This is a genomic window from Streptomyces lincolnensis (assembly GCF_021173675.1).
In the GTDB taxonomy this organism is placed as follows: domain Bacteria; phylum Actinomycetota; class Actinomycetes; order Streptomycetales; family Streptomycetaceae; genus Streptomyces; species Streptomyces lincolnensis_B.
In genome coordinates this window covers 564,835-616,404 of the sequence record NZ_JAIHON010000007.1, presented here as the reverse complement: position 1 = coordinate 616,404, position 51,570 = coordinate 564,835, and the positions used below count along the sequence as shown (strand labels likewise).

30 protein-coding genes and 4 pseudogenes (1 of these 34 only partly in view) are annotated in these 51,570 nt (G+C 72.5%); 21 read left to right on the top strand and 13 right to left on the bottom strand.

The features are described 5' to 3' along the window. Positions 1 to 126: 126 nt before the first annotated feature. The 15 genes and pseudogenes from K4B79_RS23710 to K4B79_RS23640 all read left to right on the top strand — a co-directional run. Complete coding sequence (locus tag K4B79_RS23710) at positions 127 to 420, top strand: hypothetical protein (protein WP_232028886.1); 294 nt, start codon at positions 127 to 129, stop codon at positions 418 to 420. A gap of 293 nt (positions 421 to 713) precedes the next feature. Next, on the top strand, positions 714 to 1,037 hold the full coding sequence (locus K4B79_RS23705; RefSeq protein WP_232028885.1) for a hypothetical protein: 324 nt from the start codon (positions 714 to 716) through the stop codon (positions 1,035 to 1,037). Positions 1,038 to 1,393: 356 nt separating this feature from the next. Further along, positions 1,394 to 2,398 carry a substrate-binding domain-containing protein gene (locus K4B79_RS23700; RefSeq protein WP_232028884.1) on the top strand — a complete coding sequence of 335 codons (1,005 nt, stop codon included), beginning with the start codon at positions 1,394 to 1,396 and terminating at the stop codon, positions 2,396 to 2,398. A 5-nt stretch (positions 2,399 to 2,403) separates the two neighbouring features. Next, positions 2,404 to 3,474, top strand: a complete 1,071-nt coding sequence (locus K4B79_RS23695; RefSeq protein WP_232028906.1) for an ABC transporter permease — start codon at positions 2,404 to 2,406, stop codon at positions 3,472 to 3,474. A gap of 5 nt (positions 3,475 to 3,479) precedes the next feature. After that, positions 3,480 to 4,391 carry an ATP-binding cassette domain-containing protein gene (locus K4B79_RS23690; protein WP_232028883.1) on the top strand — a complete coding sequence of 304 codons (912 nt, stop codon included), beginning with the start codon at positions 3,480 to 3,482 and terminating at the stop codon, positions 4,389 to 4,391. A gap of 116 nt (positions 4,392 to 4,507) precedes the next feature. Next, entirely contained in the window at positions 4,508 to 5,485 is a 978-nt protein-coding gene (gene iolC / locus K4B79_RS23685) for a 5-dehydro-2-deoxygluconokinase (protein ID WP_232028882.1), read from the top strand. Positions 5,486 to 5,489: 4 nt separating this feature from the next. Continuing rightward, a complete protein-coding gene (locus K4B79_RS23680; protein WP_232028881.1) occupies positions 5,490 to 6,362 on the top strand; it encodes a Cgl0159 family (beta/alpha)8-fold protein in 873 nt (290 codons plus the stop codon). Continuing rightward, a complete protein-coding gene (gene iolB, locus K4B79_RS23675; protein ID WP_232028880.1) occupies positions 6,359 to 7,231 on the top strand; it encodes a 5-deoxy-glucuronate isomerase in 873 nt (290 codons plus the stop codon). The genes K4B79_RS23680 and iolB overlap by 4 nt, the downstream gene beginning before the upstream one ends. Beyond that, positions 7,231 to 9,114, top strand: a complete 1,884-nt coding sequence (iolD, locus tag K4B79_RS23670; protein WP_232028879.1) for a 3D-(3,5/4)-trihydroxycyclohexane-1,2-dione acylhydrolase (decyclizing) — start codon at positions 7,231 to 7,233, stop codon at positions 9,112 to 9,114. The genes iolB and iolD overlap by 1 nt, the downstream gene beginning before the upstream one ends. Before the next feature lie 29 nt (positions 9,115 to 9,143). Further along, positions 9,144 to 10,646: a CoA-acylating methylmalonate-semialdehyde dehydrogenase gene (locus K4B79_RS23665; RefSeq protein WP_232028878.1), complete on the top strand. Its 1,503-nt coding sequence runs from the start codon at positions 9,144 to 9,146 to the stop codon at positions 10,644 to 10,646. A 30-nt stretch (positions 10,647 to 10,676) separates the two neighbouring features. Next, the gene (locus K4B79_RS23660; protein WP_232028877.1) at positions 10,677 to 11,660 is read left to right on the top strand and encodes a TIM barrel protein; all 984 of its coding nucleotides are present in this window, start codon (positions 10,677 to 10,679) and stop codon (positions 11,658 to 11,660) included. A gap of 225 nt (positions 11,661 to 11,885) precedes the next feature. Continuing rightward, positions 11,886 to 12,668 carry a TIM barrel protein gene (locus K4B79_RS23655; protein WP_232028876.1) on the top strand — a complete coding sequence of 261 codons (783 nt, stop codon included), beginning with the start codon at positions 11,886 to 11,888 and terminating at the stop codon, positions 12,666 to 12,668. A 96-nt stretch (positions 12,669 to 12,764) separates the two neighbouring features. Beyond that, positions 12,765 to 13,808, top strand: a complete 1,044-nt coding sequence (locus tag K4B79_RS23650) for a Gfo/Idh/MocA family oxidoreductase (RefSeq protein WP_055705506.1) — start codon at positions 12,765 to 12,767, stop codon at positions 13,806 to 13,808. 172 nt (positions 13,809 to 13,980) lie between these two features. Continuing rightward, positions 13,981 to 15,021, top strand: a complete 1,041-nt coding sequence (locus tag K4B79_RS23645; protein WP_232028875.1) for a LacI family DNA-binding transcriptional regulator — start codon at positions 13,981 to 13,983, stop codon at positions 15,019 to 15,021. 647 nt (positions 15,022 to 15,668) lie between these two features. Continuing rightward, a pseudogene (locus K4B79_RS23640) lies at positions 15,669 to 16,352 on the top strand (IS701 family transposase); the annotation flags it as partial. 359 nt (positions 16,353 to 16,711) lie between these two features. Here K4B79_RS23640 and K4B79_RS23635 read toward each other — a convergent pair. Further along, the gene (locus K4B79_RS23635) at positions 16,712 to 17,890 is read right to left on the bottom strand and encodes an acyl-CoA dehydrogenase family protein (protein WP_232028874.1); all 1,179 of its coding nucleotides are present in this window, start codon (positions 17,888 to 17,890) and stop codon (positions 16,712 to 16,714) included. A 97-nt stretch (positions 17,891 to 17,987) separates the two neighbouring features. Next, positions 17,988 to 18,362, bottom strand: coding sequence for a four-helix bundle copper-binding protein (locus K4B79_RS23630; protein WP_232028873.1), 375 nt, complete (start codon positions 18,360 to 18,362; stop codon positions 17,988 to 17,990). A 129-nt stretch (positions 18,363 to 18,491) separates the two neighbouring features. Between K4B79_RS23630 and K4B79_RS23625 the strand changes: the two genes are divergently transcribed. Continuing rightward, a complete protein-coding gene (locus K4B79_RS23625; protein WP_374208503.1) occupies positions 18,492 to 18,842 on the top strand; it encodes a DUF6479 family protein in 351 nt (116 codons plus the stop codon). A 67-nt stretch (positions 18,843 to 18,909) separates the two neighbouring features. Next, positions 18,910 to 19,260, top strand: a complete 351-nt coding sequence (locus K4B79_RS23620; RefSeq protein ID WP_232028871.1) for a hypothetical protein — start codon at positions 18,910 to 18,912, stop codon at positions 19,258 to 19,260. A gap of 102 nt (positions 19,261 to 19,362) precedes the next feature. Here K4B79_RS23620 and K4B79_RS23615 read toward each other — a convergent pair whose 3' ends face one another. The 9 genes and pseudogenes from K4B79_RS23615 to K4B79_RS23585 all read right to left on the bottom strand — a co-directional run bounded on the left by K4B79_RS23615 (position 19,363) and on the right by K4B79_RS23585 (position 43,377). Beyond that, positions 19,363 to 21,096 (bottom strand): glycoside hydrolase family 15 protein, encoded by a 1,734-nt coding sequence (locus K4B79_RS23615; RefSeq protein WP_232028870.1) that lies wholly within the window; start codon positions 21,094 to 21,096, stop codon positions 19,363 to 19,365. A 78-nt stretch (positions 21,097 to 21,174) separates the two neighbouring features. After that, entirely contained in the window at positions 21,175 to 22,401 is a 1,227-nt protein-coding gene (locus K4B79_RS23610; protein WP_232028869.1) for a cytochrome P450, read from the bottom strand. Positions 22,402 to 22,423: 22 nt separating this feature from the next. Next, positions 22,424 to 22,636, bottom strand: a complete 213-nt coding sequence (locus K4B79_RS23605; RefSeq protein ID WP_232028868.1) for an MbtH family protein — start codon at positions 22,634 to 22,636, stop codon at positions 22,424 to 22,426. Continuing rightward, positions 22,633 to 26,646: a non-ribosomal peptide synthetase gene (locus K4B79_RS23600; protein WP_232028867.1), complete on the bottom strand. Its 4,014-nt coding sequence runs from the start codon at positions 26,644 to 26,646 to the stop codon at positions 22,633 to 22,635. Before K4B79_RS23600 ends, K4B79_RS23605 begins: the two co-directional genes overlap by 4 nt. 28 nt (positions 26,647 to 26,674) lie before the next feature. Further along, positions 26,675 to 28,021, bottom strand: a pseudogene (locus tag K4B79_RS48665) (condensation domain-containing protein); the annotation flags it as partial. Between the two features lie 153 nt (positions 28,022 to 28,174). Then, positions 28,175 to 28,387, bottom strand: a pseudogene (locus K4B79_RS48660) (phosphopantetheine-binding protein); the annotation flags it as partial. Positions 28,388 to 28,435: 48 nt separating this feature from the next. Then, positions 28,436 to 34,366: pseudogene (locus K4B79_RS23595) on the bottom strand (amino acid adenylation domain-containing protein); the annotation flags it as partial. Between the two features lie 6 nt (positions 34,367 to 34,372). Beyond that, positions 34,373 to 42,034 (bottom strand): non-ribosomal peptide synthetase, encoded by a 7,662-nt coding sequence (locus tag K4B79_RS23590; protein ID WP_269463875.1) that lies wholly within the window; start codon positions 42,032 to 42,034, stop codon positions 34,373 to 34,375. 23 nt (positions 42,035 to 42,057) lie between these two features. Beyond that, a complete protein-coding gene (locus K4B79_RS23585; protein ID WP_232028864.1) occupies positions 42,058 to 43,377 on the bottom strand; it encodes a cysteate synthase in 1,320 nt (439 codons plus the stop codon). Between the two features lie 478 nt (positions 43,378 to 43,855). Here K4B79_RS23585 and K4B79_RS23580 point away from each other — a divergent pair, with 478 nt between their 5' ends. Together K4B79_RS23580 and K4B79_RS48655 are read left to right on the top strand one after the other, a co-directional pair. After that, the gene (locus tag K4B79_RS23580; RefSeq protein WP_232028863.1) at positions 43,856 to 44,806 is read left to right on the top strand and encodes a thiamine pyrophosphate-dependent enzyme; all 951 of its coding nucleotides are present in this window, start codon (positions 43,856 to 43,858) and stop codon (positions 44,804 to 44,806) included. 1 nt (position 44,807) lies between these two features. Next, complete coding sequence (locus K4B79_RS48655) at positions 44,808 to 46,928, top strand: 2-oxo acid dehydrogenase subunit E2 (RefSeq protein ID WP_374208502.1); 2,121 nt, start codon at positions 44,808 to 44,810, stop codon at positions 46,926 to 46,928. A 3-nt stretch (positions 46,929 to 46,931) separates the two neighbouring features. Here K4B79_RS48655 and K4B79_RS23565 read toward each other — a convergent pair whose 3' ends face one another. Next, positions 46,932 to 48,560 (bottom strand): hypothetical protein, encoded by a 1,629-nt coding sequence (locus K4B79_RS23565; protein WP_232028862.1) that lies wholly within the window; start codon positions 48,558 to 48,560, stop codon positions 46,932 to 46,934. Between the two features lie 323 nt (positions 48,561 to 48,883). Between K4B79_RS23565 and argG the strand changes: the two genes are divergently transcribed. Next, positions 48,884 to 50,329 (top strand): argininosuccinate synthase, encoded by a 1,446-nt coding sequence (gene argG, locus K4B79_RS23560; protein WP_232028861.1) that lies wholly within the window; start codon positions 48,884 to 48,886, stop codon positions 50,327 to 50,329. 110 nt (positions 50,330 to 50,439) lie between these two features. Here argG and K4B79_RS23555 read toward each other — a convergent pair whose 3' ends face one another. After that, a complete protein-coding gene (locus K4B79_RS23555; protein WP_269463772.1) occupies positions 50,440 to 51,261 on the bottom strand; it encodes an anti-sigma factor antagonist in 822 nt (273 codons plus the stop codon). Positions 51,262 to 51,390: 129 nt separating this feature from the next. Here K4B79_RS23555 and K4B79_RS23550 point away from each other — a divergent pair, with 129 nt between their 5' ends. Next, positions 51,391 to 51,570, top strand: partial view of a helix-turn-helix transcriptional regulator gene (locus K4B79_RS23550; protein ID WP_232028859.1) — the 5' portion only. The gene runs 159 nt beyond the window's last position; only the first 180 of its 339 coding nucleotides appear in the window; the start codon lies at positions 51,391 to 51,393; its stop codon lies off the right edge, out of view.

The following is a 51,570-nucleotide window of genomic DNA, read 5'->3' as shown; positions in this document are numbered from 1 at the left end:
AACCGGGAGCGGATCCACTCGACCATCGGCTACATCACGCCGTACGAAGCGAGAACCCGCTACCGACAACGACTCGGCCTTGCGGCATAGAACGGAAGTGTCGGGCCCCGAGGGGTCACTTCAGTGGTGGGCAACCCCACGACCATCACCCAGGCGTGGGACGCCGCCCGCCGCGGCGGGACGGTCGCCCTCGTCGGAATGTCGGCCGCCGACGCGATGATCACCATGCCCGCGCTTTCCCTGGCCTCGGACGACAAACCGCTGTGCGGCAGCCTCTACGGCGGTACGCAGGCTCGGCGGGACATTCCGCTGATCGTGGAGTTGGCGGAGACAGGCCGCCTCGATCTCGCGTCGATGGTCACGCGCCGCGTACCACTGCACGAGGTGAACGACGCCATTCGAGCGTTGGAGGCGGGGTGAGCAGATCCGCACCGTCGTCGTATGACCCTCTGAAGTCAATCCAACCGCCATAGAGGCCAGCGCCGCACGCGGAGCTGGCCTCCGGGTTTCTTCCTCTCACCCACAAAGAGGAACACCTGTGCCCTACGACGCGTCGCCGTCCCCCACCTACTGCTTGTCGGAGCTGGAGCAATGGGCGTCATAACCGGATACCACCTGCAGTTAGCCGCGCCGAAGTGATGTTCCAGGTACGGCCGGCACACGTGGAGAAGCGGTCGCTGCCCCAGACGCTCTCCTCCTAGGACAGCGCGACCGTGAATCACTCCGCTGGCTACCGGGTGATTTCAGATGTCTCGGAAGTCGCCGACCAGACCTACGAGTACGGCATCGTCACCCTTGACGGCGCCTCCTCGTACTCCGTTGAGGGCACCACACTGCTGAACCACCTTGGCGACGCCGTCCGTGAAAGATCCGACACCGTTGTCATCGGAGGCATCGCGGTGCCGGGAGATCGGCCGACAGGTCGACCCCGTTGGGCATCGGCACCCGTAGCTCCGCTGGACCACGACATCCCGGGTCAGAGTGGGGGACAGCTTCAGCCGGCGCTCGACGAGATGGCCGATCAGGTTCACCACTGACGCTTCGTCCGTCAGCGCGGTCCTTTCCGGACGCCGGATCGAGCGGCATGAAGAGGAGCGCACGCCCGACATCCTCGAGATCACGTCGGCGGCCAGGCAGTCCATGTTGTCGATACGTCCTGACAAACCTCTTGACACCGCCGACAGGGCATTCGATAGTACGGGCATCTAGAACGTACTAGTAGCACGTTCTAGATGCTGCCGAGCCGCACACACCCGATGGCTGCCGCAGACGACACGTTCCGCCGCACACGGCGTTCTCATCAACCGCTCGCCCGCGTCACTCGGCCGGGCGCGGCCCTCCCGAGGCCGGAACCCCATTCCCACCCTGATCAGCACAGCGAGGTGCAAGGGACATGCACAGACACCACAGAGCCGCCGCACTGGCCGCCACCGTTCTCACCGGCGCTCTTCTCGCCACCGGCTGCTCCAGCAGCTCAGGCGGCAAGAAGTCCGAGGAGACCGCGAACGGCGCGTCGGCGGGCAAGGCCACCACTCCCCGCATGACCGTCGCGCTGGTCACCCACCAGGCCCCCGGCGACACCTTCTGGGACACCGTCCGCAAGGGCGCCGAGGCCGCCGCGGCCAAGGACAACATCAAGCTCATCTACTCCGCCGACCCCAACGCGGGCAACCAGGCCAACCTGGTGCAGAACGCGATCGACCAGAAGGTCGACGGCATCGCCGTCACGCTGGCCAAGCCGGACGCCATGAAGTCCGTCCTGGCCAAGGCGGAGCAGGCCGGCATACCCGTGACCGGCCTCAACGCCGGCCTGAGCCAGTGGAAGAGTCTGGGCCTCCTGGAGTACTTCGGCCAGGACGAGACCGTGGCGGGCGAGGCGTTCGGCAAGAAGCTCAATGACATCGGCGCCAAGCACGCCGTCTGCGTCGTCCAGGAACAGGGCAACGTCGCCCTGACCCAACGCTGCGACGGCGTGAAGGAGACCTTCTCCGGCAAGACCGACGTCCTCTACGTCAACGGAACCGACATGCCGTCGGTGAAGTCGACGATCACCGCCAAGCTCTCGGCAGACAAGTCCATCGACGAGGTGGTCACGCTTGCCGCGCCGATCGCGCTGACCGCCACGCAGTCGGTCTCGGACGCCGGCAGCAAGGCGAAGGTCGCCACCTTCGACCTCAACAAGGACCTCATCAAGGCCATCCAGGAGAACTCCATCCAGTTCGCCGTCGACCAGCAGCCCTACCTCCAGGGCTACCTGGCCGTCGACGCGCTGTGGCTCTACAAGAACAACGGCAACTACAGCGGCGGCGGTGAGCAGCCCGTGCTGACCGGCCCGGCCTTCGTCGACAAGTCCAACGTCGACAAGGTCGCCGCCTTCGCCGCAAAGGGAACCCGGTGACGAGCATGACCCAGCACGCCGAGCCGGCGGTGACCACACCGCCGGCCCCCGGCCCCAAGGACACCGACGGGCGCACCGCCGAACGGTCCATGATCGTAAGGTTGTTGGCCCGCCCCGACGTGGGCGTCTTCCTCGGTGCCGTGGCCGTCTACGTGTTCTTCCTGATCGCGGCGCCGCCGGTGCGCGACGCCAGCTCGATGGCGAACATCCTCTACCAGTCCTCCACTCTGGGCATCGTGACCGTCCCGGTGGCACTGCTGATGATCGGCGGCGAGTTCGACCTGTCGGCCGGCGTCGGAGTGATCACCTCGGCGCTGACCGCGAGCATGACCGCCTACCAGCTGAGCATGAACGTCTGGGTCGGCGTCATCGCCGCCCTGATCGTGTCGCTGGCGATCGGCTTCTTCAACGGCTGGATGGTCGTCAAGACTGGCCTGCCGAGCTTCCTGGTCACCCTGGGCAGCTTTCTGATCCTGCAAGGGGTCAACCTCGCGGTGACCAAGCTGGTCACCGGCAACGTCGCCACCGACGACATCAGCACCATGGACGGCTTCGACCAGGCCAGGAAGGTCTTCGCCTCCAGCTTCGACATCGGCGGCGTCCAGGTGAAGATCACCGTCTTCTGGTGGCTGCTGTTCGCGGCGATCGCTACCTGGGTGCTGCTGCGCACCAAGTACGGCAACTGGATCTTCGCGGTCGGCGGCAACAAGGAGTCGGCCCGCGCGGTCGGCGTCCCGGTCGCCTTCACGAAGATCTCGCTGTTCATGTTGGTCGGCGTCGGCGCCTGGTTCGTCGGCATGCACCAACTGTTCTCGTTCAACACCGTGCAGTCCGGCGAGGGCGTCGGCATCGAGCTGATCTACATCTCCGGCGCGGTGATCGGCGGCTGTCTGCTGACCGGCGGCTCTGGTTCCGCAATCGGCCCGGTCTTCGGCGCGTTCATGTTCGGCATGGTGCAGCAGGGCATCGTCTACGCCGGCTGGAACCCCGACTGGTTCAAGGCCTTCCTCGGCGTGATGCTCCTTGGCGCCGTCCTGATCAATCTGTGGGTCCAGCGCACAGCGACCCGGAGGTGACCCGAATGACAACCAACGAAACCGGCACCCACGGCGCTGTCCTCGCGGACAGGGCCCCCGAGAAGAACTTCCCGGTCGTTGAACTGCGCAACGCGGGCAAGGCGTACGGCAACATCCGTGCCCTGCACGGCGTGAGCCTGACGGTGCATCCCGGCCAGGTCACCTGCGTGCTCGGCGACAACGGCGCCGGCAAGTCCACCCTCATCAAGATCATTTCGGGGCTGCACCAGCACACCGAGGGCGAGTTCCTCGTCGACGGCGAACCGGTGCGCTTCTCCACCCCGCGCGAGGCGTTGGACAAGGGCATCGCGACCGTCTACCAGGACCTCGCCGTCGTCCCCCTGATGCCGGTCTGGCGCAACTTCTTCCTCGGCTCCGAGATGACCAAGGGCCACTGGCCGATCCGCCGCCTGGACATCGAGGCGATGAAGAAGACCGCCGACGAGGAACTGCGCAACATGGGCATCATCCTCGACGACCTCGAACAGCCCATCGGCACCCTGTCCGGCGGCCAGCGCCAGTGTGTCGCGATCGCCCGCGCCGTCTACTTCGGCGCCCGCGTCCTCATCCTGGACGAGCCCACCGCCGCCCTCGGCGTCAAGCAGTCCGGCGTCGTCCTCAAGTACGTGGCCGCAGCCCGCGACCGCGGACTCGGCGTCATCTTCATCACCCACAACCCGCACCACGCCTACATGGTCGGCGACCACTTCAGCGTGCTGCGCCTGGGCACCATGGAACTCTCCGCCGAGCGCAGCCAGATCACGCTCGAGGAGCTGACCAACCACATGGCCGGCGGCGCCGAACTCGCCGCACTCAAGCACGAGTTGTCCCAGGTCCGCGGCGTCGACGTCGAGGAACTCCCCGAAGAGGCCGACCTCACCGCACCCGTAGCAGTCACCAAGGAAGCCGCCTCCTGATAACCGTGGCGGCCGGCCCCGCCCACACGTCTCCGCCACCGACGGGCGCACCCAACTGAGACGCCAAGTCCACCTCTCCACCCCCGGAGTCTCCGGAGCGAAGGGAAATCAGTGTCATGCCGTTCGAAGTGCTGACCATTGGCCGCGTGGGAGTGGATGTTTATCCACTTCAGACCGGCGTGGGGCTGGCGGAGGTCACCTCGTTCGGCAAGTATCTCGGGGGTAGCCCGACCAATGTGGCGGTGGCCGCGACCCGGTACGGGCACTCCTCGGCTGTGATCACAAAGACGGGCAGGGACCCGTTCGGGGACTTCGTCCGGCAGGCACTGGAGAGCTACGGCGTCGACAGCCGGTTCGTCGGTACGTCGGACATCGCACCGACGCCGGTGACCTTCTGCGAGATCTTCCCACCGGATGACTTCCCGCTGTACTTCTACCGGCTCCCGAAGGCCCCCGACCTGGACATCACCGCTGGTGAGCTGGACCTGGGGGCAGTACGGGACGCGGCGGTCCTCTGGGTGACAGGTACCGGGCTCAGCGAGGAACCGAGCCGCTCGGCCACGCTGGCCGCCCTCGCTCACCGGGCCAAGGCGGGGACGACGGTCTTCGACCTGGACTGGCGGCCGATGTTCTGGGCCGACCCGAACCAGGCGCGCGGGTTCTACGCGCAGGCCCTGCGGCACACGACGGTTGCTGTGGGCAACCTTGACGAGTGCGAGGTGGCCACCGGTGAGCGTGAGCCGTATGCGGCGGCGAAGGCGCTACTGGCCGCCGGAGTGGAGCTGGCCATAGTCAAGCAGGGCCCCAAGGGAGTCCTGGCAATGGACCGGGACGGTTCTACCGCCGAGATCCCGCCGGTTCCGGTGGAGGTCGTCAACGGGCTCGGCGCCGGAGACGCCTTCGGCGGCGCGCTGTGCCACGGCCTGCTGTCGGGCTGGGACACCCGCCGCACCGTGATCTTCGCCAACGCCGCCGGCGCCATTGTCGCGAGCCGACTTTCCTGCTCCGACGCGATGCCGACCGAGGCCGAGGTCGACGCCAAGCTCGGCGAGGCGGCCGGAACATCCACCAACGACTCCCAGCAAGAGGTGTGACGACGTGCTGTCCGAGATTGTGAGCCGGATCGTGAACGCCCGGGTGGGCGACCCCGGCGCGGTCGCGGCCGCCGCTGCGCGCCGGGTGAAGGCTCCTTCCCTGCTCGGCGAGCACGGCAAGGCGATGATCATCGCCGCCGACCACCCTGCCCGCGGCGCCAACGGCGTCGGCGGGGACCCGAATGCGATGGCGGACCGGTTCGAACTGCTGGAGCGCCTGTGCATCGCGCTGGAACGGCCCGGCGTGACCGGTGTCCTGGGAACCGCGGACATCCTCGAGGACCTGCTGCTGCTCGGCGTGCTGGACGGCAAGAGCGTCTTCGGCTCCATGAACCGGGCGGGCCTGGCCGGGTCGGTGTTCGAGATCGATGACCGGTTCACCGGCTACGACGCCGCCACGATCGCCGCGATGGGCTTCGACGGCGGCAAGATGCTCACCCGCATCGCGCTGGGCGACCCCGCCACACCGGCCGTCCTGGAGAACAGTGCCCGAGCGATCGACGAGCTGAATGACCGTCAGCTCATCGCGATGGTCGAGCCGTTCCTGTCCGCCTGGCAGGACGGGAAGATCCGCAACGATCTGTCCACCGATGCCGTCGTCAAGTCCGTCACCATCGCCTCGGGGCTCGGCCGGCGTACCGCCTACACCTGGCTCAAGCTTCCGGTGGTGGAGGACATGGGACGGGTGCTGGCCTCTTCCACCCTCCCGGCGCTGCTGCTGGGCGGCGAGGTCAAGGACGCGGACGCGGCCTTCGCCTCATGGGGCAAGGCGCTCAAGCAGCCGACCGCGCAGGGGCTCGTCGTGGGCCGGTCTCTGCTCTACCCCTCGAACGGTGACGTCGCCGGTGCGGTGGACAAGGCGGTGAGCCTGCTGTGAGCAAGTACCACCTGCCGACGGGGACTTCTTCCGATGGCCCCTATGACCTCCTGGTCACGCCGGAGTCGGCGGGCTGGGGATACTCCGGCCTGAGGATCCTGACCCTCAAGCCGGGCGAGGCACACGCCGTGTCCACCGGCGACTCCGAGTTCCTGGTCCTGCCGCTGACGGGCTCCTGCACCGTCACCACGGACGCCAGCGTCTTCGAACTCACCGGTCGGACAGGCGTGTTCGCCTCGGTCACCGACTTCGCCTACCTCCCCCGCGAGTCGGAGGCCCTGATCAGCAGTGCGGCCGGCGGCCGGTTCGCACTGCCCAGCGCCCGTACCGGGCGGAGCTCACTCTCCGCCCGGTACGGGTCCAAGGAGAACGTGCCCGTGGAGCTGCGCGGTGCCGGGGCCTGCTCAAGGCAGGTGAACAACTACTGCCTGCCGGGCACCTTCGAGGCCGAGCAGCTGCTGGTCTGCGAGGTCCTCACACCCGGCGGCAACTGGTCGTCGTATCCGCCGCACAAGCACGACCAGGCCCGGCCCGGCCAGGAGTCGGAGCTGGAGGAGATCTATTACTTCGAGGTCTCCGGCGGCGAGAACGGCTTCGGCTACCAGCGGGTCTACGGCACCGAAGCACGGCCGATCGACGTGCTGGCCGAGATCCGCTCCGGCGACACGGTGCTGATCCCGCACGGCTGGCACGGCCCGTCGATCGCGGCGCCCGGCTACGACCTGTACTACCTCAACGTCATGGCGGGTCCCGGTCAGGACCGTGCCTGGCTCATCTGCGACGACCCCGCCCACGGCTGGGTCCGCACCACCTGGGACGCCCAGGACGTCGACGACCGGCTGCCGTTCGGCGCCGAGGAGAACCACTGATGAACACGATCAGACTGACCACCGCTCAGGCCCTGGTGCGCTTCCTGGCGAACCAGTACAGCGAGCGCGACGGCCAGGAGCAGCGCCTCATCCCCGGGGTGTGGGGCATCTTCGGCCACGGCAACGTGGCCGGCATCGGCCAGGCGCTGCTGCAGGCGGCCACGACCGGCGAGGCCGACCTGCCCTACTACCTCGCCCGCAACGAGCAGGGCATGGTCCACGCCTCCGTCGCCTACGCGAAAATGCGCGACCGGCTGGCCACCTTCGCCTGCACCGCCTCGACCGGCCCCGGCTCCACCAACATGATCACCGGTGCGGCACTGGCCACCACCAACCGGCTCCCGGTCCTGCTGCTGCCGTCCGACATGTTCGCCACCCGCGCCGCCGACCCGGTGCTGCAACAGCTGGAGGACACCCGCGGCGGCGACGTCACCGTCAACGACGCCTTCCGCGCCGTATCCAAGTACTTCGACCGCATCTCACGCCCCGAGCAGCTCATCCCGGCCGCCCTCGCGGCCATGCGGGTGCTGACCGACCCGGTCGAGACAGGTGCCGTCACCCTCGCGTTGCCGCAGGACGTGCAGGCCGAGGCGTACGACTGGCCGGTGTCGTTCTTCCGGCGGCGGGTGTGGCACGTGGGCCGCCCGGTGCCGGAGGCGGCCGCCGTCGAGCGGGCCGCCCGTCTGCTGCGCAATGCCCGCAAGCCGCTGATCGTGGCGGGCGGCGGGGCCGTGTACTCCGGCGCCGAGACCGTGCTGCGCGCGTTCGCCGAAGCCACCGGGATCCCGGTCGCCGACACCCACGCCGGCAAGGGCGCCGTCCCCTGGGACCACCCCTACGCCGCCGGCGGCATCGGCTCCACCGGCTCGTATGCCGCCAACGAACTCGCCCGCGAGGCGGACGTGGTGCTCGGCATCGGCACCCGCTACTCCGACTTCACCACCGCCAGCCACACCGTCTTCGGTAATCCTGGCGTCACCTTCGTCAACCTCAACGTGGCCCGCCTGGACGCCGTCAAACACTCGGCGGAGCCCTTGGTCGCCGACGCCCGGCTCGGCATCCAGGCCCTCGCCGGAGCGCTGGACGGCTGGGAGGTCGAGGAGACCTACCGCCGTCACATCCGCCGGCTGATCGCCCGGACGCGGCAGATCGAGGACGAGTGCTTTGCTCCCGAGCGGAACACCGGTGATCTGCCCGCCCAGACGCAGATCCTCGGCGCCCTGAACGAGGTCCTCGGCGATCGTGACGTGGTCATCAACGCTGCCGGCTCCATGCCCGGCGACCTGCAGCAGCTGTGGCGCGCCAGAGACCCGAAGGCCTACCACGTCGAATACGCCTATTCCTGCATGGGATATGAGGTCGCCGCCGGTGCCGGTGCCAAGATGGCCGACCCGACCCGCGAGGTCGTCGTGCTGGTCGGCGACGGCTCGTATCTGATGATGGCCCAGGAGATCGTCACCATGGTCTCCGAGGGACTGAAGGTCATCATCGTGCTTGTCCAGAACCACGGCTTCGCGTCGATCGGTTCGCTGTCCGAGTCACTCGGCAGCCAGCGCTTCGGCACCAAGTACCGCTTCCGCGACGGCGATTCGGGCCTACTGGATGGCGACGTCCTCCCGGTCGACCTCGCCGCCAACGCCTCCTCCCTCGGCGCGGACGTCCTGCACGCCACGTCGGTGGAGGAGTTCCGGGCGGCGATGGAGAAGGCCAAGGCCGCCACCCGCACGACCGTCGTCCACGTCGAGACCGACCCCTACGGCCCCAACCCGCCTGGCCACGGCTGGTGGGACGTCCCCGTCAGCCAGACCTCCGCCCTCGACACCACGCGCTCCGCTTACGAGACGTACGCCGCTCAGAAGCAGAACCAGCGCCACTACCTGTAAGTCCCGTCCCCGCAAAGGAAACCCGCACCGTGACCACCATCCAGCACTGGATCAACGGCGCTCCCGTCCAGGGCACCGCCACCGCCACCCAGCCGGTCTTCAATCCGGCCACCGGCGCCGAGCAGGCCCAGGTCGTCCTCGGCGGCGCGGCCGACGTGGACGCCGCCGTCCAGGCTGCCTCTGCCGCCTTCGAGACCTGGTCGGAATCGTCGCTCACCCAGCGCACGCAGGTGATGTTCGCCTTCCGCCAGCTGCTCCTCGAGCACGAGGAGGAGCTGGGCCGGATCATCTCCGCCGAGCACGGCAAGACCGTCGACGACGCCCGCGGCGAGATCACCCGGGGCCGCGAGGTCGTCGAGTTCGCCTGCGGCCTCGGCGACATCCTCAAGGGCTCCTTCTCCGACCAGGTCTCGCGTGGCGTGGATGTGCACACCTTCCGCCAGCCCCTCGGCGTCGTCGGCGGCATCACCCCGTTCAACTTCCCCGCGATGGTGCCGCTGTGGATGCACCCCATGGCCATCGCCACCGGCAACACCTTCATCCTGAAGCCGAGTGAGCGCGACCCGTCGGCCGCGAACTTCGTCGCCGAGCTGTACAAGAAGGCCGGACTGCCCGACGGTGTCTTCAACGTGGTGCACGGTGGCAAGGACGCGGTCGACGCGATCCTCACCCACCCCGGCATCGAGGCCGTCTCCTTTGTCGGGTCGACTCCGATCGCCAAGTACGTGCACGAACAGGCCACCGCGCACGGCAAGCGCGTCCAGGCCCTGGGCGGCGCCAAGAACCACGCCGTCGTCCTGCCCGACGCCGACCTCGAGTTCGCCGCCAACCACATCACCGCCGGCGCCTACGGCTCTGCCGGCGAGCGCTGCATGGCCGTCTCGGTCGCCGTCGCCGTCGGCGACGCCGCCGACGGACTCGTGCAGGTGCTGGAGCGCAAGGCCCGCGAGGTGAAGGTCGGCCCCGGTGACCAGCCCGGCACCGAGATGGGGCCGCTGGTCACCAAGGCCGCCCAGGAGCGCGTCGAGAGCGCGGTCGGCGTCGCCGCCACGCAGGGCGCCACCGTCGTCGTCGACGGCCGCGGTCTCAAGCTCGACGACCCCGCCTACGCCGAGGGCTTCTTCACCGGCCCCTCCCTCCTGGACCACGTCACCACCGAGATGGCGGCGTACAAGGAGGAACTCTTCGGCCCGGTGCTGGCGATCCTCCGAGTCGAGACCCTGGACGAGGCGATCGACGTCATCAACACCAACCCCTACGGCAACGGCACCGCCCTGTTCACCGCCTCCGGCGAAGCCGCCCGCCGCTTCCAGCGCCACATCAAGGTCGGCATGATCGGCATCAACGTGCCGGTGCCCGTGCCGATGTCCTACTACTCCTTCGGCGGCTGGAAGGACTCCCTCATCGGCGACTCCCCCATCCACGGCCCCGAAGGCATCCGCTTCTACACCCGCCCCAAGGTCGTCACCACTCGCTGGCCCCAGCCCAAGCAGCAGGTCAGCGCGGGCTTCAACTTCCCCACCTCCAACTGAGTTTCCGTGCCGCACTCCGAAGGACACACCATGGCAACGGCGCCACCTCCCTTCCGCACCACTGCGGGCAACCTCTGCCTGGGCTCGGCCCCCGACTCGTGGGGCGTCTGGTTCCCCGAGGACGAGCACCAGGTGCCGTACACCCGCTTCCTCGACGAACTCGCCCAGGCCGGCTACGAGTGGCTGGAGCTCGGCCCCTACGGCTACCTCCCCACCGACCCGCAGCGCCTCAAGGACGAACTCGACGCCCGCGGCCTGCAGGTCTCCGGCGGCACCGTCTTCAGTACGCTGCACCGCCCCGAGGCCTGGGACGACATGCTCGCCCACGTCCGGCAGATCGCCGGCCTGACCGCCGCCGCCGACGCCCACCACCTCGTCTTCATCCCGCCCATGTACCGGGACGAGAAGACGGGCGCGTTCACCGAGTCGCCCGAGCTGACCGCCGAACAGTGGGCGGGCTTCGGCAGGGCCGCCGACCGGCTCGGCAAGCTGCTGCTCGACGAGTACGACGTACGCCTCGTCATCCATCCGCACGCCGACAGCCACATCCAGACCCAGCCCGAGATCGAACGGCTGCTGAACGAGTCCGACCCCCGCTACACCAACCTCTGCCTGGACACCGGCCACGTCGCCTACGGCGGCGGCGACAACCTCGACCTCATCCGCCGCTTCGGCGAACGCGTCGGCTACGTCCACATCAAGCAGATGGACCCCGCCGTCCTGGCCCAGGTCGCCGCCGAAAACCTCTCCTTCGGCGAGGCCGTCAAGCGCGGGGTGTGCGTCTCCCCGCCCGCCGGCGTGCCCAACCCCGCCGACGTCGTCACCGCACTCGCCACCCTCGACGCCGAGCTGTTCGTCATCGTCGAACAAGACCTCTACCCCTGCGCACCCGAAGTACCGCTACCCATCGCCGTCAGCACGCGCGAGCACCTGGCCGGCTGCGGCCTGACCGGCACCCGACGCCCGAGGCTGACGCTCCCTGCCGACGAGCGGCCGAGCAGAGCCCCCGAGTAAGCAAGCCACCGGCTCGCGCGGTGACCGGCGCATGGAGACCCCCGGCGCAGTTGACGCGCCGTGGCGGGCTTCTACGCGGTGCCGACGGCTTCCGCGCGAGATTTCTGGAACGTTACAGGCTTCATGGCCGCCGGACACTTGACAGCGGCTCATGGTGGCTGGCGTACTGGTCAGAGTATATAGAACGTTCTAGTTCCCGGTCGTCCGGAGATGAGGAGAACCACGATGTACGCACTGGCGGTCTGTGCGGAGATGGTCTTCCGCGACCTTCCGATCGAGGAGCGGGCACGGCGTATCCACGAGGCCGGTTTCCAGGTCGAGATCTGGGACTGGACGAACCACGATCTCGATGCCCTCGCCCGCTCGTCCGCCGAGATCGTCTCGATGACGGGGTACGTGAGCGGCAGCCTCACCGATGACGACGGCGCCGCCGAACTGCTGCGCACGGCCGAGGAGTCGCTCAAGGCGGCCGAGCACCTGGGCTGCACTCGCCTGAACCTCCACGGAACCGGTCTGGACGGCCAGGGGCTGCCCGTGGTGCCGGTACCCGGGGAGCCCACCGGCGCGATGTGGATGGCCGCGCACCGCACACTCACCCGGATCGCCGAGCTCGGCGAGAACGCCGGGGTCATCTTCACCCTGGAGAATCTCAACACCGCCGTCGATCACCCCGGGGTGCCCTTCGCGAAGGCTGCCGACACCCTGGCGCTGGTTGCCGCCGTGAACCGGCCCGGTCTGCGCATGAACCTGGACCTGTACCACGCCCAGATCGGCGAGGGGAATCTGATCGAGCTGGTGCGCAGCGCCCACGGCGCGGGACTCATCGGTGAGATCCAGGTGGCGGACGTGCCGGGCCGCTGCGAACCGGGCACGGGAGAGATCAACTACCCGGCCATCGCCCGCACCCTCGCGGACATCGGCTACGACGGCACCGTCGCCATGGAGGCATGGGCCTCCAGCGACAGCGAGGCCGCTCTGGAACGCTTCCGGGCCGCCTTCACCGTCTGACAGGAGCGGCCGCGGGACATCTGCCCCGCCCTCGCGTCCGCGCACCACGGCAGCCGCCACCACCGAAGCCACGACGTAGATCACGGAGTATGTGCCATGACCTCCCCCCAGTCCCTCGCGGTCGGCCTCATCGGCGCCGGACGCATGGGCTCCTTCCACGCCGAGACCCTGGCCCGCCGCCTCCCCGGGGTACGACTGGCGGCCATCGCCGATCCCGCACCCGGGGCCGCGAAGGCTCTGGCCGATCGTCTCGGCTGCCCCAAGACGTACACGGAGATCGGTGACCTGCTCGACGACCCCGAGATCGAGGCGGTCGTGATCGTCACGCCCGCCCGCACCCACGCCGGACTCATCGAGGCCGCGGCACGCGCCGGCAAGTCGGTCTTCTGCGAGAAGCCGATGGCCGTCACCCTCGACGAAGCCGACCGCGCCATCACCGCCGCACATGAGGCGGGCGTGGTGCTCCAGGTGGGCTTCAACCGCCGCTTCGACGTCGGCTTCCGCGCCGCCCACGAGAAGATCACCGCCGGTGACATCGGTACCCCGCAGCTGCTGCGTTCCCTCACCCGGGACCCCAACCTGCACGACCCGTCGCGCATCCCGCCGTGGACGATCTTCCTGGAGACGCTCATCCACGACTTCGACGTCCTGCGCTACCTCAACCCCGGCTCAGAGCCCGTCGAGGTCTTCGCCATGGCCGACGCCCTGGTCCGGCCCGACTTCAAGGACCACGGACTGCTCGACACGGCCGTGGTGACGATCCGCTTCGACAACGGCGCCATCGCCACGGCGGAGGCCAACTTCCAGGCGGTGTACGGCTATGACGTCCGCGGTGAGGTCAAGGGCTCGACCGGCATGCTCACCCTGGGTGACCTGCGCAGCAGCCACCTCACGTCCTACGGTGCGGCCGGCGCTGCCGCCGAGTGCGTCAGCTACGACCAGGATCTCTTCCACGCGGCCTACGTTGCCGAACTGGCCGAGTTCACCGACAGCGTCCGGGACAAGCGTGCTCCGTCGGTGACCGGCGAGGACGCTCGGGCCGCGCTGGGCATCGCCCTCGCCGCGATCGGTTCGATCGCCACGGGCGGTGCGGTCAGCGTGGGTGACGTCAGGGAGAGCCCGGTGACAGTGCGGCCGTAGCACCGAGCACACGACGCCGACTCGGCGGCGCCTTCTCCAGCCCGAGCGGCCGCCGCCAGGGTCGTACCTCTCCCGTCACCGTGCCGTTGCCGAGCCCCCTCCTGAAGCAACGCCCACGTGGAACGTTCTACAATCGGTCCCCAACAGACGAGACCGACCAGGAGAGGACAGCATGCCTGCGACCCCGGCGGTCCCGGACGGGAAGCGGCCGACGCTCGCCGACCTGGCGACGCGGGCAGGCGTGTCCACCGCGCTGGCCTCCATCGTGATGCGCGGGGCGAAGGGGGCCAGCGCCGCCACCCGCGAGCGTGTCCTGGAGGCCGCGCGGGAGATCGGCTACCGCCCGGACGCCCGGGCGAGACTGCTGCGCAGCCACCGCTCCCACCTGCTCGGCGTGCAGTTCGGCCTCCAGCATCCCTTCCACGCCGACCTGGTGGAGGGCATCTACGCCACCGCCGAACCAGCCGGATACCAGATCGCGCTGAGCGCCGTGACCGCCGAACGGGGTGAGCAGCGTGCCGTCGAAACCCTGCTCGACGACCGCTGCGAGGCGCTGATCCTGCTGGGCCCACAGGCCCCCGCCTCACGGCTGACGGAGCTCGCCGGGCAATTGCCGGTCGTCTCTGTGGCCCGCCACCTGCGGCCACCCGTCCCCGGTCTGGAGGTCGTACGGACCGCCGACGACAAGGGCGCCCGCCAGGCGGTCGACCACCTCGTGGCGCTGGGCCACCGCGCCATCGCCCACATCGACGGCGGCAAGGCACCCGGCGCAGCCGACCGGCGACGCGGCTACCGCACCGCCATGAGCCGCCACGGTCTCACCGAGCACATCCGCGTCGTGCCCGGGGGCCTCACCGAGGCAGAGGGCGCCGAGGCCGCCCAGGTTCTCGCCGCCTCCCACCCGTGCCCCACCGCGGTCCTCGCCTTCAACGACCGCTGCGCGACCGGTGTCCTCGATGTCTTCCTCCGCAGCGGCATTCCCGTCCCCGGCGCCATCTCCGTCGTCGGCTTCGACGACAGCCATCTGGCCCGCCTGGCCCATATCGACCTCACCACCGTCGGGCAGGACATCCCCCGCCTCGCCCACCTCGCCGTGGACCGGGCCATCGCACGCCTGGACGGTCGCGACACCGGTACCGGGGAACAGGTGGTGGCTCCACACCTCGTGGTCCGGGGGACGACGGCCCCGCCCTCTACCGCACCGGCCACCTGAGCGTGGTCTGGGCCAACCTCGCACCGCACACAGTCCCACGCGCCTCCAATACCTGAGGAATGGGGCACAACGGCGAACTCGGCGACTTTCTCCGCTCCCGTCGCGCCCTCCTCACCCCAGACACCGCCGGACTGCCTCCGGGCGCGGGGCGCGCCGGGTGCCCAAGCCTTGAGGAGGTCGCGCCCCTGGCGTGTGTCACCACCCACTACACCCGCCTGGAGCAGGGCCGCCACCCGAACCTCTCCGAAGCCGTCCCTCCGTCCCCCACGCCCTGCGTCTCGACGACGAACGCGGCTACCTCTTCGCCCTCACCCGCCCCGCGTCCCACCGCACCGTAGCGCCGACGCACGCCCCGAGCGGAGCGGACCCGGTCCGCGGCCCGCCAGAGGCTGGAGTTCACCGCGTTTCGAGGCATTCCCGGTGACCAGGTGCGTGCTCGGCGGACGCGGCACGGAGCAAGAAGTGCCCTACACAGTCATCACTTCCCTTTGCCAGGTTTGCCGAGGCGTGACACAACGGCCTGCCGGACATGTCCACTGTCACCTCGCAGACACTCCCCACGTCGCCTTCCGGCTGGCCCAGTCGCACCTAGGGACTTTCGTTTGGATCATCGTGCGGACCAAAGAAAGATGCCTGCGATGTAGAGCGATTGCTATCTGCGGGGGCTGATGCTGGACGGCCGGTGCAAGTCGATCCAGCCGATGGCGCAGCGGCTGCCGGACGGGAACATGTAGGCCCTGGAGCAGTTCGTCAACCAGTCGCCGTGGCAGTGGACGCCGGTGCGGCGGCGGATCGCCGAGCGGCTGGTCCAGGTCGTCAAGCCCGAGGCGTGGGTCATCGACGACGTCGCGTTTCCCAAGTGCGGGCGGGCGTCGGTGGGGGTGGCCCGGCAGTACTGCGGGGCACTGGGGAAGCGGGCAACCTGCCAGGTCGCCGTCAGTGTGCATGCGGCCACGGATACCGCCTCCTGCCCACTGGAATGGGAATTGTTCCTATCCGAGGAACGGGCGCACGACACACGGCGTCGCACGGCTGCGGGCGTGCCCGATGAGGTGGGGCATGTGCCCAAGCCCCGCCTGACCCTGGGGCTGCTGGAGAGGCTGGCGGGTTGGCTTCCGTCGGTGCCGGTGATTGTGGCCGACTGCGGTTACGGCCGCAGTGTCTGCTTCCGCCTGGCCCTGGAGGAACGCGGCTGGTCCTACATCGTCGCTGTCGAGCCCAAGGAGATCGCCCGCCCGGCCGGTGCCAAGCCGGAGCTGCCGCCCTACCAGGGATGGGGCCCGCCCACGTTGCCGCGCTATCGCGAGCCGGCCCGCCCCCTGCACCAACTGATCGATGCGCACACCCGCTTCGAGGACGTCACCTGACGAGAGGGCAGCAGGGCTCAGTCATCCACCGCCCTCGAGTCCGCGAACGGCATCCAAGATCCCCGCCAGAACGGCCGCTGCCGATGGTGTACGCCCACGGGCACCTCGGACGCGGCGCCAGCGGAGAACTTCAGCCTGGCAGGCGGTAAGTTCTCGATCTTGAGTTGGAGCCGCCATCGCCGCGAAGTCGCAGTCGACGGCGTTTCCAGTGCTCGCGGCGAAGTGCCAACTGCCGCATCACGGCTCGGCCGTCATCCTGATCCCACAGAATCACGGTGCCAACTACCCTCGGTATGTGACAACTAAGGTCTGTGGTCACACACTCAGCGCCGCACGCGAGGCATCCCCAGCCCGATCCACGAGATGATCTCCCGCTGGATCTCGTTGTTGCCGCCGCCGAAGGTGAAGATGACGGCCGAGCGGTAGCCGCGTTCCAGTTCGCCGTGGAGGACCGCGCCGGCCGAGCCCTCCTTGAGGGTGCCCGCGGTGGCGACGATCTCCATGAGCCAAGCGTAGGCGTCGCGGCGGGCCTCGGAGCCGTAGACCTTGACGGCCGAGGCGTCCTGGGGGGTGAGGGTGCCGTCCTGGACGGCGCTGACCATCTGCCAGTTGAGGAGTTTCAGCGCGTCCAGGCGGGTGTGGGTGCGGGCGAGGAGGCGGCGCACCCAGGGCAGGTCGACGACGCGGCGGCCGTCGGCGAGCTTGGTCTCCATGGCCCAGCGCTGTACGTCGTGCAGGGCACGGATCGCCATGGTGCCGTGGGCGGCGAGGGTGACGCGTTCGTGGTTGAGCTGGTTGGTGATCAGCCGCCAGCCCTGGTTCTCCTCGCCGACCCGGTGGGCGACGGGGACGCGGACGTCCTCGTAGTAGCCGGCCGTGGTGTCGTGCGAGGCGAGGGTGTTGATGACGGTGCAGGAGTAGCCGGGGGCGGTGGTCGGCATCAGGAGCATGGTGATGCCCTTGTGCGGGGGCGCGTCGGGGTCGGTGCGGACGGCGAGCCAGACCCAGTCGGCGGTGTCGCCATTGGTGGTCCAGATCTTCTGGCCGTTGACGACGTACTCGTCGCCGTCGCGCACCGCGCGGGTCTTGAGGGAGGCCAGGTCGGTGCCGGCGTCGGGCTCGCTGTAGCCGATGGCGAAGTCGATCTCGCCGGAGAGGATGCGGGGCAGGAAGTACGTCTTCTGCTCGTCCGTGCCGTACCGCATGATCGTCGGACCGACGGTGTTCAGCGCCATGAGCGGCAGGGGTACGCCGGCCTGGGCGGCCTCGTCGAAGAAGATGAACTGCTCCATCGCCGTCAGGCCGCGGCCGCCGTACTCCTTCGGCCAGCCGACGCCGAGCCAGCCGTCCGTGCCGAGGCGGCGGATGGTGTCGCGGTAGAACCGTTTCTGGGCCGCCCGGTCGGTGAACCGGGCGTGGGCGTTGTCCGGCACCAGGTCGGCGAAGTAGGCGCGCAGTTCGGTGCGCAGTCGCTGCTGCTCGGGCGTGTGGGCGAGATGCACGGCGCCTCCAGGCTCCCCAGGGCCGGTCCTGACGGCGCACACGGTAGAACGTGTTCCAGTAATTGGGAATGGGTGTGCGGGCACGCCCTGGTGGAGGTCAGGCCAGCGTCGCGATGAAGTCCGTGCACGCCCGCGCGCACTCCCGGCACGCCTTCGCGCTGTCCTCTGCGCCCGGATGGCGGTCGAAGAGCTGCGCGCACTCCAGGCAGACCGACCGGCACCACTCCAGCTGCACCCGGATGCCGTGCTCGTCGATGCCGTTCTGCTCGGAGAGCACACGGCAGGTCGCGTCGCAGACCTCCGCGCACATGATGCCCTTGCGTCGTACGAGTTCCTGCTCCTCGGTCCCGTCCGGATCCACGAGGCTCGCGCGCAGCGCACACGCCCGTGCGCACTCGGTACATGCCTGGGCACACGCGAACCTGTCCTCCAGGAACTGGAAGAGCTCCTGCTGGGATGTCGTCTGTGTCACACCGCGCGGGTAGCCGCGGTCCCCCGCGTCAAACCCGCTGTTCCGTTCCAAGAGGCTGCCGCCGGGCTCCGGCCGGGGTCGGTTCACCGCCGGGGGCAGGGGTACTCGCGTGCCATGAATAGCTCATGGATGGACATCGCCGCAGGCCGGGGCGCTCTCGGCATCGGCCTGGTCGTGGCGGGTGTGGTGGTCGTGGCGGTGCTGATCGGCGCCTTCTGGCTGGGTGTCCGGGTCAAGCGCCGTGAGCTGCCCCCGCCGACCCCCGACGAGCAGCCGAGCATGCCGGAGGGCGGCCCGGTGCGTGAGGTCCGGGAACGACGGGAACCCCACGAGGTGCCCAAGGGCCGTCACCGGCTGACGCCGCACGAGATCCCGGGCCACGGCAACGCCGGAACCCGGACCAGCGCGTCGAAGGACCGGCCGCGCTGGGACGAGGGCGGCAGCGGGTCGTTCGGGAGCGGCGGGCCCGGCGGCCGCTGACAATCCGGCGCCGCCCCGCAGCCACACCGCGTTCGTGCAGACCATCGCAGAGAGGGACGTGAGATTCATGGCCGACTCCGGTCGCAGCACCCTGCCGCTGCCCGACTACGACCATCTGCCGATCGGCGGCCTGGAGAGCCGCGTGCGGTCGCTGACCGCCGCGGAGGTGGAGGAACTGCTCGCCTACGAGCGGACCCACGCCGACCGGCTGCCCGTGACCCAGTTGCTCTCCACCCGTCTGGAACAGCTGGAGGCGGGCGCCGAGCCCACGTCCGGCGACCCCGGGGCCTTCCGCCCCGAGCAGGGAGCGGACCGCGGCGGCTCCCCGGTGTCGCCCGCGACCTCCCCGCAGCCCTTCAGCCCGCCGCCGCACGGCACTCCCGACCAGCGCGGCAAGCCCAAGGGCGATCGCACCTAGGCCGCCCGTGAGGCACAGTCACCGCCCGTGAGGCTCAGTCACCGAGGGGCGCCCCCGTCCAGGCGGGCGCCCCTCAGGTGTGCCGCCGGAGGTGCGACGCGGTCATGCGCCGAGGCGCGCGGACGTCTCCAGGAGCAGGGCGTGCACGAAGGCCTGCGGGAGGTTGCCGCGCAGCTGGCGCTGGGCGATGTCGAACTCCTCGGCGTACAGGCCCGATGCCCCGCAGGCGCCGCGGTTGCGTTCGAACCAGCGGTACGCCTCGACGGTCCGGCCCTGCTGGTGCTCGGCGAGCGCCGTCGCGAACCCGCACAGCAGGAAGGCGCCCTCGGCCTCCTCCAGCGGGCGGTCGTCGTGCCGGAAGCGGTAGACGAGGTGGTCCCGGGCCAGGTCCCGGCGGCAGGCGTCGAGGGTGGCGCGGGTGCGCACGTCGGCGGCGGGCAGGGCGCCGCGTACGGCGGGCAGCAGCAGGGCGGCGTCCACCGCCGGGTCGTCGGGGGCGCGTTGCCAGTGCCCGTCGGGGTGCACGCAGGTCCGGGCCGTGGCGTCGAGAATGGTGTCGGCCAGGCGGGCGCACGTCTCGGCAAGCGGATGGCCGGGGGCCGCGTCGGCCATGGCCCGCAGTCCGGCGACGCAGATCAGCCTGCTGTGGGTCCACAGCCTGTTCCCCAACTCCCAGATGCCGGCGTCCGGTTCGCGCCAGCGTTCGCCGATCGCGTGGACGGCGGCGGTGACGGCCCCGAGGTGGTCGGCGTCGAGGCGGCCGTGCCGCTCGGCGGCGGCGAACAGCAGCAGGGCCTCGCCGAAGCAGTCCAGCTGGAACTGTGCGCGCACCCGGTTGCCGACGCGGTCGAAACCGCCCGGATAGCCGGGCAGTTCGAGGTCGCGTTGGTCGGGTACGGGGCCGCCGTGCACGGTGTAGGCGGGGGCCAGCCGCGGCCCGTCGGCGTTCAGCCGGGCGGCGACGAAACCGACGGCGGCGTCGAGGAGGTCGTGGGCTCCCGCCGCGGCGGCGGCCTGGCCTGCGAGGCTCTGGTCGCGGATCCACACGTACCGGTAGTCGTAGTTGCGGCCTTCCTCGGCGCGCTCGGGCAGGCTGGTGGTGGCCGCGGCGACCATGCCGCCGCCCCGGGTGGTCAGGCCGCGCAGCACGGCGTACGCGCGACGCGCGTCCGCGACGGCCACGGTGTGGTCGAGAGCGGGCACGGCCCGGTGCCAGGCGGTCTCGGTGGCCGACCAGACCTCGTCGGCCCTCGGCAGGTCGTACGGCGGTGGGGCGGCGGCGCACTCCAGGACCAGGTCGTGCCGCTCGCCGGGCTTTAGCGTGATCTCGGCCGTCAGCCCCTGCTCGCCTGGGACGGCGTGGGCGGCGCCCTGCCAGCGCAGACCGTGGGTGCCGGTGCGCAGCTCCCACACCCCGTCGTCGCCGCGCCGGACGGAGTCGAGCGCCTTCGTGCCGTAGCCGCCGTGCGGGTCCAGGACGACACGGACGCGGGCCGGGCCCTCGACGGCCCGCACCTGCCGCAGCAGGACCAGGCGATCGGGGTCGCCGGGGAAGGCCAGGGCCTCCCGGCACTCCACGATGCCGTCGTCGGTGACCCACCGGCTGCGCCGGATCAGTGTGCCCTCTTCGTAGTAGCCGCCGAAGACGTACCGGCCCGCCGGGGTGACGGCGTAGACCCCCTCGCCGCCGACGAGGGCGGCGAAGACCGCCTCGTCGTGCCAGGACGGGGCGCACAGCCAGCCGATCGCCCCGTCCGGCCCGATGAGCGCGCCGCGCTCCCCGTCGGCCAGCAGCGCGTAGTCGTGCAGCGCGTGGGGCGGGAACGCTGGGCGCATGGACGCGGCCTCCTGTCGCCGTCGGCGGACACGATCAGGAGGTACGGGTACCCAGGGAGCGCGGTCGATGGGTGGTGTCTACGCGCCCTTCAGCGCCACGGGCAGGGAGCCGAGGCCGCTGAGGAAGTTGGAGTAGACGGGACCCGCCGGGCCGGTCTGTTCCATGTCGGCCACCTGGTCGCGCAGTCCGGCGAGCACGGCTCCGATCTCGGCGCGGGCCAGATAGGCGCCGAGGCAGAAGTGCGGGCCGTAGGCGAAGGTGACGTGCTTGTTGGGCGTGCGGTCCAGGCGCAGCCGTTCGGGGGCTTCGAAGATCCGCTCGTCGTGGTTGGCGGAGGCGTTCCACACGGTGACGATGTCCCCGGCCCTGATGGCCCGGCCGCCGACCTCGGTGTCCGTGGTGGCGGTGCGTCCCGAGTGCAGGGCGGGGGTCGTCCAGCGCAGGATCTCCTCGACGGCGGTGTCGATGCCGGCGTCGCCGTTCCTGAGCGCCTGCCACTGATCGGGGTGTTCCAGGAGGGCGAGGGCGGCACCGACCATGGACAGCCGGGCGGTCTCGTCGCCGCCGAGGATGAGGCTGTAGCAGTTGAGCATGATCTCGTCGTCGTCCAGCGGCAGCCCCTGGACCTCGCTGCCGGCCAGGAGCGCGATGACGTCGGCGTGGCCGCCCTCGCGCCGGTCCCGGGCCAGGCCCGCGAAGTAGAGCAGGATCTCGCTCTTGGCGATCCACGCGTCGGCGGCGGTGCTGTCCGCGTCGTGCGAGCCGAGCGCCGAGGAGGTCAGGCTGAGCACATGGGCGCGGTCGCCGTCGGGCACGCCGAGCAGGTCGCAGATGGCACCGAGCGGGATGCCCGACGCGACGTCGGCGGCGAAGTCGCAGGAGCCCTTGTCGACGGCGTCCCGCAGCAGCCGCTCCACCGTGCGCCGCACACTGGCGACGATCGGTTCCAGGGCGCGGGGCGAGAAGGCGGACAGCAGGATGCGGCGCAGCGCGGCGTGCCGGGGCCCGTCCGTGATGGCGAGCATGCGGCCGGCCGCCGAGTCTCCGCCGGCGAGCAGGGTCTCCAGGACGTTGCCGCCCTGGGAGGTGAAGCGGGTGCTGTCCCGGTAGACGGCGGTGACGTCGGCGTGCCGGGTCACCGCCCAGAAGCCGGGCGCGGAGTCGGTGGCCGGGTTCCAGTGGACCGGCTCGTGCTCCCTGAGGTGGCGCCACACGGCGGACAGGTCGCTCTCGGCGTGCAGCCGTGGATCGGCCAGGTTCAGCGTGTCGAGCTCGTCCGGAGCGATGGTCCGCCGCGTGGTCATCAGTTCGTCCTCCACCGTCTGGTCATTCACCCATGGCCCGGATCAGGCTCTTGGGCCGCATGTCGGTCCAGTGCTCCTCGACGTACTCCAGGCACGACTGCCGGCTCGCCCGGCCGTGGGCGACGGTCCAGCCGGCCGGGACCTCGGCGAAGGCGGGCCACAGGGAGTGCTGGCCCTCGTCGTTGACCAGGACGTAGTGCTCGAGGGTGTCGTCGTCGAAGGGGTTGGTGGTCATCGGGGATCGCTCCTGTCGGGTCGGGGCGCGAGGGCACGCAGCCGGCGGTCGAGCACGGGCCCGATCCGGTCCAGCGCCTCGGGCCGGGTCATCTCGCCGTGGGCACACGGGATGTCGTGGTGGTCGATGCCGCCCCGGACGTACGGCAGCCAGGTGCCGTGCCGTCCGGGGTGTGCGTCCGGATCTTGTGCGGCGGTGAAGAACAGCAGGTCACCGTCGTACGACGTGGGGGCGAACTCCTCCAGGAGGCGGCGGTTGTTCGCGGTCACCTCGACCAGGGCGGCGAGTTCGGCGTCGTCGAGGCTGCCGGGCAGGTCGGGGACGCGGCGCACCAGTTCGGCGAACCGGGTGTCGGTCAGCTCCTCGTCCGGGGGTGGTGCCGGGCGCCCCAGGATGGCGAGGAGGCCGCGCAGCACGGCGTCCCGGTCGGTGGGGCGCGGACCCTGGCCGATCCAGGAGCCGGGGAAGGAGTCGAGCATCGCCAGCAGCGCCACCCGTTCCCCCGCCGCCCTCAGGGTCGTGGCCACGCCGTGGGCGACGATGCCGCCCATCGAGTAGCCGAGCAGGTGGTACGGGCCGTGCGGTTGGACCTCGCGGATCTGTGCCGTGTGCTGGGCCACCGTCTCGGCCAGGCTGCCCGACCGCTCCGCTCCGGGGACCAGTCCGCGGGACTGGAGTCCGTACAGGGGCCGTTCGGTGTCGAGGTGCCGGGTGAGCCCGGCGAAGCCCCAGGCCAGTCCGGAGGCCGGGGGGAGGCAGAACAGGGGTTCGCGCTCACCTCGGGCACGCAGCGGGAGGAGCACGTCCAGGGCCGTGGTCCCCGAAGACGCGGCGCCGGTCCCGCCCACGGCCGGGTCCACGACAGCGGTGCGGGTGACGCGCCGTGCGAGCCCCGCCACGGTCGGCGTCTCGAAGAGCGCCCGCACCGGCAGTGCGGTGCCGAGGTCGGCGCGGACCCGGGTGGTCAGCCGGGGAACCAGCAGGGAGTGCCCGCCCAAGTCGAAGAAGCTGTCGTCGACACCGACGCGCAGGGGGTCGAGGCCGAGGACGTCGGCGAAGAGGTCCCGCAGCTTCTGTTCCGTCCCGTTGCGTGGGGCGACGCGCGCCTCGGCCGCGGGCGCCCCGGGTGCGGGCAGGGCCTTGCGGTCCAGCTTGCCGCTGGCGGTGAGCGGCAGGGCGTCCAGGACGACGATCGTGGCGGGGACCATGTGGGCGGGCAGCGTCCGGGCGAGGTGGGCGCGCAGGGCACCGGCGTCGGCCGGGCCCGCGCCGCCGTCGGGCACGGCGTAGGCGACGAGCCGGTGCTCGCCCCGCGTGTCCTCACGGACGGCGGCGGCCGCCTTCGCCACGGCCGGATGGTCCGCCAACACCGCCTCGATCTCGCCGAGTTCGACGCGGAAGCCGCGGATCTTCACCTGGTGGTCGGCGCGGCCGAGGAAGCGCAGCTGTCCACCGGGGCCGCGCACCGCGAGGTCGCCGGTGCGGTACATCCGCTCCCCCGGCGCGCCGAACGGGTCGGCGACAAAGCACTGCCCGGTCAGCGCGGGGCGGCCGAGGTAGCCGCGGGCCGGTCCGCCGCCGGAGAGGTAGACCTCTCCGGGGACTCCGTCGGGCACGGGGTGGAGGGCCTGGTCGAGGAGGTGGAGGCGGTTGCGGGCCAGGGGGCGGCCGAGAGGCGGCGGGCCGTCCTTGCGGTACGGGTCGAGGTCGGACTGCCAGGCGGTGGCGTAGATCGTCGCCTCGGTGGGGCCGTAGAAGTTGATGACCCGCGCCCCGGGGAAGGTGGCTTCGAGGTCGGCGAGCAGGTGCTCGGGGATGGGCTCGCCGCCCAGCGCCACCACTCGGGGGTCGACGGCCGGGCGGTCCGCGACGACCGTCGCCATGACCGAGGGGACTCCGCTGATCAGGCTCGCGTCCCAGCGGTCGCGGTCCCGCGCGGTGAGGGCGAGCAGGTTCTCGACGATCTCGATCCGGCCGCCGCACAACAGCGGCGAGAAGATCTCGAAGACGGAGACGTCGAAGTTGAGCGAGGTCGAGAACAGCACCTTCGCCAGGCGCTCGGGGCCGAGTTCGGCGTGGGTCCACCGGACGAACTCCGCCACGCTCCGGTGGGTGGCCGCGACTCCCTTGGGGCGACCGGTGGATCCGGAGGTGTAGGTGATGCAGGCGAGGTGGTCCGGCACCAAGTCCGGCCGTACCACCATCTCTTGATCGCCCGTCAGTCCGTCGAGAAGGAGCAGGTCGGTCCCCTCGGGCAGCGCTGTCGCCGTCTCGGCCGTGGCGAGGACCACGACCGGCCGGGCGTCGGCGACGATGTGAGCGAGGCGGTCCGGCGGATAGGCGGGGTCGAGGGGCAGATAGGCGGCCCCCGACTTCAGGACGGCCAGGACGGCGGCGACCAGGTCCGCGGTGCGCGGCAGCGCGATGCCCACGATCCGCTCGGGACCGGCGCCCAGCGCGGCGAGCCGGCCCGCCAACCGCTCGGCCCGGGCGTCCAGTTCGCGATACGTCAGAAGCTCGCCGCGGTCGAGTACGGCCTCGGCGTCCGGGGTGGCCGCCACCTGGGCGGTCCACAGGTCGGTGAGCGCTCGGGTCGCGGGGGCCTCGACGGCGGCGGCCGGAGCCGAGTCGCGCGCCGCGAGTCCGAGCCGGCCCAGGGGCAGGTCCGGGTCGGCCGCCATGCGCTCCAGGAGCCGTACCAGCCGGGCCAGGGTGGCGTCGGCCCAGGCGGCGTCGAAGAGGTCGGGCCGGTAGGCCAGGCGGAAGCGCGGCCGGGGGCCGGGGAGCGCCACGAGAGTCACCGGGTAGTGGGTGGCGTCGCGCCCGCCCGTGCCGATGACCCGCAGGCCGTCGCCGGGGTCGGTGGCCCGCTCGTCGACCGGGTAGTTCTCGAACACGACGAGCGTGTCGAAGAGTTCGGGGACTCCGGCCGCCCGCTGGATGTCGGCGAGTCCGAGGTGGTGGTGGTCCAGGAGGCGGACGTAGCCCTCCTGGACGCGGCGCAGCAGGCCGCTCAGCGGCTCGTCGGGGCGCAGCCTCACGCGGGTGGGGAGGGTGTTGATGAACAGGCCCACCATGGACTCGACGCCGGGCAGGTCGGCCGGGCGGCCGGAGACGGTGGCGCCGAAGACGATGTCGTCGCGTCCCGTGGTGCGGCTGAGCAGGATGGCCCAGGCGGTCTGCACGAGGGTGTTGACGGTGACACCGAGGTTCCGGGCCAGGGTGGTCAGGTCCGTGCCGGACGCGGTGGGCAACTCGGTGCGGGCCTGGACGAGTTCGCCCGAGCCGAGGCCGTCGGCGGCGTGCGGGGCGAGGCGGGTGGGTTCCGTCACCCCGGCCAGCGCGTCCCGCCAGGCGGACTCGGCGACGGCACGGTCCCGGCGGCCGAGCCACTCCAGGAAGGTGCGGTAGGGCGGAGCGGGCGGCAGCGCGGCGGGGTCGCCGCCGGAGTCGTAGAGGGCGAGGAGTTCGCGCAGCAGGACGGAGACGGACCAGCCGTCGAGCAGGATGTGGTGGTGGGTGATCAGCAGCCGGTGCCGCTCCTCGCCGGTGCGGGCCAGGGTGCAGCGCAGCAGCGGTGGGGTGGCCGGGTCGAAGCCGCGGTCCCGGTCCTCGTCGAGCAGCCGGGACCACGCCTCCTCGGCGTCGGCGCCGGTGAGGGCGCTCAGGTCCGTCTCGGTCCAGGGCAGGACGGCCCGGCGCGGTACGACCTGGACCGGCTGTCCGCCGCGGCGGCGCCGGAAGGCGGCCCGGAGGGTGGGGTGGCGGTCCAGCAGGGCCTGGGCCGCGGCGCGCAGCCGGGCTGCGTCGACGGTGCCGCCGAGGTCGAAGACCAGCTGGACGAGGTAGACGTCCGGGGCGTCGCGCTCCTGCTCGTAGAGGGCGTGGAAGAGAAGCCCCTCCTGCAGGGGGGTCAGGGGCAGGACCTCCACCGGTGAGGACGGCGCGGACCGCGACGGCCGCGTGGCGGGCGTGGAGGGCGCGGGCGGGTTGGTCATGGGGTGTCTCACCGGCTCCTTCGGGCTCTTGCGTGCGCGGTCAGACATCGAGGCCCGCGGCGAGTTCGTCCAGTTCGTCCTGGGAGAGGCCGAGGTCCTCCGCCCGGCCGTCGGCGGGCCGGCCGGCCCGGGCGGCGAGTGCGGTGAGCGCGGCGAACCAGCCCTCGCCCAGGGCGCGTACCTCCGTCTCGGTGAGCACCGCGTCGGGCCATGACCAGTCGGCGACCAGGCGGGGGCCGGTGGCGGTGTCGTGGACGACGGCGTTCAGATCGAGTGCGTGCGCGGCGGCCAGGCCGGGGTCGCTGCCGGCGCCGAGGGCCGCGGACTCCGGGGCGAAGCCCCATGCGGCGGTGTCGGCGGGGGCGGTGAACCGGCCCAGGTAGTTGAACCCGAGCGCGGGTGCCGGGTGCTCGGCCAGGCCCGGCGCGGTGTCGGGGTTGAGGTACCGCAGGAGCCCGAACCCGAGCCCGTGGTCGGGCAGTTGACGCAGCCGCTCGTCCACCCGGCGGGCCGCGTCCTCGGCGGCGGGTCCGGCGGCGAGCGCGTCCGCGAGGTCGAGGCCGTCGAGGTCGAGGTGGACGGGGTAGAGCGAGGTGAACCAGCCGACGGTGCGGGACAGATCGAGTCCCGTGGCCGGTTCCTCGCGGCCGTGTCCCTCGACGTCGACGAGGACGTGCCCGGAGCCCTGCCGGTCGGCGACGGCCAGGGCGAGGCCGGTGAGCAGCACGCCGTGGGTGCCGGTGCCGAGGGCGGACGGGACGGTGGTGAGCAGCGGGCCGGTCACCTCGGGCGGCAGGGTGAGGCGGAGTGAGCGGGTGGTGGCGGCGGTGTCCCGGCCGGGGTCGAGGTCCCGGGTGCCCAGGGGTGTGCGCGGGGCGGCGAGCATACGGCGCCACAGGTCGCCCTCGGCGACGCGCGCGGGCCTGCGTGCCTCCTCCGCCAGCAGGTGGGACCAGCGGCGGAACGAGGTGCGGACCGGCGGGAGTTGGGCGCTGCGGCCCTGTGCCAGCGCCGTCCAGGCCGCCTCCAGGTCGGGCACCAGGATCCGCCAGGACACACCGTCGACGGCCAGGTGGTGGACGACGAGCAGCAGCCGCCCGGCGCGGTCGGGCCCGGCGTCGAACCACACGGCCCGCACCATGGCGCCGGCCGCCGGGTCCAGCAGGCCGAGGACCCGGTCGAACTCGTCGGCGACGGGGGCGTGCAGGTCTTCGACGCCGGTGGCGTCGTACCGGTCGAGGAGGTCGGCCGCGCGCACCGCGCCGACCGGACGGACGTCCAGTTCCTGGGAGGGCGTGAGCCGGGACCGGAGCAGGGCGTGGTGGTCGATCAGGGCCTGGAGGGCGTCGGTCAGGCGGGGCAGGTCGGCGTCCGCCGGGACCGTGAGCAGCACGGACTGGCTGAGCCGGTCGATCGGTCCGCCGCGCTCCAGCAGCCAGCGCATCACCGGCAGGAGGGGCACGGTGCCGACGCCGTCGTCCGTTGCCGCGCCCTCGGCGCTCCCGGCGCCCACCGGCCCTCGGGCGACGGCGGCGAGGCCTGTCACCGTCTGCTGTTCGAACACATCCCGGGGGCTGATCACCACCCCGGCCTCGGCGGCCCGGCTGACCAGGCGGATCGAGGAGATGCTGTCCCCGCCGAGGGCGAAGAAGCCCTGGTCCAGGGGGACGTCGGCCAGCTTGAGCAGGTCGCCGAACAGGTCGGCGAGGACCCGCTCGGCCGGGGTCGCCGGTTCCCGGCCGCCCGGGGCCACGGACGTCGTGGGGGCGGGCAGGGCCTTGCGGTCGAGCTTGCCGTGCGGGGTCAGCGGGAGGGTGTCGAGGACGACGAGCGCCGCGGGCACCATGTAGTCGGGCAGGGCCTCCTCCGCGTGCCGTCGCAGCTCGGCCGGGTCCGGCACCGCTCCGGTCCCGGGCACGACGTAGCCGACGAGGCGGCGCTCGCCCGGCTCGTCCTCCCGGACCACCACGGCGGCCCGGGCGATGTGCGGGTGCCGGGCGAGGACGGCCTCGATCTCGCCGGGTTCGATGCGGAAGCCGCGGATCTTGACCTGGTCGTCCGCCCGGCCCACGTAGGCGAGTTCGCCGTAGGCGGTCCAGCGCACCAGGTCGCCCGTCCGGTACATGCGGTCACCGGCGGCGCCGAACGGGTCGGCCACGAAGCGTTCCGCCGTCAGCCCGGGGCGCCCGAGGTAGCATCGCGCCACGCCCGCGCCGGACAGGTACAGCTCGCCCACCACGCCGGGCGGGACCGGCCGCAGCCAGGCGTCCAGGACGTGGGTGCGGGTGTCGGTGACCGGCCGTCCGATCGGCGGGGCCTGGTCCCCGGTGAGGGGCGTGCTGATGGTGGCGCACACCGTCGACTCGGTCGGGCCGTAGGCGTTGGCCATACGGCGGCCGGGCGCCCACCGGGCCACCAGCTCGCCGGGGCACGCCTCGGCGCCGACGATCAGCGTCCGCAGCTCGGGGAAGTCGCCGTCGGGCAGCGTGGCGAGCGCGGCCGGCGGGATGAGGGCGTGGGTGATCCCGCCGTCCGTCAGGGCGCGTTCGAGGCTCTCGCCGACCAGGGGGCCGTCGGCGGGCGGCACGATCAGCGCCCCGCCCGAGGCGAAGGCCATCAGCAGTTCCATCACCGACGCGTCGAAGCCGGGCGCCGAGAACTGGAGCACCCGGGAGTCCGGGCCCAGGCCGAACCGCTCGATCTGCGTGCGCGCCAGCGCGGCGAGCCCCCGGTTCTCGACGACGACGCCCTTGGGTACGCCGGTGGAGCCCGAGGTGTGGATGACGTAGGCGGCGTGGCGGGGGTGGTAGACGGCGGGCAGGTCGCCGGGCGGGCCGTCCGCCGCGATGTCCCGGATGACGTACGACGGTCGGGCATCGCCCAGGACGAGATCCACGCGCTCGCGGGGCAGGCCCGGATCCACCGGCAGGAAGGCGGCACCGGCGAGGGCCACCGCGAGGACCGCGACAATCCGGTCGGCGGAGCGCGGCATCAGGACCGCCACCACGTCGCCGGGTGCGACTCCGCGGCCGGCCAGGACGCGCGCCAACCGCTCGGCGCGGGCGTCGAGTTCGGCGTACGACAGCTCGTTCAGGGCCGGGGCGTCCGGGGTCCGTCGGGCCTGGGCGCGGAACAGCTCGGCCAGGGAGGCCGGGGGGATGTCGCCCGGGGCGGTGCTCCAGTCGGTGAGTGTCCGGTGTTCGCCGGTGTCGAGGAGGTCGAGGTCGCCGATGCGCCGGTCGGGTGCGGCGACGGCGGCGCCCAGCAGGCGGACGAGCCGCCGGGTGAGCCGCCGGGCGGTCTCGGGGTCGAACAGGTCGGTGCTGTACTCGGCGACGCCGTCGATGCCGGCCGGGGTGCCGTCCTCGGTGCGGTGTTCGGTGAGGTAGAGGGAGAGGTCGAAGCGGGCGGCGCCGGTCTCGACGGGCTCGCGGTCGGCGCGCAGGCCGGCCAGCGAGGGGCGGGGCTCGACCGCGTGGCCGGTGAAGGCCAGCATCACCTGGAACAGGGGGTGCCGGGCGAGGGTGCGCTCGGGGCTGAGCGCGTCCACGAGGAGGTCGAACGGCACGTCCTGGTGGGCGTAGGCGGCCAGGTCGGTGTCCCGGACCCGGCGCAGCAGTTCCCGGAAGGTGGGGTTGCCGGAGGTGTCGGTGCGCAGGGTGAGGCTGTTGACGAAGAAGCCCACGAGGTCGTCGAGCCGGTCGTCGGCGCGTCCGGCGACCGGTGTGCCGACGGGGATGTCGGTTCCGGAGCCGAGCCGGGTCAGCAGGGCGGCGAGGCCCGCCTGAAGGACCATGAAGAGGGTGACACGCTGGCTCGACGCGAGGTCGGTGAGCGCGGCGTGCAGCTCCGCGTCCAGGGTGACGGCGGCGCGGTCGCCCCGGCCGGAGGGCTCGGCGGGCCTGGGCCGGTCGGCCGGGAGCGGCAGTTCCTCGGGTGCTCCGTCCAACGCCTCCTTCCAGAACTCGATCTGACGTGTCATCAGGCTGTCGGGCACGTTCTCGTCCCCGAGCAGGTCGCGCTGCCAGCACGCGAAGTCGCCGTAGCGGACGGGCAGTTCCGGCCACCGCGGTGCGTGTCCGGCGGACCGGGCCGCGTACGCGGTCTCCAGGTCGCGCATCAGGGGCGCCATGGAGCCGCCGTCCACGGCGATGTGGTGGGCGAGCAGCAGCAGGACGTGGGTGTCGGCGTCGAGGGCGTAGAGGGTGGCGCGCAGCGGCAGGTCGGTGGCGAGGTCGAAGCGGTGGCCCGCCGCGGCGGTGAGCAGGGCGGGCAGCTCGGCCTCGGTGGCCGGTACGACCGTCAGGCGCGGCCGGGCCTGTGCCGGGTCCAGCACCCGCTGGTAGGGGGTGCCCCTCAGGTCCGGGCAGAGGGTGCGCAGCGGTTCGTGGCGCTCGACGAGGTCGGCGAGTGCCGCCTCCAGCGCCTCCCGGTCCAGCGGGCCGGTCAGGCGCAGCGCCCAGGGCACGGTGTAGGTGGTGTGGCCTCCGTCGAGGCGGCTCATGAACCACAGCCGCTGTTGGGCGTACGACAGCGGGAGCGGGTCGGGGAGCCGGTCCCGCCGGGCGAGTTCGGGACGCCGCTCGTCCGCCGCTCCGCTCGCCCGGGCCGCGAGCCCGGCCGGGGTCGGGGTCTCGAAGACCGCCCGGACGGGCAGTGCGGCGCCGAGCGCGGCCCTGATCCGGTCGGCGAGGCGCATGGCGAGCAGGGAGTCGCCGCCGAGCTCGAAGAACCCGTCGTCGACGCCCACCCGGTGCGCGTCGAGGCCGAGGACGTCGGCGAACAGCCCGACCAGGATCTCCTCCTGCGGGGTGCGCGGGGCACGCCCGGTCCCGGAGCCGCCGACGCCGGTGGGAGCGGGCAGGGCGGCGTGGTCCAGCTTGCCGTTGGCGGTCAGCGGGAGCCGGTCCAGGACGACGACGGCCGAGGGGACCATGTGGTCGGGCAGCCTCCGGGCCGCCTCGCCGCGTACGGCCGCCGGGTCGAGCGTGTGCGTGGGCTCGGCGGGGACGACGTACCCGATCAGCCGGCCGTCGCGGACGAGTACGACCGTCTGCGCCACCTGGGGGTGTCCGGTGAGCGCCGCCTCCACCTCGCCCGGTTCGATGCGGAAGCCGCGGATCTTGACCTGGTGGTCGGCGCGGCCCAGGTACTCCAGGTCGCCGTCGGCCGTCCGGCGGGCCAGGTCGCCCGTGCGGTACATGCGGGCGCCGGGCGGGCCGAAGGGGGCCGCGACGAAGCGGCCCGCCGTCAGCTCCGGCCGCCCCAGGTAGCCGCGGGCCAGGCCGGCGCCGGAGACGAAGAGCTCGCCGGTGACGCCCGGGGGGACGGGGCGCAGGCCCGCGTCCAGGACGTGGGCGCGCAGGTCGGGGATGGGCCGTCCGATGCCGTTCTCGGCGCCGGTGGTCAGCGGCAGCCCGGTGACGTGGACGGTCGTCTCGGTGATGCCGTACATGTTCACCAGGACGGGGGCGTCCTGCGGGTGGCGGGTGTGCCACTCGGTGACCAGGGCGGGGTCGAGCGCCTCGCCGCCGAAGACTATGTGACGCAGGGTCAGTTCTCGGGAGATCTCGGGGAGTTCGGCGTCCGCGCGGAGCAGTTCGCCGAACGCCGACGGGGTCTGGTTGAGGACCGTGACCTGCTCGCGTGCCAGCAGCCGCAGGAACTCCTCGGGCTCGCGGCTGACCGCGAACGGCACGATCACGAGGGTGCCGCCGTGCAGGAGGGCGCCCCACAGCTCCCAGACGGAGAAGTCGAAGGCGTAGGAGTGGAACAGCGTCCACACGTCGTCCGGGCCGAAGTCGAACCAGTGCCGGGTGGACGCGAACAGCCGGATGACGTTCCGGTGCGGGACGGCGACGCCCTTGGGGCGACCGGTGGAGCCGGAGGTGTAGATGACGTAGGCCAGCTGATCGGCCGTCGGCCGCGCCGCCACGGGCGGTGCTTCGGGCAGCGGTTCGTCCAGGGACAGGGCCAGGACCGGGACCGGGGTCGGGGAGGCGGGCAGGACGGCGGCAGTCTCCCCGGTCGTCACCAGCAGCACCGGTGCGGAGTCGGCCAGCATGAAGGCGAGCCGGTCGGCCGGGTACGCGGGGTCCATGGGCACGTACGCGGCGCCGGTCCTGAGCACCGCGAGCACGGCCACCACCAGCTCCGGGGAGCGGGGCAGCGCGAGGGCGACCAGCCGTTCGGGGCCGGCGCCGCGTGCCGCGAGCACGCGGGCGAGACGGTCCGCGCGGGCGTCGAGCTCCGCGTAGGTGAGGCGGGTGCCCTCGTGGACCACGGCGGTGGCGTGGGGGGTCCGGGCGGCCTGGCGGGCGAAGAGGTCGGCGAGGGTGGCCCGGTCGCCGTCGGCTTCGCCTTCCCACGCACCGGGCAGGGCGTCCTCGCCGAGCAGCCGCTCCCGCTCTCCCGGCAGCAGTGCCTCCACCTCGCGGGCGCTGCGGTGCGGGTCGCTGACCAGGGCGTCCAGGACGGCGGCGAAGCGGTCCAGGAGGGTGCGGGCGCCGGTCTCGTCGTACAGGTCGGGCCGGTAGGACAGGCGCAGGGCCAGGCGGCGGGCGGGCAGGACGGCGAGGGTGAGCGGGTAGTGGGTGGCGTCGCGGCCGGTGAGCTGGGTGATCCGGGGCCCGGGTGCTGCGGGGCCGGTGGCGCCCGGGTGGTTCTCGAAGGCGAGCAGCGTGTCGAAGAGGTCGCCACCGGTTCCCGTGCCGGTGCCCGCCGCACGGCGTATGTCGGCCAGGCCCAGGTGCTGGTGCGGGAGCAGCGCGGCCTGGCGCCGCTGGAGGGCGGTGAGCAGGTCGGCGACGGTGGCGTCCTCGTCCCACCGCACCCGGGTGGGCACGGTGTTGATGCAGAACCCGACCATGGAGGCGATGTTCGCCAGCTCGGGCGGGCGGACGGTGACGGTCTGGCCGAAGACGACGTCGGTGCGGCCGGTGAGACGGCCGAGCAGCAGGCCCCAGGCTCCCTGGACGAGGTTGTTGAGGGTGACGCCCAGGGAGCGGGCGGCGGTCTCCGCGGCGGCGGTCAGCGTCTTGGGGAGTTCGACGACGAGTTCCTCGGGCAGCACGGTCGCGGCGGCGGTCCCGGTGGGCGTGAGCAGGGTCGGCTCGTCGGTGCCGGACAGCGCGTCCCGCCAGGCGGACTCGGCGGTGCCGCGGTCCTGCCGGGCCAGCCAGGCCAGGTAGTCGCGGTAGGCGGGCGCCGGGGCCAGGGCGGTGGGGTGCTCGCCCGCGTACAGGGCGCCGAACTCGCGGACCAGGAGCTGCTTCGACCAGCCGTCGAGCAGGATGTGGTGGTTGGTGACGACGAGCCGCCGGCGGTCGGGCGCCCAGCGCACCAGCAGATACCTCAGCAGGGGCGGTCGGGTGAGGTCGAAGCGGCGGGTGCGCTCCTCGTCGAGGAGCCGCTCCCACTCCTTGTCCCGCTCGTCCTCGCCCAGGTCCGACAGGTCGGCCTCGGCCCACGGCAGTTCGACGTCCGTGGGGACGATCTGCACGGGCGGTCCGGCCTCGCGGCGGCGGAAGCAGGCGCGCAGGTTGGGGTGCCGGTCGAGGAGGGCCTGTCCGGCGGCGCGGACGGCGGCGGGGTCCACCTCGCCGGTCAGCTCCAGGATCTGCTGGGCGGCGTAGACGTCGGGGGCGTGCTCGTCGTCGTAGAGGGCGTGGAAGAGCAGGCCTTCCTGCAACGGCGACAGGGGCAGGATGTCGGCGATTCCGGACCGAGTCACCTTGGGTTACCTCCACTCGCTTCCGAACTCGGCTTCGAGTTCGTCGATCTCCGATTGGGACAGGGCCACCAGGGGCAGGTCGGACGGGGTGTGCCCGCCCGCGGGGGTGCCGGCCGCCTGGGCCGCCAGCTCCTCGCACCACAGGTCGGCGAGGTCACGTACCTCGCTCTCGGACCAGATGCCGGGCGCCCAGGACCAGGTGGCGGACAGCCGGCCGTCGGCGGTGGTCACGGCGGTGATCTCCAGGCCGTGCGCCACCGGCATGCCGGGGTCGTGGGCGGCCCCCAGGTGGGACAGTCCCGGGGGTTCCTCCGGGGCCGCCGACCAGTCGGCGACCGGTTCCCCGGGCCTGCGGCCCAGGTAGTTGAAGCCGATCTGCGGGGCCGGGAGCGCGGCGAGCACCGGTGCGGTGTCGGGGTTGAGGTGGCGGAGCAGACCGTGGCCGATGCCGTGGTCGGGGACGGACCGCAGCTGCTCCTTGACGCGCTTGAGCACGTCGGCCGGGTCGTCCACGTCGGCTCCGGTCAGGTCCAGTCGGGCCGGGACGACACTGGTGAACCAGCCGACCGTGCGTGACAGGTCGACGCCGTCGGCGATGTCCTCGCGCCCGTGCCGCTCGATGTCGACGAGCAGGGCCCGGTGGTCGTGTTCGTCCTTCGTGCGCCGGTGGCGTACGAAGGCGGCGGCCAGCGCGGCGAGCAGCACGTCGTCGGGGCCGGCGTGGAAGGCGGCGGCCACGGTGGTGAGGAGCTCGGTGGTGGTGTCGGCCGACAGGTCCCTGGCGAGGTGCCGCATCGTGCCGGCGATGTCGCGGGCCGGGTCGAGGGGCCGGACGCCGAGCAGCGGATCGGGGGCGTCCGACAGCCCTTTCCATACGTCGAGTTCGGCCGCCCTCCGGGGAGCGCGGGCCTCTCGCTCCAGCAGGCGTGCCCAGTGCCGGAAGGGCGTGCCCGGTTCGGACAGCGGCTCCTCGCGCCAGGCGGCGGCCAGGTCGGAGCGGAGGATGCTCCAGGAGACGCCGTCCACGGCGAGGTGGTGGATCGTCAGCAAGAGGCGTCCCGGCCGTTCCGGGCCAGGGTCGAACCAGACGGCGTGCAGCAACTCGCCCTTCTCCGGGCTCAGTTCGACGACCGCCGTGGTCAGCGCGGTCGCGAAGTCGCCGTCCGGTACGGCGACCCGTTCCAGCAGCGGCCCGGCGTCCATGCTCCCGGCAGGCGGCACCACGGCCGTCCGCTCGTCGGCCACGATGCGCATCCGCAGGACGTCGTGCCGGTCCAGCAGCGCCTGGAGGGCGGCCGTGAGCCGCTTCTCGTCGGCATCGGCGGGGGTGACGAGCAGGGCCGACTGTCTGAACGAGCCGATGGGGCCGCCGCGTTCGTAGAGGCGGTGCATGGCCGGGGTGAACGGCAGCTCGCCGATCGCCGGCTCCTGCTCCGGGCCCCGGCCGGCCACCGGGCGTCCGGCCGCGACGGCGGCGAGCGCGGCGATCGTCCGGTGCTCGAACACGTCCCGTGGGGTCAGCCGCAGCCCCGCCGCCGTCGCGCGGCTCACGAGGTGGATCGAGGTGATGCTGTCGCCGCCGAGGTCGAAGAACCCGTCGTCGACACCCACCTCCTCGGCAGGTGTCCCCAGTACCTCGGCGAAGAGGTCCCGCAGGGTCTCCTCCTGCGGGGTCCGCGGGGCGCGAGGGGCATCGGAACCGCCGGGAATGCGGGACCCCACACCCGTCGATGCCGGCGCCTCGCGGTCGAGGACGGGTGCGGGCAGGGCCGCCCGGTCCAGCTTGCCGTTGGGTGTCATCGGCAGGGCGTCCAGCGGCACCAGCGCCTCGGGAACCATGTGGGCGGGCAGCTGCCGTGCGGCGTGGCCGAGGAGCGCGGTGCGGTCGGTGTCGGCCGCCGCGACGACGTACCCGACGAGTCGCCGGACCCCGGCTCCGTCCTCCCGTACGACCACGGCGGCCTGGGCGACCGAGGGATGGGCGGTGAGCACCCCTTCCACCTCACCCGGTTCGATCCGCAGCCCCCGGATCTTGAGCTGGCCGTCGGCCCGCCCCCGCAGCTCCAGGGTGCCGTCGGCGCGGCGCACGGCCAGGTCGCCGGTGCGGTACATGCGCTCGCCGGGCGGCCCGAAGGGATCGGCGACGAACCGCTCGCCGGTCAGACCGGACCGCCTCCAGTAGCCCCGGGCCACATGGTCCCCGGCCACATACAGCTCACCCTCGACCCCGGCGGGAACCGGGCTCAGCCGGGCGTCGAGCACATAGGCCCGGGTGTTCCACATGGGCCGGCCGATGGGCACGGGGCCGGTGGGCAGGTCCTCTCCGGGTTCGATGCGGTGGTCGGTGCAGCCGACGGTGAGTTCGGTGGGGCCGTAGTGGTTGACCAGGCGCACGTGCGGGTGGTCGCGGCGCCAGGCACGCAGGGCCTCGCCGACCAGGGCCTCGCCGCCGAGCATGAACTCCTCGGTGGGCGACAGGTCGTGCGGCAGGACGGGCAGCAGCGGGAGGTGGCTCGGCGTGGCCTTGAGGAAGGTGTAGCCCTGGGGCAGCGGGGCGGTCCCGGCTTCGTGGAAGGCGGCGATGTGCACCCGGCCACCTGTGGCGAGCGCCCCGTGCAGGGTCGTCACCGTGGCGTCGAAGGACATGGTGGCGTGCAGCAGGGAGGTGCCGCGCAGGCCGGGGTAGGCCTCGGCGCACCGGGCCACGTAGGTGGTGAGGTTGCGGTGCTCGACGACGACACCCTTGGGGCGCCCGGTGGTGCCGGAGGTGTAGATCAGGTACGCGGGGTCGGCGGGCCGTGCCGTGGCGAGCGGCAGGTCGGGGTCGTCCGGTACCGCGTCGGGGTGGACGACCGGGACCTCGCCCGGGGACGGGTCCCGGCTGATCAGGCACACGGGATCCGCGTCCGACAGCAGATAGGCCGTGCGCTCGGCCGGATGCTCCGGGTCGAGCGGCAGATAGGCCGCGCCTGCCTTGAGGACGGCCAGCACGGCGAACGCGAGGTCCACCGACCGGGGCAGCGAGAAGGCGACGACCCGACCGGGCCCGGCGCCGTACGCGGTGAGCGTGCGTGCCAACCGCCCGGCGCGGACGTCGAGTTGGCGGTAGGTGAGGGCGGTTTCCGCGTCCGAGACCGCCACGGCGTCCGGGGTCTCGGCCGCGCGCGCCTCGAAGAGCCGGGGGAACGTGGTGTCCGGGACCTCCCGTGCCGTGTCGTTGAACTCGACCAGCAGCCGGTGGCGTTCCTCCGGGGCGAGGATGTCGAGCGTGCCGATCGTGCGGCCCGGATGGGTGACGGCCGCGTGCAGCAGCCGTTCCAGGCGGGCGGCCAGTTCCTCGGCCGTGCCCCGGTCGAAGAGGTCGGCGCTGTACTGGAGGACGCCCTCGATGCCGTCCGGGGTGCCGTCGGGCGCGCGGAGTTCGCCGAGGTTGAACGTGAGGTCGATCTTGGTGGCGCCGGTCTCCACCGGCAGGGTCCGCGTGCGCAGGCCGGGCAGGTCGAGCCGGGGTCCGGCGGTGGGGCGGAAGGCGAGCATCACCTGGAAGAGGGGGTGCCGAGCGAGGGACCGGGGCGGGTTGAGGGCCTCGACCAGGTGCTCGAAGGGCAGGTCCTGGTGCGCGTAGGCGGCCAGGTCGGTCTCCCGGACCCGGTCGAGGAGGTCCCGGAAGGCGGGGTCGCCGGAGGTGTCGGTGCGCAGGACGAGGGTGTTGACGAAGCAGCCGACCAGGTCGTCGAGCCGCTCGTCGGCGCGGCCCGCGACCGGGGTGCCGAGGGGGATGTCGGTGCCGGCGCCCAGCCGGGTGAGCAGGGCGGCGAGTCCTGCCTGCACGACCATGAACACCGTGGTCCCGCTCGCGTCGGCCAGCTCGCGCAGCCTCCTGTGCAGGACCGCGTCCCACCGCACGGGGACGTCACCGCCGCGGTGGGTGGCGACGGCCGGCCGGGGCCGGTCCGCGGGGAGCGGGAGTTCGTCGGGCAGTCCGGCGAGCGCCTCGCGCCAGTGGGAGAGTTGGGCCTCCTCTACGGCGGCGATCACCTCGTCCTGCCACAGGCCGTAGTCGGCGTACTGCAGGGGCAGCGGCGGCCGGTGCGGCTCCTGTCCGGCGAGCCGGGCCCGGTAGGCGGCCGCGAGGTCGCGCAGGAGGGGGTCCAGGGACCAGCCGTCGGCGGCGATGTGGTGCAGGGCCAGCAGCAGGACGTGGTCCTGCGCGCCGACGGCCAGCACATGGGCGCGCACCGGGATGTCGGTGGTCAGGTCGAACTCCTCCGCCGCCGACTCGGCCAGACGCCCGGGCAGTTCGGCCTCCACGACGTCCTCTACGGTCACCCGGGGCCGTACGGACTCCAGCAGCCGCTGACGGGGGCGGCCGTCCGCGTCCGGGTAGACCGTCCGCAGGATCTCGTGCCGGGCGACGACGTCGGCGAGCGCGGCGCGCAGGGCGTCCACGTCGAGGGGGCCGCCGGTCAGGCGTACGGCGAGCGGGACGGTGTAGGCGGCGCCCGCTCCCTCCAGCCGATGCAGGAACCACAGTCGCCGCTGGGCGGAGGACAGCGGGGCCGCCTCGACCGGGACGGCACGCGGGGCCGGCCGCGCGACGGTGGATCCCGCGCCCGTCCCATCGTCGGTCAGGAGTGCCAGTCCGGCCGGGGTGGGCGTGGCGAAGACCTCGCGCAGGGTCAGGTCGACGCCGAGGGTGTTGCGGATCCGGCCGATCAGCCGCAGGGCGAGCAGCGAGTGGCCGCCGAGGGCGAAGAGGCTGTCGTCCGGACCGACGTCCGGCAGACCCAGCACGTCGGCGAACAGGGCGCACAGCACTTCTTCGCGCGGGGTGCGCGCGACCGCGGCGCGTGAGGTCCCGGCGCGCGGGCCCCCGGCGTGTGTCGGCGCGGGCGTGGGGGCGGGCAGCGCGGCACGGTCGAGCTTGCCGTTGGCGGTCAGCGGGAGGCGGTCCAGGACCACGACGGCGGAGGGCACCAGGGCCTCGGGCAGCAGCCCGGCGAGGTGGGCGCGCAGGGCGTCGGGGTCGGCCTTCTCCCCCACCACGTAGGCCACCAGGCGCCGGTCGCCGGGGCGGTCCTCGCGGACGACGGCGACCGCGCGGGCGACCTCGGGACGGTCGGTGAGGGCCGTCTCGATCTCGCCGGGTTCGACGCGGAACCCGCGCAGTTTGATCTGGCCGTCGGCACGGCCGTGGTACGTCAGTTCGGCGTCCGGGGTCACGTGGACGCGGTCGCCGGTGCGGTACATCCGGGCGCCCGGCGGGCCGTAGGGATCGGCGACGAAGCGCTCGGCGGTGGCGGCGGGCCGGCCCAGGTAGCCGCGGGCCACCCCGGGGCCGGCGAGGTACAACTCCCCCACCGTGCCCGGCGGGACGGGCCGGAGGGCGCCGTCGAGCACGTACGCGCGCATGCCGTCCAGGGGGCGGCCGATGGGCAGGGGATCCGGTACGGGGCGGTCCGAGGGACAGGGCCGGGAGGTGGCGAACGTCGTCGTCTCCGTCGGCCCGTACCCGTCGGTGACGGTCAGCCCCGGACACGCCTTTAGGACCCGGCGCACCGCCGCTGCCGGGACGGCCTCTCCGCCGGTCCACACCTGGCGCAGTCCGGCGAAGCACTCCGGGTCCTGTTCGGCGGCGAGTCCGAACAGCCCGGCGGTCAGCCACAGCGCGGTGAGCCGGTGCCGTGCCGTCAGCCGGGCGACGGCCGCCGCGTCCACGTCCTCGTCGGCTCCCGCGACCACGGCGGTGCCGCCGTTGAGCAGCGGTACCCACATCTCGTAGGTGGAGGCGTCGAAGGCGGTCGGCGAGTGCACCAGGACGCGCGCGTGCGCTCCGTCGGCGAACGCCGAGTCGGCGGCCAGCGCGGTGATGTCGCGGTGGGTGACGGCGACCCCCTTGGGGGTGCCGGTGGAGCCCGAGGTGAAGCTGACATACGCCAGTTGGTCCGGGTGCGGGCGGACGCGGGGGTCCGTGTCCGGTTCGGTGGCGAGGGTCGGATCGTCGACGGCGACCGGCGTGACGCCCTCGTACGTCTCGGTGCGGTCCGTCAGCAGGACGGCCGAGCCGGTCTCGCCGAGGATGCGCCGCGTGCGCGCGGCCGGGGCACGCGGGTCGAGCCCGACGTAGGCGCCGCCCGCCTTGAGGACGGCCAGCAGGGCGACGATCAGGTCGTCGGAGCGGCGCATGAGGACGGCCACCCGGTCCTCGGGGCGGACACCGAGGCCCAGCAGCCGGTGGGCGAGCCGGTTGGCGCGAGCGTTCAACTCCCGGTAGGTGGTGCCCCGTTCACCGTGCACCACGGCCGTGGTGTCCGGGTCGGCGGCGGCGCGGGCCGCGAGCAGGTCCGGGACGGTGGCCTCTCCCCCGCGCGCGGGAGCGCCGTCGAGCCGGGCGGATGCCGTCTCCTGCGGCAGCGTGAGCTCCAGGGTGCCCACACAGGCCGACGGTTCGGCGGCGAACCGCTCCACGAAGTGGATCAACCGCCGGTGGTGGGCGGTCAGTTCGGCGTCCGTGTAGTGCGCCGGGCTCGCGTCGAGGTCGAGGCGGATGCCCTCCGCGTCGGCGCGGTCGTACACGTTGACGGCGAGGTCCTCCACCGGGCCGGTGGAGAGGTTGTGGCGGGTGGTGGCGTACCCGGCGAAGCGCAGTTCCGGCCCGAAGGCCATGATGTTGACGACGGGGCCGAAGAAACGGCGCCCGTCCCGCGGCCAGTCCAGGTCCCGGCGCAGGTCCTCGCCCCGGTAGCGCTGGTGCGCGAGCAGGTCGCGGGTGACGGTCGCGGTCTGCCGTACGAGGTCGTGGGCGGTGGTGTCGGGTCGTACGGTCAGGCGCAGCGGGAGGACGTTGGACGCCATGCCCGGGGTCGCGCGTTCCGTCGCGCTCTCGCGGCCGGTGACGGCGAGGCCGAGCACGATCTCGCGGGCTCCGGTGAGGCGGTGCAGATAGGCGGCGGTGGCCGCGAGGACGACGCGTGACCAGCGGGTTCCGGCCTGCGCGGCGACGGCGTGCACCAAGTCGCCCGCGGTGTGCGGGAGATGACCGGTGCGGCGCTCGAACCGTCCGGCGACCTGCGTGGGCCGCGTCGACAGGCCGACCGGTTCGGGGCGGTCGGCGAGGGCGTGGGTCCAGTACGCGCGGTCCGTCGCGTGCCGTTCGCCCGCCTGGTAGGCCGCGTCCTCGGCGACCAGTGCGGCGAGGGGCGCCGGGGGCGGGGCGGGGGTGGTTCCGGCGGCGAGGGCGGTGTAGGCGTCGGCCACGCGGGCCGCGAGGAGGGAGCAGCTGTAGCCGTCGACGGCGATGTGGTGGTAGCGCTGGTACCAGATCCAGTGGTCGTCGGCGAGCTTGAGCAGTGCGTACCGGAAGAGCGGGGCGCGGTCGAGGGCGAAGGGGGTGGCGAAGTCGGCGGCCCGCCAGGCCTCGGCGGCGGCGCGGGGGTCGTCCTCGCCGGTGAGGTCGACGACGGGCAGGTCCCGGTCGGGGGCGGTCTCGACGATCGGGCGGACGGTGTCGTCGTCGGCGACGAAGCGGACCCGGAGCGTCTCGGTGGCGTCCACCACCGCCCGTACCGCGGCCCGCAGGAGGGCGGGGTCGACGGGCCCGTGGATCTCGGTGTACTCGCCCACGTTGTAGGCGGGTCCGGCGGGGTCGAGGCGCTGCCCGAACCACATCGAGCGCTGCGCGGCGGACAGGGTCACACGCCCTCCCCGACGACGACGGCACCGGTGCCGGTGCCCATGAGCCGCCGTTCCACCTGCTCGGCGACCAGCCGCGGCCCCTCCTCGCGGCCGGGCCACGGCACGCGCAGCCAGGGCCGGGCGGGGACGAGGGCGAGGTCGCGGGCCTGGCGGGCGCGGCCGCCGCCGGTGATGTTGAGGAGCACCAGTTCGTCCCGGCGGACCTGTCCGGCCACGACGGCTTCGGCCAGGGCGGCCAGGGCGACTCCGGCGCCGGGCTCGATGTCGATGCCCTCGACCTCCTCGAAGAGGGCCAGGGCGGCGAGCGCGGCCTCGTTGTCGGTACATCGCACGTCGCCGCCGCTCTCGGCCAGCACGTCGCGCACGCCGCCGCGCACGGTGAACGGCGGGCGGCGGTTGGTCAGTTCACGGGCGAGCGGTTCGTGCTCGCGGTGCGCGGGGGCCTGGCCGGTGGCCCGCCAGGCCTCGTGCAGGGGTGCGAAGGGCGCGTTCTGACACATCAGCAGGCGCGGCAGGCGTTCGCCCTCGCCGCGGACGCGGCGCGCCGCCTCGTGGGCGCCGATGGCTCCGGTGCCGCTGCCGACGGCCTGCACGTAGGTCTCCGGGAGCCGGCCGAGGGCCTCGGCGGCGGCCAGCATGACGGTGCCCAGGCCGTCGCGGCGGCCGACGTTGCGGGCGCCGCCCTCGGCGTGGTGGCCGGGCAACCGTGCCAGCAGGTCGGCGCAGGCGATGGTGTCGCTGTAGGTGGCGGCGCCGTCGAGGACGACGATCCGCACGCACGGGTCGAGCGGGGCGGGGAACCGCATCCGTTCCATCGCCGGTGCGGGCACGACCAGCAGACAGGGCACCTGGTGCCGGGTGGCCGCCCAGGCGAAGGCGGCGGCGGTGTTGCCGGCCGAGGGGATGACGAGGACGGGCGGCGCGGCGGGCAGCCGGCCGAGCACCGTGTACGCCTCCAGGTCCTTGAAGGTGCAGGTCGGCAACTGCGCCCCGCGTTCGGGCCAGTAGCCGTTGAAGGCGACCCAGAGCCGGTCGAGGCCGATCCGCCGGCCGAGGCGTTCGGCGTGGTGGACGACCGGTCCGGGCACACCGGGGAAGGTGCGCGCCACCGGCAGCAGCGGGGCGTGCCGGAACAGCCCCCTGTCCGCCCCCACACGGGCACCGGCACCGGCCGGGCTGTCGGCGTATTCGGTGCGCAGGAATGCCGGTTCGTGCCGACGGGAGCAGTCGAGTATGAGTCCATCGTCCTCGTAGCGGGTTCCGCATGAGGAACAGACAACCGTGTAGTGACGTGTTCCCGGGCGTCCTCGGGACATCTTCCCTTGCCTTCCGCAGTGCCGCATGTCGCTGATCAATTGGAACCGTCTCCGCAGTACGGGAAGGAGACGCGCGAATTGCTTCTTACTGAACGCCAGTTGACACATGGCCCGCACGGTCGCCGCTCACCTGCGCATTGTTCAGGCCCACTTCATCTACCCGTACCGGTGCGGTGGTGGAGAAAGAACCGTGGCCGTAGATCATCCGAGGCGCGCACACCGTTCACGAAAGGTTGACGGGAAAATGATGGATTCGCCGACGCTTACGGACGATGAAGACAGGGAAGACCCTTCCGCTTGGCTTCCTTCCGCGGTTCCGGTTTCCTTTTTGCCGACGCCGCTGTCGCTGTCTCCGTCACCACAGTCCACGAATTCGTCATCGAATGGCAAAGGCCGGGAAAAACACCCGGCGGCACGGGCGGAGCGCCGGTCGTACGCCGAGCCGCCGCCCGACGCGCTGCTGGCGGCGTACCGGAGGATGGTCGTCGGGCGCCGCTTCGACGAGCAGGCCACGGCGCTCGCCCGGCAGGGCCGGCTGGCGGTCCATCCGTCCAGCCTCGGCCAGGAGGCCTGCCAGGTCGGTGCCGCCCTTGCCCTGCGCGACTCGGACTGGCTGTTCCCCACCTACCGCGACTGCGTCGCCCTGGTCAGCCGGGGCATCGACCCGGTCGAGGCGTTGACGCTGCTGCGCGGTGACGCCCACTGCGGCTACGACCCCGTGCGGCACCGCACCGCGCCCCAGTGCACGCCGTTGGCCACGCACACCGCCCACGCCACCGGGCTCGCCCACGCCGAGCGCCTCAAGGGCACCGGCACGGTCGCGCTCGCGCTCCTGGGCGACGGCGCGACCAGCGAGGGCGACTTCCACGAGGCGGTGAACCTGGCGGGTGTGCTGCGGGCGCCCGTGGTGTTCCTGGTGCAGAACAACGGATACGCCATCTCCGTCCCGCTGTCCGAGCAGTGCGCGGCGCCGAGCCTGGCGTACAAGGGCGTCGGGTACGGCGTCCGCTCGGAGCAGGTGGACGGCAACGACGCCGCCGCGGTCCTCGCCGTCCTGACCACCGCCGCCGAGGACGCGCGAGCCGGCGGCGGTCCCTGGCTGGTCGAGGCGCACACCTACCGCATGGCCCCGCACACCAGCGCCGACGACCCGTCCCGCTACCGCGCGGCCGAGGAGACCGAGCGCTGGCGGGCCCGCGATCCGATCGCCCGGCTGGAATCCGCCCTGTTCGAGCGCGGACTGCTGACCGACGACGACGTGAAAGCGGTGGCGGCCGAGGCGGAGGAGTACGCCGTCGGTGTGCGTGAACGCCTCGCGGCGGACCCCGAGTTGGATCCGCTCGGTCTCCTCGACCACGTCCTCGGTGCGCCGACCCCGCAGCTCGCCGCTCAACGCGCCGCTCTGCGGGCCGAGTTGGAGGGTTGCTGACATGGCGGACGGCACGACGATGGCGCAGGCCCTCAACCGCGCGCTGCGGGACGCGCTCGACGCGGACGAGCGGGTCGTGGTCCTGGGCGAGGACGTCGGCCGCCTCGGTGGCGTCTTCCGGGTGACCGACGGCCTCACCGACGCGTTCGGCTCCCGGCGCTGCTTCGACACGCCGGTGTCCGAGGCGGGTATCGCGGGACTCGCGGTCGGCATGGCGATGGGGGGCTTCCGGCCCGTGGTGGAGATGCAGTTCGACGCGTTCGCCTATCCCGCGTTCGAGCAGATCGCCTCGCACATCGCCAAGATGCGCAACCGGACCCGCGGCGCCCTCCCCCTCCCCCTGGTCGTCCGGATCCCCTACGGCGGCGGCATCGGCGGGGTGGAGCACCACAGCGACTCCAGCGAGGCGTACTACGCGCACACCGCGGGCCTGAAGGTGGTGACCCCCGCGACGGCGGCGGACGCCTACTCCCTGCTCCGCGAGGCGATCGACGACCCCGATCCGGTGGTCTTCCTGGAGCCCAAACGCCACTACTGGACCCGCGAACGCGTCGAACTGCCCGTCCGCACCGAGCCGTTCGGCACCGCCGCGATCCGCCGCGCCGGACGTGACGCCACGCTGGTGGCCTACGGTCCCTCGCTCGCGGTGGCCCTGAAGGCGGCCGAGCGGGCCGCGGCCGAGGGCCTGGACGTGGAGGTGCTGGACCTGCGCACCCTGGTCCCGCTGGACGACCGGACGACGGCCGACTCCGTGCGGCGCACCGGCCGGTGCCTGGTGGTGCACGAGGCGCAGGGCTTCGCCGGGGTGGGCGCCGAGATCGCGGCACGCGTGCAGGAGCAGTGCTTCGACGCCCTGCGCGCACCGGTGTTGCGGGTCACGGGCCTCGACATCCCGTATCCGCCGCCGCTGTTGGAGGCCGCCCACCTGCCGGGCGTCGAGCGAGTGCTCGACGGCCTGCGCCGGCTGCTGCCCGACGGCGCCGAACGGCCTTCCGTCCGCGAGGACTTGGCGTCTGCCGGGCAGGCGTCCGCCACCCGGACCTTCCACCTCCCCGACCTGGGCGAGGGGCTCGCGGAGGCCGAGGTGCTGGAGTGGAAGGTCGCCGTGGGCGACACCGTCGAGCACGATCAGGTCGTCGTGGAGGTGGAGACCGCCAAGTCGGTGGTGACGCTGCCGAGTCCGTACGCCGGGACGGTGTCTGCCCTGCACTGCGGGACCGGTGGGGTCGTGCCGGTGGGGGCGCCGCTGTTCACGGTGGCGCCGGAGGCGGACGCGGGTACGCAGGTATCGGAGGCGGACGCGGCCGCGAAGGTGCTGGGGGCCGATGTGGCCGCGAAGGTGCCGCAGGCCGATGCGGGCTCACAGGCACCGGAGGCCGACACGGCCCCGGATTCGGGTGCCGTGCTCACCGGTTACGGAACCGGCGCGGCGAAGGGGTGGTCGCGGGCGGGCGGTTCCCCCGCGGACACCGGCGTCCGCGTCCCCCTGGACGCCTCCGCCGACAAGTTCGTGCGCGGGCATCGCGACACGCCGTCCGTGACGATCTGGGCCGACGCCGACGCGACCGGTCTGCTCGCCGCCCGCACCTCCCTCGGGACGGGCCTGCTGCCCCTGCTCGCGCGGGCGTGCCTGGCCGGGCTGGCCGCCTTCCCCGAGCTCAACGCCCGGGTCGACGCCGAACGCGGTGAGATCGTCCGCCCGCCCCGGGTGCACCTGGGCATCGCCGCGCAGACCGCGCAGGGTCTGATCGTCCCGGTCGTCCGCGACGCCGACCGCCTGTCCCCGGACGACCTCGCGGCCGAGCTGCGGCGCCTGACCGCCCTGGCCCGCCGGGGCACGCTCCCGGTGGAGCACCGCACCGGCGGCACGTTCACCCTCAACAACTACGGCGTCCTCGGCGTCGACGGCGCCACCCCGATCCTCAACCACCCGCAGGCCGCGATGCTCGGCGTGGGCCGCGTCGTCGAGCGCCCGTGGGTGGTGGACGGCCGTGTGGAGGTGCGCGAGGTGGTCCACGTGTCGCTGACCTTCGACCACCGTGTGTGCGACGGCGGCACCGCGGCGGGCTTCCTGCGCCAGGTGGTCGCCGGCATCACCGCCCCCGAGGGAGGGACCGTCTGACGCTCAGCACCCACCCGGCGGCGAGGAGGGCGCCCGATACCCGGAGCCGATCCGGTACACCCCCGGTCCGCCCACCGAGAGCCGGGTGAACTCGCCCTCCTGCCGCAGACAACCGCCCTCCACCCGGAGCCAGGGCGAGTAGGCGACCCGGACACCCACCGAGCCGGGCGCCGGCATCCACACGTCCAGTTCGTCCTGCGTGGCGCGCACCACGCGCGCGGGCGCCGACACCAGAGGTACGGCGTTCCGCACCCGGTAGATCCGCCAGTGCGCGTCCCTCCACACCGGTTCCAGCCACGCGGGCCCGCTGCGCACCAGGGCGGCCTCGGCCGCGCCATGGCGGTCGGGCACGGCATCGGGCAGCACCACGAAACCGACCGCCCAGCGGTCCAGCCAGGCACGGTAGGCCGACGGCGAGAACGTGCCGTCGTAGAACAGCCGGCCGCGCTCCATGTCCAGCTGGGTGTTGAAGCCGCGGGCCAGGTTGACGTACGGGGACAGGACGGCGGCCTCCCGGTGGTCGTCGGCCGGGACCGCCTCCACCCGGGTGTCGTGCGCGCCGAGCCGGTCCAGGGCCCGGACGACTCCACGGGTGTCGGCCGCCCAGGCCGGGACCTGGGCCGAGCCGCGCAGGAAGGTCAACGGCGTCCCCGATCCCAGCCAGGCCAGGGAGGCGACGAGCGCACAGACCAGGCCGCCCCGCAGGCGCCGCGCGCTCCGCTCCGTCGAGAGCAGGGCGGCGAGCAGCACGGCGGGAGCGAACAGCAGCGCGAGGCGCTCGACGTTGGTGCCGATCGGCGAGGGGATCAGATAGGTCAGCAGGACACCCGCCCCGTAGACCGCGGCTCCCCGCCGCACCACGCGCCACCCGCGCGGCGCCAGGAGCGCGACCGACAGGCCCAGCAGGGCGGGCCACAGGATGCGGGCCGCCGGCATCGGCTGCTGTCCCTGGAAGGGGAACAGCAGCGTGGTCGTCCCGACGACCACGAACGGGGGCACGAGCAGGGCCAAGGCCCTCGGCCCATCACGCAGCAGGCCGTAGGCCGCGCCCGCCACCACCAGGAACAGTCCGGCCACCGGGCTCGCCGCCGTCGCGAGCAGCGCGTATCCGGCGGTCAGCCCCACCCGCCGCTCCCCCACCAGCGGCACACAGGCCGCGAGGGCGAGGGCGACGCCGAGCGCGAACGTCACCCGGCCCGCCGCGACATCGGCCCACAGGCCGAACGCGGCGAGCAGGGCGGGCGCGAGCGGGCGTCGGATCCCCGACCGTACGAACAGGACCGCGGCCGACCAGCCGGCGGCGAGGCCCGCGGCGACGGCCACCGTCCGCACCCCGAAGAAGCCCATCAGATACGGCGAGAGGAGGCTGTAGTTCGCCGTGTGCGCCCCGCCGAACCAGAACAGCCCGTACGCCGACCCGCCGTGCTCGGCGGCGAACCGCGCCCAGGTCTCCTGAGCGGCCAGATCACCACCGCCGTTGGCGCGGAAGAACGCCCACACCCCGTACAGCGGGAGCATGGTCACGGTGGCCAGCAGCGGCACCCGGTGACGGCGGAGGAGCGTCCCGGGCGCGCCGGTGGGCGGGGGCGCGCCGCGCGTGCGGGCAGGGCTCAGCTCGACGACAGCTGTCATGAAGGGCCACGTCTCCGATCAGGGATGTCCGCAGCCGGGTCGGGCGGTGCACGGGCGCGCGAAGGGGCGCGCCCCGAGGCCGTCGGGACGGCGCCGGCTGCCCTGCCAGTCTTGATCGCGGCGCTTCACAGGACATCGGCCGTTCGACCGAGGGACCGGCGCCCGCGTCCCCGGCGGCTCGGCTTTATGGCCGAGGCCCGAGGCCAGAAGGCCCGAGGTCAGACGGCCCGAGTCCGCCCTCCGCAAGCGTGACCGAACGACCGTCGGCAGGCGTGACCGAGCCCACCTTTGCATGACCATGCGAGATGATGCATAATCTTCCTATGTCCAAGGTCCTCACCTCCCTTCCCGCCGGCGAACGCGTCGGCATCGCCTTCTCCGGCGGCCTCGACACCTCGGTCGCGGTCGCGTGGATGCGCGACAAGGGCGCCGTCCCGTGCACCTACACCGCCGACATCGGGCAGTACGACGAACCCGACATCGCCTCGGTGCCCGGCCGCGCCAAGACCTATGGCGCCGAGGTCGCCCGCCTGGTCGACTGCCGCGCGGCGCTGGTCGAGGAGGGCCTGGCCGCGCTCACCTGCGGCGCGTTCCACATCCGCTCGGGCGGACGGGCGTACTTCAACACCACCCCGCTGGGCCGTGCCGTCACCGGCACCCTGCTGGTCCGGGCGATGCTGGAGGACAACGTCCAGATCTGGGGCGACGGCTCCACCTTCAAGGGCAACGACATCGAGCGGTTCTACCGCTACGGCCTGCTCGCCAACCCGCACCTGCGGATCTACAAGCCCTGGCTGGACGCGGACTTCGTGACCGAGCTCGGCGGCCGCAAGGAGATGTCGGAGTGGCTGGTCGCCCATGACCTGCCCTACCGGGACTCGACGGAGAAGGCGTACTCCACCGACGCCAACATCTGGGGCGCCACCCACGAGGCCAAGACCCTGGAGCACCTGGACACCGGTGTCGAGACCGTCGAGCCGATCATGGGTGTGCGGTTCTGGGACCCGTCGGTCGAGATCGCCGCCGAGGACGTCACCATCGGCTTCGAGCAGGGCCGTCCGGTGACGATCAACGGCAAGGAGTTCGCCTCCGCCGTCGACCTGGTCATGGAGGCCAACGCCATCGGCGGCCGGCACGGCCTGGGCATGTCCGACCAGATCGAGAACCGGATCATCGAGGCCAAGAGCCGCGGTATCTACGAGGCGCCGGGCATGGCCCTGCTCCACGCCGCCTACGAGCGTCTCGTCAACGCCATCCACAACGAGGACACCGTCGCCCAGTACCACAACGAGGGCCGGCGCCTGGGCCGTCTGATGTACGAGGGCCGCTGGCTGGACCCGCAGGCGCTGATGATCCGCGAGTCGCTCCAGCGCTGGGTCGGCACGGCGATCACCGGCGAGGTCACCCTTCGGCTGCGGCGCGGCGAGGACTACTCGATCCTCGACACGACGGGCCCCGCCTTCAGCTACCACCCGGACAAGCTCTCCATGGAGCGCACCGAGGACTCGGCGTTCGGCCCGGTGGACCGGATCGGCCAGCTCACCATGCGCAACCTCGACATCGCCGACTCCCGCGCCAAGCTGGAGCAGTACGCCGGGCTCGGCCTCATCGGCACCGGCAGCCCCGCCATCGGCGCCGCCCAGGCCGCCGCGACGGGCCTGATCGGCAGCATGCCGGAGGGCGGCGCGGAGGCCATCGCCTCCCGCGGCGAGGTCTCCGACGAGGACGCGATGCTGGACCGCGCCGCGATGGAGTCCGGCACGGACTGACCTCCGAGGCACCCGCACCCAAGGCCGGCCCGGCGCTCCCCGCCCCGGGCCGGCCTTGTGGCATCGGTCGACGGCTCCCGCCGACGCCCGCCCGGTGGTCGGACTCGCCGTCAGTGGGAAGGGGCGCCGTCGCCCTCCGGTACGCCGGAGGTCTCCCGCGCACCGGAGGTGCCGACTTCCGTGACCGCCGCATCCGTGACCGCCGCTTCCTTGACCGCCGCGGCGAGATGGCCGGCGAGGGGCTCGGGCAGGGCCTGGCCGTCGACGGTGCCCAGGACGGCTTCGGCGATCAGGTGCAGCTTGACGTTGCTGCGCTGGGAGGCGGCCACCAGGACCTGCCAGGACTGCTGGACGGTCAGCTGGAACGAGGCCATGAGGATGCCGCGGGCCATGTCGATCGCCGGACGCGTCTCCATGGCCCGGCGCAGCTGGGCGATCTCGGCCGCCGGGTTTCCGTCGGAGGCGCCCGCCGTCCGAGGCGGCCGCTCCGAGGGCGGCGAGGGACTCCAGGCCGTGGCGGCACCGTCCGCCTGCTCCTCGTCGGTGGAACCGGTGAAGAGCGAACGAGTGCTGGTCAGACCGAGCAGACGTTCCACGGCCGGGCTGGCGGCACGCAGGGCGAGGCTCTTGGACGTCCGCACGGCACGGTGCCGCACGCGCAGCAGGACGTTCAGGGCGGAGCAGTCGCAGAACTCCACTCCCGCGAGATCCAGGTCCACACCGCCCTCGGCATGGTCCAGCGCGTCGTTGAGCGACTGGTACAGCACGTGGTCGCTCTCCAGGTCCAGCTCGCCGGACACAGTCACGACGACACGGTCACCGACCGTGTCGACACTCAGTTTCAGAGGCACCGGCGTGTGCGACTGCCGGAACGCGGTGCCGCACTCGGTGCACGACTCCTCGTCTCGGGGACGAACCGCGGGATGGGACATGGGGACTCCCGGCGCCGACCGATCTTCTCTGCCCTTCCAGCATCACCACACCTCGGTTTCACGTCAACCATTACACGAAACGCGATTCGTACTTTTGAATACGTGAAAAAGGCGTCGTATCGTAGGGGCATGGACCGAGCGTTGGAACCGCATGCAGGCTGGACGTTCCTGACCAATCACGCCCGAGTACTGGCCACGATCTTCGACGATCACACGGTGCGTGTCCGCGACATCGCCGCCCGCTGCCAGCTCACCGAACGCGCCGTGCAGAAGATCATCTCTGACCTCGAAGAGGGCGGATACCTCACC

Excerpts from the sequence above, each read along its gene's own strand:
- K4B79_RS23700 (WP_232028884.1), top strand. The coding sequence starts at position 1,394 with ATGCACAGACACCACAGAGCCGCCGCACTGGCCGCCACCGTTCTCACC.
- K4B79_RS23695 (WP_232028906.1), top strand. The coding sequence starts at position 2,404 with ATGACCCAGCACGCCGAGCCGGCGGTGACCACACCGCCGGCCCCCGGC.
- K4B79_RS23690 (WP_232028883.1), top strand. The coding sequence starts at position 3,480 with ATGACAACCAACGAAACCGGCACCCACGGCGCTGTCCTCGCGGACAGG.
- iolC (WP_232028882.1), top strand. The coding sequence starts at position 4,508 with ATGCCGTTCGAAGTGCTGACCATTGGCCGCGTGGGAGTGGATGTTTAT.
- iolD (WP_232028879.1), top strand. The coding sequence starts at position 7,231 with ATGAACACGATCAGACTGACCACCGCTCAGGCCCTGGTGCGCTTCCTG.
- K4B79_RS23660 (WP_232028877.1), top strand. The coding sequence starts at position 10,677 with ATGGCAACGGCGCCACCTCCCTTCCGCACCACTGCGGGCAACCTCTGC.
- K4B79_RS23655 (WP_232028876.1), top strand. The coding sequence starts at position 11,886 with ATGTACGCACTGGCGGTCTGTGCGGAGATGGTCTTCCGCGACCTTCCG.
- K4B79_RS23650 (WP_055705506.1), top strand. The coding sequence starts at position 12,765 with ATGACCTCCCCCCAGTCCCTCGCGGTCGGCCTCATCGGCGCCGGACGC.
- K4B79_RS23645 (WP_232028875.1), top strand. The coding sequence starts at position 13,981 with ATGCCTGCGACCCCGGCGGTCCCGGACGGGAAGCGGCCGACGCTCGCC.
- K4B79_RS23625 (WP_374208503.1), top strand. The coding sequence starts at position 18,492 with ATGGACATCGCCGCAGGCCGGGGCGCTCTCGGCATCGGCCTGGTCGTG.
- K4B79_RS23620 (WP_232028871.1), top strand. The coding sequence starts at position 18,910 with ATGGCCGACTCCGGTCGCAGCACCCTGCCGCTGCCCGACTACGACCAT.
- K4B79_RS23615 (WP_232028870.1), bottom strand. The coding sequence starts at position 21,096 with ATGCGCCCAGCGTTCCCGCCCCACGCGCTGCACGACTACGCGCTGCTG.
- K4B79_RS23610 (WP_232028869.1), bottom strand. The coding sequence starts at position 22,401 with ATGACCACGCGGCGGACCATCGCTCCGGACGAGCTCGACACGCTGAAC.
- K4B79_RS23605 (WP_232028868.1), bottom strand. The coding sequence starts at position 22,636 with ATGACCACCAACCCCTTCGACGACGACACCCTCGAGCACTACGTCCTG.
- K4B79_RS23590 (WP_269463875.1), bottom strand. The coding sequence starts at position 42,034 with ATGTGGTTCGGGCAGCGCCTCGACCCCGCCGGACCCGCCTACAACGTG.
- K4B79_RS23585 (WP_232028864.1), bottom strand. The coding sequence starts at position 43,377 with ATGTCCCGAGGACGCCCGGGAACACGTCACTACACGGTTGTCTGTTCC.
- K4B79_RS23580 (WP_232028863.1), top strand. The coding sequence starts at position 43,856 with ATGGTCGTCGGGCGCCGCTTCGACGAGCAGGCCACGGCGCTCGCCCGG.
- K4B79_RS48655 (WP_374208502.1), top strand. The coding sequence starts at position 44,808 with ATGGCGGACGGCACGACGATGGCGCAGGCCCTCAACCGCGCGCTGCGG.
- K4B79_RS23565 (WP_232028862.1), bottom strand. The coding sequence starts at position 48,560 with ATGACAGCTGTCGTCGAGCTGAGCCCTGCCCGCACGCGCGGCGCGCCC.
- argG (WP_232028861.1), top strand. The coding sequence starts at position 48,884 with ATGTCCAAGGTCCTCACCTCCCTTCCCGCCGGCGAACGCGTCGGCATC.
- K4B79_RS23555 (WP_269463772.1), bottom strand. The coding sequence starts at position 51,261 with ATGTCCCATCCCGCGGTTCGTCCCCGAGACGAGGAGTCGTGCACCGAG.